The following is a 53,504-nucleotide window of genomic DNA, read 5'->3' on the forward strand; positions in this document are numbered from 1 at the left end:
GTTTTATCTGCGATTTTTACTATCTCAATAGTAAATCCGGATGTTGCTGGAACAGTTCTGCTACCTTCGCCAAAATAATGGGTAGTTGGGACTGTAATTCCTCCTCCATTAAAATATTTCCAAGCAAAGCGTACACCTACTCCAGGAACATCAGTTGTGTAAACTTTCTGAAAGCCTGGAGCTAGCCCATAGTCTTTGGTTATTCGAAATGAAACACTGCCGCCGCCGCTTTTGCAGGTGAAAGGAGTTTGGTGGGGAATAAATGGGTTGTCGGATTTTTTGTACAGAATATCTCCAACTTTTGAAGTTAGTGGGATATTTAATTTTCCAATATCCAGCATTGCTGTTTTCAGAGTCCATTGCGGTAGCGCATAACAAGCCGCATTGGCCCCTGAAGATGCGCCGAATATGAAAAGTCCAATGCTCAGTATTTTTGAATATTTGGCGATAAAACTGCTCATTTGGGATGCCTTGATATTATGTAAATTTTATTCAATTGAATGATGTTGATCCTTGGAGGATTTAAGTATTGAGTTTGGCGAAAGAGTCAATGGCACTGTCCGCTTAGTTCGCGAATCGGTCTTGGGCTTTCATCCTTGGGCAATTGGTAAGGTATCGTGCACTGATCTTTCTCATTTCGACTCCACATCACCCGCAGGTTGCCTTTTTCACTTGCACCGGTCACGAAGGCCTGTCCGTCTGGACCGACAATGCCAACTTCCTGCCCGAGTTCATTCTCGATCTTCGATCCGAACGGCAACGGCGAGCCGTCCTTGTTTGTCAGTGTCATCATCAGGCGATAGCCGACCGATGTAGCGAACTTGGCCTTCACCACGGCGCCTCGGGTCGGTACGACGTCCAGAGCCGCATTCTTGACTTCTACCTCGTCGCCCAAATCGCCGGTCAGCAGCGCCAGGCGGTTGACTCGGTATGGACTCAGGTTGGGAATCACGGCGTCACCGGATTTGTCGGTACGCACGCCAGGGCGGATCTCGAAGCCGACGTCATTGGCCTTGGGGGCCTGGGCCAGTGCGATGGTTTCACCCAGGGGCTGGGAAAGAGTCAGTCCCTCGCCATGTACCAGCACGCCTCCGGCCATGCCTATGGTGGTCTGGCCGTAGCCACGGCCTTGCGAGCGTCCAAGGTCAAGCCGGCCAATGGACGACAGGTAGCTCATGTTCGCGCTACTGCTGGTGCCCGACTGATTCGAGTCGTCGCCCGTCACGTTGTAGGTCAGGCGGTTGTCGTCGAGGGCCGAACCGTACACGCTCGCCTGCTGGACAAGCTGGTCGTTGTTGTCCTTCATCACCATGTACTGCGCGCTGGAACGTGTATCGCCCAGTGGAAGGGACAGCGTCAGCATGAGCTGGCGATTGGAGGCAGCGTCCAGGTGGGTGCTGTGGTTATAGAACAGGTTGAAGCTCAGCTTCTGGTAGGAACCGGAGTAACCGACCTGGACCAGGCGATCCCTGGAGTTGCTGTTCCAATAGCTCTGCTGGCGAGCCGAGGTGTGAAGCGTTCCCCATTTGCCCAGCGATTGCGCCAGTTCAAAACGCAATTCGTTGCGACGGTTGTTGAAGAGTCGCCCATCCAGCACATCCTGCATCTGAACCGCTTCCTGGAGCGTCCGGTAATCACTGGTGGAGTATCGATAGCCGGCAACGCGGAAGTTGGTATTGGTCTTCTCGAACGTCTTGGCGTACAGAAAACGCAACGACTGGCCGTTGAACGTTTGATCATCTCGGTCAGTGGTGCGGGCATGGGAGATGTCGAACGAGAGCGCGCCGAAACTGCGCAGGTTCTTACCTACCCCGGACAATGCGGATTGATATTTATCCGCGAGGATGGTCCCACCGTAAATCGAGAAGTCCTGTGCCAGGCCGCGCGCGAGAGTGCCCTGCACCAGCGTCGGGCGTTCCTTGCCTCGCGATGAGCCATAGCCACTACGATACTGGCCAGCTGTGGCGCTGTAGCGCCAGGAGCCTTCGCGCAGCAGCGTCGGCACGGCGGAAAACGCTTGTGCATAACGCGTTTCGCGCCCATCGGATTCGGTGATGATGACTTCGAGATCTCCACTCGACGAAGTAGGGTAGAGGTCGTCCAGTACGAAAGGTCCGGGGGCGACATAGGTGCTGTAGATGAGATAGCCGTTCTGGCGTACTTCTACCCGCGCGTTGGTTTGTGCCACGCCTCGGATGGTGGGTGCGTATCCTTGTTGGCTGTCCGGGAGCATCGCGTCATCGGAACTCAGTTGTACGCCGCGAAACTGCACGCTATCGAAGAAGTTACCCGGCGTATTGCCGTCGCCAATGACCAACTGGCCGCGAATCGATGCAATATCGCGCTGCAAGTAGGTATTGATGGCCTGCCAGCGACCTTGCCCATCCATGCTGCGGTTGTAGGTCGAGAAATGCCGGAAGCGCCAGTCATCGATATTGAAACCGCCGCGAAAACCACCGAAGTAGGTATCACGCTCCAATCTGTTGGGCGCAGTCGTGCTATCGAAAACGTTCTGCTGCACGGGGCTGGCGGTATTCCCGCGCAGGTTATTACCGTCGTAGCGCGAGAAGCTGAGTTGATAGTCGAGCATGGCTGCGTTGATGCCCTTGTCCCAGCGATCCGGGCTGATGGCGCCACGTGCGGAGCGCTTGAGTGCCGCCTGCGGGATGCCCAGGAAAAGACGCTGGTTGCCGGCGTCGTAACTTACAGTGGCTTGTGCGATCGCTTTGCCCAGATCAATACAGGTATCGGCCGGCGTGGTCGCCATTGCCGGGAAAGCGGTCATATTTACGCCCCAGCCCTCGAGCAGGGGACGCGTCAAGCAAGGTTTAGCGTCCTGTGCATCGTCCTCCTGCTTGATGAAGCGCACTTCGTTTTGTCCGATGCTACTGTCGTTGAGTATCGCGTCTACCCTGTAGGTACCCGGCAAAACGCGGTTGCCAAACGAGAACACCGACAGGTCGGCACTTGGCTGGTCGCCACCGATGCTGAGGAATTGCTCGTTGAATACAGTACCCGCCTGACTCTTGCCGAATGCACCTTGACTGGCCATCGCGAATACGAAGGCACACAGCGGTAATCCCACTGCGCGTGCGGAAGTAGGGTTGAAAGAAGAGGTCACTGTCATGACCCTGCGAGCCATCATTGCTTAACGGTCAGCGTTGTGACCGGCTCGATAGGTAAGACGATCGGATTGACTGCAACGGGTACTGTCGCCCGTTCTTCTAGTGTCTCCCCTCCGTAGTCATTGATTGTGGTGAATCTGACATCGATACTTTTTTGTATCTGTACTGCATTCAATGAATAAATGGATTCTCCCTTGGGAGGAACCATCTGCGCGTTGATTTCCTGTTGGCCCTGATTGATCTTCAAGCTGGTGAATGTGACGTGGTAGGGTGTTGGGTTTTCTATCTTCAACACTGAGTTTGCGTTGTTCTTCCCTGGTATGACTGCCCACTTCAATTTATGACGTGATTCTGTAGGCTTGCCTTCCAGGTCTGATGGCCGATAGAACAACTTGATGCGTGTGCGCATTGCAATTTGAAGAACGTTGTCTTCCTTTGCTTTTTCTGGAATCTCCTTGACGTTCAACCAGAATACGGACTCTCTATCGGTTGGCAGATTATTGGAGATTCGCATGATGCGTAGAATGTTCTCCATTCCTGGATCCAGGCGCGACAACGGAGGGGTGACCACGAACGGAGTCTTGGTCTTTCCCTCGCCGGCATCGACCCATGCCTGTATCACATAGGGGGCTCGACCAGCGTTCTTTACCGGAATGGATGCTTCTCGATCCTGCTCGCCTAGAATCACTCGTGTACCACCAAGGGTCACACTCGCGAAAACAGGTGCTGCTGCAAAAACTACTAAGCCGGCACCGAATAAAAGTTTATTGGCCAATCTCAAGCCATTCTTCTTCAGCATGAATCTATCCCGATAATTGCTGGCCGCCAAACACGCTTCATCGCAGGAGTTAAAACTCCTGGGTTCCTATATATGAACTTGTTAAAGGCGGTCTGGCGAAAGTATGTACTTATTAATGCGCACAAAAATCGCCCAGCCGTCTGCGAGACAACTGGGCGAATTCAGTATTACTTGTAGTTCACTGTGAACTGAGCAGTCGCGTTACCTGTACCGGCTGTTACTTTGTCGGCAGTGGAAACATAGACCGCTTGGAACTTCAGGGGGTTGTCACCCTGGACCAGGGTGTATTGGGCCGATTCGGAACCTACCGGGATTTTGGTACCAGCGGAGTCACCGAGTTCTATCGCTACACCGGTGGCTGATCCGCCTGACATTTCATTCGCGCCGATGCGCAGGTTGTCCGATACGGTCGTATCGGTGGTGCCGTTAAAGGTCAATGTCGCCCCTTTGGCGCTTGCGCCACAATTCAGTAGCTCGATGCTGAAGCGTGCTGGTGTGGCTTTCTTGCCGGCACCGCCATCCAGGGTCGCACGTGAAACCTTGCCTAGCGGAACAGTCAAGACTTGGCTGTTGGGAGAGATCGAACAAGGGGTATCGACGATTTCTCCAAAGAAGTTGATCGTCCCATCGGCAGCGAGTGCTGCCTGGGACATGAGAGCGATGACGGCTGTAGCGGAAAGCTTGGTGATAATGAGTTTTTTCATTTTATTCTCGAAGAATTAAAAATTGTTTAGGGTAGTGAGTACTGTCGTTTTATGTGTCTAGAAAGTGACCTCTCTTGTGTTAGTCCTAGTGGCATTTATTTCGAATCTTTGGGGTAGGGTTGAGTTGGGGTTTTATTAGTTGAAGGGGGCTGGCGCATTGGGTGCGGTGAAGGATCGAGAATTTATTGTTCGGACGATATAGGACAAGTATTCTGCCTTGAGTGGGATTTTTCCTCAGGCACCATCAGAGCGACTGATATCAAGTAAATCTTGCGTTGTGATAGTTAAGTGTTTGCGCGCTGAGTTTCGCGGGGCTACTAGTCATTGCTGATTTTGGCTGAACTTGTGGGCGTTTCACGACTGAGGTGAATCAGGCAGTTCTCAAGCATAAGCCTTATGCCGAGGCCATTTATTTTTTAATTTCTAGGCGAGGGTTCTCGAACAGGATGTCGAGCAGCCAATATTGTTGAGTTTGAGTGTGTCGGTGTTCGTGAAGTTTAGGATGTTAAACTTTTGCAATTAAGTTTTTCAGTAAGTAGGGAGCTACAGTATTTGCCGATCTGGGCGGACTGTTCGTGTTATTGGAAAAAGTAATTGTTCGTGCGGGAGTTAAATACTTTGATATGTGTTTGCAGATTTTACTTTGAGTTCCAATTATCACTTGTCGAGATCGCTTAATCTCGGATGTGGGGCCACGAAATGGCCGGGGGGCGACCTTGCGCACATTTGCAGCAAATTTTGCCTTTCGGATTTTCGTCAAGCATGGCTGCGATGGACAGATTCCTCCCTCGGCAGTGAGGGTTGAGACGGCTACAAGGTCTGGATAAAATTTGTACAGCCAGATTGATTTGATTCTCAATTTCATTTAATAATGAAAATCATTATTTAATGAGCCCAGGTCATGAGTTCTGCCTTGCACGAGCAGCCTTACCTTGAAAGCTGGCGCTGGATGAGCCGCCAGATCCGTTGCGCACTGGACCCGGACGAACCCCGTCTGATCGAGCATTACCTGGCCGAGGGGCGATACCTGGCCTGTTGCACGGCCACATCCGCCTGGACCGTTGCCGAAACCTCCTTCCGTTTGTTGATCGATACCGCGACCGATACCGCGTTGCCCTGGCACTGGCGCAGCTTGTGCCTGGACCAGGCGTGGCGACCTCTGCGCGATATGGAGCGGTTGTCGTTGTGCAAGTGCCGGCTCAAGCGCTGGCAAAGCCATGCCTGGCGACTGGCGACCTGTTCGCTGTTGCCTTCCATTCCCCTGATTGAACTGGTGCAAGGATTTCCCGATGAGTAATACCCGTATCGAACGCGACAGCATGGGCGAGTTGCAGGTTCCGGAGCAGGCGTTGTATGGCGCGCAGACCCAGCGTGCGGTGGATAACTTTCCTATCAGCGGGCAGCGCATGCCGCGGGCTTTCATCCGGGCGCTGATCCTGGCCAAGGCCGCGGCGGCCAGGGCCAACGTCGAGCTGGGCCAGATCAGCCAGTCCCAGGGCAAGGCCATCGTCGATGCCGCCCAGGGGCTGCTGGAAGGTGACTTCATGCAGCACTTCCCGGTGGATGTGTTCCAGACCGGTTCCGGTACCAGTTCCAACATGAATGCCAACGAAGTGCTGGCGACCCTGGCCAGCCGGTTGCTGGGCGAGGGGGTCAACCCCAATGACCATGTGAACTGTGGCCAGAGCAGCAACGACATCATTCCCACCACCATCCATGTCAGTGCCGCCCTGACCTTGCACGAGCAACTGTTGCCGGCCTTGGTGCACCTGGTCGAGGTCATCGAGCGCAAGGCGTTGGAGGTGCACTCGTTCGTCAAGACCGGCCGCACCCACCTGATGGATGCCATGCCGGTACGCATGAGCCAGGTGCTGGAGGGGTGGGCGCAGCAGCTCAAGGCCAACATCGCGCATCTGCAGGATTTATTGCCGAGCCTGCAGGCCCTGGCCCAGGGCGGCACCGCCGTAGGTACGGGGATCAACGCGCATCCGGAGTTCGCCGCGCGTTTCAGCCGGCAGTTGAGCGAGCTGACCCAGGTGCAGTTCACCCCGGGCAAGAACCTGTTCGCCCTGATCGGCTCCCAGGACACCGCGGTAACCGTCTCCGGGCAACTGAAGGCAACGGCGGTTTCGCTGATGAAGATCGCCAACGACTTGCGCTGGATGAACTCGGGACCACTGGCCGGGTTGGGGGAAATCGAGCTGGAGGGCTTGCAACCTGGTTCGTCGATCATGCCTGGCAAGGTCAATCCGGTGATTCCGGAGGCGACGGCGATGGTGGCGGCCCAGGTGATCGGCAACGACAGCGCCATTACCGTGGCCGGGCAGTCGGGCAACTTCGAGCTCAACGTGATGCTGCCGATCATTGCCCAGAACCTGCTGAGCAGTATCGAGTTGCTGGCCAACTCCAGCCGCCTGCTGGCAGACAAGGCTATCGCCAGCTTCAAGGTCAATGAAGCGAAGCTCAAGGAAGCGCTCTCGCGCAACCCGATCCTGGTGACCGCCCTCAATCCGATCATCGGTTACCAGAAGGCCGCGCAGATCGCCAAGACCGCCTACAAGCAGGGGCGTCCGGTGATCGATGTGGCACTTGAGCACACCGATTTGTCGCGTAGCCAGCTGGAGATCCTGCTGGACCCGGAGAAACTCACCGCAGGCGGCGTGTAATCCCCGATAGCGCTTTGGAGGCCGATCATGGAGCACTGGAAACGCACGATTGAAAGGGCCAATCGCCTGTTCATGCAGGACGAGCTGGTGGATGCCCGTGAGTTCTACCTGCAAGCGCTGGCATTGGCCCAGGTGCTGTTCGAGCGCTGGCCTGATGCCGACGAAGCGGTGGCGGCCTGCGTGATCTCCCACCACAACCTGGCGGACCTGCATTTACGCCTGAATCAGCCGCAGGAGAGCGCGGAGTATCTTTGCGCTATCCACCAGCGCTTGTTGCAGGCCATGCAGGACAACCGCTTGCCCCTGGCGTTGCGTGAAGCGGCCCTGCGCCAAAGCAGCAAGACCTACCTCGAGCTGCTCAATTTCATCGGTGAGCACGGTGCATATCCCCGTTCCCATCGCTTGCTGGACAACAACGTCGCGCGGCTGTCACCAGGCAGCCCGCTATTCGACAGCCCCTCTTATGGAGTGCACTGATATGTCCTTTACCTTGCCTGCCTTGCCTTATGCCTACGACGCCCTGGAACCGCATATCGATGCGCAAACCATGGAGATCCACTACACCAAGCACCACCAGACCTACATCAATAACCTCAATGCCGCGGTAGAAGGCACTGAATGGGCCGAGTGGGAGGTGGAGAGGCTGGTGGCCAGCATCCAGCAGTTGCCGGAAGGGTTGCGCGCCGCGGTAATCAACCAGGGAGGCGGCCACGCCAACCATTCGCTCTTCTGGGCGGTGATGACGCCTGCTGGCGGAGGCAAGCCTGATGGTGCGCTGGCGCAGGCCATCGATCGGCACCTGGGTGGTTTCGAGAGCTTCAAGGAGGCTTTCACCAAGGCCGCGCTGACCCGTTTCGGCAGCGGCTGGGCCTGGCTCTGCGTGACCCCGGAGAAAACCCTGGTGGTGGAAAGCAGCGGTAACCAGGACAGCCCGCTGATGAATGGCAACACACCGATTCTCGGCCTGGACGTCTGGGAGCACGCCTACTATTTGCGCTACCAGAATCGCCGGCCCGAATACATCAATGCCTTCTACAACGTGATCAATTGGCCCGAAGTTGCCCAGCGTTACCACGCCGCGATGGCCTGATTTTTCCTTGGATAACAAATAAGGCCGACTATGGGCACGGAGATATTGGCGATCAGCAGCGGACGGATGTTTCGTTATGCCTTCGGTTCGCTGCTGCTGTTGGCGGGTACCGCATTGCTGGTGGCTCAGGGACTGAACTGGCTGGCCCTGGAGCCACGCTTGTTACGTGCCCTGCAGGGGGGCTCGATCTGCGCCCTTGGCACAGCCCTGGGAGCGGTGCCGGTGCTGGTGATCCGCAAGATGCCAATCGCGGTGGGCGATACGCTGCTCGGCTTCGGCGCCGGGGTGATGCTGGCGGCGACGGCGTTTTCGCTGATCGTGCCGGGCATCGCCGCGGCCCAGGACCTGGGGTTGTCGGCCTGGGGCGCCAGTGGCCTGGTCTGCGCCGGGATCATGCTGGGCGCTCTCGGCCTGTTCCTGATGGACCTCAAGATTTCCGGCGGCGGTTCGCAGACCCTGGTGGGCACGCCGGAGCATCCGGTCATTGCACCGCGGATCTGGTTATTCGTCTTCGCCATCATGGCCCACAACATTCCAGAAGGCATGGCGGTCGGAGTGTCGGCCGGCGGCGGCATGGCCGACGCGGATAGCCTGGCCATGGGTATCGCGCTGCAGGATGTGCCGGAAGGGCTGGTAATCGCTCTGGTGTTGGCAGGAGCTGGAATGTCGCGGGTCAGGGCGTTCCTGATCGGCGCTGCTTCTGGCCTGGTGGAGCCAGTCTTCGCCCTGCTTTGTGCCTGGCTGGTGAGCCTGGCACAGGTACTGTTGCCCTTGGGGTTGGCCCTGGCGGCCGGAGCCATGCTGTTGGTGGTGACTCATGAGGTGATCCCCGAGTCCCGGCGCAATGGTCACGAAAGGCTTGCCAATCTTGGCTTGTGTATCGGTTTTTGCCTGATGATGGTAATGGACACGGCACTCTCTTGAGTGCCGGATGGGTAATGCCCGGGCGGGCTTACTCGCCTTCGTCGAAGTAGTTGTTGATCAAGGCGACCAGAGCATCCAGCGCTTCCTGTTCCTGTTCGCCCTCGGTCTTGAGGTGAATCTTGGTGCCCTTGCCGGCGGCGAGCATCATCATGGCCATGATGCTCTTGCCGTCGACCATGGATTCCGGCGTCCGGCCGGCGCGGATCTGGCAGGGAAACTGGCCGGCGACGCCGACGAACTTGGCTGAGGCGCGGGCATGCAGGCCCAGTTTGTTGATGATCTCGATTTCCAGAGCTGGCATCGCGGGATAGATCCTTTCAGCTAAGGTCGCGGTGGCGAACCTGGACGTTCTTCAGGGATTTTTGCAGGACCTGGCCCAGGCGCTCGGTCAGGTACACGGAACGATGGTGTCCACCGGTGCAGCCAATGGCGATGGTCACGTAGGCGCGATTGCTGGCGGCGAAGCGTGGCAACCACTTGAGCAGGTAGCTGGATATGTCCTGGAACATCTCTTCGACATCCGGTTGCGCAGCCAGGTATTGGGCCACGGGAGCATCCAGTCCGGACTGGGCGCGCAGTTCGGGTTTCCAGTATGGATTGGGCAGGCAACGCACATCGAACACCAGGTCGGCGTCCACCGGCATGCCACGCTTGAACCCGAAAGACTCCACCAGGAAGGCGGTGCCTGGCTCGGGCTGGTTCAACAGCCGCAGCTTGATGGTATCCCGCAGCTGATAGAGGTTGAGGTTGGTGGTGTTGACCTTGAGGTCGGCCAGGTCGACGATCGGTCCCAATAGCTGGGTCTCGTCATGGATGGCCTCGGCCAGCGAGCGGTTGGCGCTGCTCAATGGATGGCGCCGGCGGGTTTCCGAGAACCGCTTGAGCAGGGTTTCCTCGTCGGCGTCCAGGTACAGCACATCGCACTGTATGTGCCGGCTGCGTACTTCTTCCAGTAATTCCGGAAAACGCGACAGGTGGCTTGGCAGGTTGCGGGCGTCGATGGACACCGCCACCAGTGGCTGCGCCAACTCGGTATGGATCAATGCACGTTCGGCCAGCTCGGGCAACAGGCCGGCGGGCAGGTTGTCGATGCAGTAATAGCCATGATCCTCCAGAACATCGAGGGCCGTGCTTTTACCTGAGCCGGAACGGCCGCTGACGATGATCAAACGCATGGTTACCGACCGTTCTGTTCGTCCAGCACGACCTGGTACAAGGCTTCGTTGCTGGTGGCGCTGCGCAGCCGGTCACGAACTTCCTTGCGATCGAGCATGCTGGCGATCTGCCGGAGCAGTTCCAGGTGCGCATCGGTGGCGGCCTCCGGGACCAGCAGTACGAACAGCAGGTCCACGGGGGCGCCGTCGATGGCATCGAAGTCGATCGGGGCGTCCAGGTGCATCAGCGCGCTGATGGGGGACTCGCAGCCTTTGAGGCGGCAATGAGGAATAGCGATGCCGTTGCCGAACCCGGTGGAGCCGAGTTTCTCGCGGGCGATCAGGCTCTCGAAAACGTCCTGCATTTCCAGATCAGGCACTTCACGGCTGATCAGGTTGGCAATTTGTTCGAGGGCGCGTTTTTTACTGCCGCCCGGCACGTTCACCAGGGAACGGCCGGGGGTCAGGATGCTTTCAAGTCGGATCATGGGAGGGGAGTATCAGCGACCCGTGCCTTGGAGAAGGTGGAGTTGCTTTTCCTTATGCTTTTTCAGTTGGCGGTCAAGCTTGTCCGTGAGCAGGTCGATTGCGGCATACATATCGTCATGTTCTGCATTGGCGACGACCTCCCCACCGTGGATGTGCAGGGTCGCTTCGATTTTCTGCTTCAGCTTCTCGACGGCCATGGTGACCTGCACATTGGTGATCTTGTCGAAATGGCGTTCCAGTCGGTCGAGTTTCTCGCCGATGTAGGCGCGCAGGGGTTCGGTCACTTCGAGTTGGTGTCCACTGATGTTGACTTGCATACAGCTTCTCCTTCGTTGCCAGTGCATAACGCGGCAGGCCGTTTTGCCTGCCACCTAGACTGTGTCTGAAACCAGCCTGCACAGCGATCGGGCTACCTTGCCCGATCATCGCTCGGCGGGCCTTCAAACACACTCCGAAACGCTTTGGCCAGCCCGGCGGCTACATCAACCGCTTGCGTTCGCTGGAAGGCGCGATCCCAAGGGATTCGCGGTACTTGGCGACGGTCCTGCGGGCTACCTGAATGCCTTGTGCCTCCAGTAAACCAGCGATCTTGCTGTCACTCAACGGCTTTTTCTGATTTTCCGCGGCCACCAGTTTCTTGATGATCGCGCGGATTGCCGTGGACGAGCATTCACCGCCTTCGGAGGTGCTGACGTGGCTCGAGAAAAAGTATTTCAGCTCATATATGCCCCGTGGGGTATGCATGAATTTCTGCGTGGTCACCCGGGAAATCGTCGATTCATGCATACCCACCGCTTCGGCGATGTCATGCAGGACCAGGGGCTTCATCGCTTCGTCGCCGTATTCCAGGAAGCCGCGTTGGTGCTCGACGATCTGGGTGGCGACCTTCATCAGGGTTTCGTTGCGGCTTTGCAGGCTCTTGATGAACCAGCGGGCCTCCTGCAACTGGTTGCGCATGAAGGTGTTGTCGGCGCTGGTATCGGCGCGGCGCACGAACCCTGCGTACTGGGCGTTGACCCGCAGGCGTGGCACGGATTCCTGGTTCAGCTCCACCAGCCAGCGTTCGTTGTCCTTGCGCACGATGACGTCCGGGACCACGTACTCGGCTTCGCTGGACTCGATCTGCGAACCCGGGCGTGGGTTGAGGCTCTGCACCAGCTCGATGACCTGGCGCAGTTCGTCTTCCTTGAGCTTCATGCGGCGCATCAGTTGGCTGTAGTCGCGGCTGCCCAGCAGGTCGATGTAGTCGCTGACCAGACGCTGCGCCTCGGCCAGCCAAGGGGTTTTCGCCGGCAGCTGGCGCAATTGCAGCAGCAGGCATTCGCCCAGGCTGCGGGCACCGATGCCGGCTGGCTCGAACTGCTGGATGCGATGCAACACGGCCTCGACTTCGTCCAGTTCGATATCCAGTTCGGGGTCGAAGGCTTCGAGAATCTCTTCCAGGGTTTCGTCCAGGTAGCCCTGGTTGTTGATGCAGTCGATCAGGGTCACCGCGATCAGGCGGTCGGTGTCGGACATGGGGGCCAGGTTCAGCTGCCAGAGCAAGTGGCTCTGCAAGCTCTCGCCAGCCGAGGTGCGGGTGGTGAAGTCCCACTCGTCATCATCGCTGCTGGGCAGGCTGCTGGCGCTGGTCTGGTACACATCTTCCCAGGCGGTATCCACCGGCAGCTCGTTGGGGATACGTTCGTTCCATTCACCGTCCTCGAGGCTGTCCACCGTCTGGGTGGTTTCCTGGTAGGAGGGTTCCTGGATCTCGGTGTTGGGTTTGGATTCGGTGTTGTCGGCCAGGGGGTCGCTGTTGTCGAAGTCGTCGCCCTCTTCCTGGCGTTCGAGCATCGGGTTGGACTCCAGGGCTTCCTGGATTTCCTGTTGCAGGTCCAGGGTCGACAGTTGGAGCAGGCGGATGGCCTGTTGCAGCTGCGGTGTCATCGTCAGCTGCTGGCCCATTCTCAGGACTAGCGATGGTTTCATGGCAGGGGCTTAACACCTTAATTGCCGGCGCACATGCGCCATCCACTACAGGGCGCCGGAGCGCCAAACATAAGCAAATTATATGCCTGAAACTGAAGTGTTTGCCTAGAGCGCTGTAACAATAAAGTTTGTGGGGTTTTATCGTTCCCAGCGCCCAGGCAATGGGTCCTGCACCTCAGCCCTTACAGGCGGAACTCATGGCCCAGGTAGACTTCCTTGACCAGTTCGTTGGCCAGGATGGTCTGGGAGTCGCCTTCGGCGATCAGTTGCCCGTCATTGACGATATAGGCGGTTTCACAGATGTCCAGGGTTTCGCGGACGTTGTGGTCGGTGATCAGCACGCCGATCCCCTTGGCCTTGAGGTGATGGATGATCTGCTTGATGTCGCCGACCGAGATCGGGTCCACGCCTGCGAAAGGTTCGTCCAGCAGGATGAACTTGGGGGCGGTGGCCAGGGCCCGGGCGATTTCCACGCGGCGGCGCTCGCCACCGGACAGGCTCATGCCGAGGTTGTCGCGGATGTGGTTGATGTGGAATTCCTGTAGCAGGCTTTCCAGCTCCTGGCGACGGCCAGCCTTGTCCAGTTCCTTGCGGGTCTCGAGGATGGCCATGATGTTGTCGGCCACCGACAGCTTGCGGAAGATCGAGGCTTCCTGGGGCAGGTAGCCGATACCGGCGCGGGCGCGGCCGTGCATCGGCTGGTGGCTGACGTCCAGGTCGTCGATCAGGACCCGGCCCTGGTCGGCCTGGACCAGGCCCACGATCATGTAGAAGCAGGTAGTCTTGCCGGCACCGTTGGGGCCAAGCAGGCCGACGATCTGGCCGCTGTCGATCGACAGGCTGACATCACGCACGACCTGGCGGCTCTTGTAGCTCTTGGCCAAGTGCTGGGCTTTGAGAGTTGCCATTACTGGGCCTTTTGCTCGTCGGTTTTCTTTTTCGGCTGGATGACCATGTCGATCCGCGGACGTGGCGCGGTAACCGAGCTGCCGTTGGCGCGGCCGGCGTTGGCCACTTGCTTGACGGTGTCGTAGACGATCTTCTCGCCTTCGGTGGTGTTGCCATCGTTGATGACCTTGGCCTTGTCGATCAGCACGATGCGGTTCTGCTGGGCATGGTACTGGATGGTCACGGCGTAGGCCTGGACCGGCTTCGGATCGGTTTGCTTCTGCAATTGCTCGAAGTAGGCCAGGTTGCCCACCGAGGTGACCACGTCGATTTCACCGGTCTTGGCTCGGGTGATGGTCACGGTATTACCGGTGATCTTCATCGAACCCTGGGTGATGATCACGTCGCCCTTGTAGGTGGCCACGCCATTCTTGTCGTCGAGCTGGGCGTCATCGGCCTGGATGCGGATCGGCTGTTGGCTATCGTTCGGCAGAGCCCAGGCGCTCACGCTTCCCAGTGCTGCGCCCAGACTGAGCAAAATAGGGAGGGTTTTAACGAGCCTCATACTGTCCTCTTACGTTCGATAGCAGGTTCATCCTGCCGTCTTTCAAATACGCTTTCATTCCCTTGGCCGTGGTCACGCCGTCGGCGCCGTCGATTCTAACGGCTTGCTCGGTCTGCGCATATTGCTTCTGCGGGAATACTGTCATGCGGCTGGTGGTGATCAGCAGGTTGCGATTTCTCTCGTCGGTGCGGGCCACCCGGACCGAATCGATCAGCTCGACTTCGGTGCCATCGGGGTTGACCTCGCCACGCTCGCTCTGGACATGCCACGGGTAGGTAGTGCCTCGATACATCTGCAGGTCCGGCTTGGTCATCAGGGTCACTTCGCTGGCCTTGATGTGCTCGACCTTGTCCGAGGTCATCTCGTACTGGAGCTTGCCATCGGGGAGGTACTGCACGCTGTGGGCGTTGATCACGAAATAATCGATGGCGCTTTCGTCGACCTGCACCACAGGCTTGTCGAGAAACCGTTCCGGGCTGATGTTCCAGTAACCGACCGCCGCGAACAGCAGGGCGATGGTCCCGAAGATCAGGATGTTGCGAATTTTTTTGCTCAGCATCGGCGGGGCGCTATAAAGAAGCAGCGTTGGCTGCTTCGAGGCGGTCCTGGGCATGCAGGATCAGCTCGCAAAACTCGCGGGCCGCACCTTCGCCGCCCCGCGCCGTGGTAATGCCATGGGCATGCTCGCGGACGAACGGGGCCGCGTTGGCGACCGCCATGCCCAGGCCGACGCGGCGGATCACCGGCAGGTCGGGCAGGTCATCGCCCAGATAGGCGACCTGTTCATAGCTTAGGCCCAGTTGGGCGAGAAGTTCGTCCAATACCACCAGTTTATCTTCGCGGCCCTGATACAGGTGGGGAATCCCCAGGTTCTTGGCCCGGCGCTCCACTACTGGCGTCTTGCGACCGCTGATGATGGCCGTTTGCACTCCAGCTGCCATGAGCATCTTGATGCCCTGGCCATCAAGGGTGTTGAAGGTCTTGAATTCGCTGCCATCCTCGAGGAAGTACAGGCGCCCGTCGGTCAGTACGCCGTCGACGTCGAAGACCGCCAGCTTGATGTGCTTGCCGCGTTGCAGCAGGTCGTCGTTCATTTACATCACTCCCGCGCGCAGCAGGTCGGACAGGTTGAAGGCGCCAATCGGTCGGTCCTCGTCATCCACCACGATCAGGGCGTTGATTCGATTGTCTTCCATGATCTTCAAGGCTTCGGCTGCCAGCATTTCGGCGCGTGCCGTCTTGCCGCGCAGGGTCATGACTTCATCGATGACGGTGCGATGGATATCGATGTTGCGGTCCAGGGTGCGGCGCAAGTCGCCGTCGGTGAAGATTCCGGCCAGGCGCCCATCGGCCTCGACGATAGCGGTCATGCCCAGGCCCTTGCGGCTCATCTCCATCAGGGCATCCTTGAGCAGGGTGCCGCGCTGGACCTGCGGCAGCTGTGCGCCGGCGTGCATGATGTTCTCGACCTTCAGCAGCAGGCGGCGGCCCAGTGCTCCGCCTGGATGGGAGAAGGCGAAGTCTTCGGCGGTGAAGCCGCGGGCTTCCAGTAGCGCCACGGCCAGGGCATCGCCCATGACCAGGGCCGCGGTGGTGGACGAAGTTGGTGCCAGGTTCAGCGGGCAGGCTTCATGTTCGATATGGGCGTTGAGGTTGACGTCGGCGGCCTTGGCCAGCGGCGAATCAGGGTTGCCGGTGATACTGATCAGCTGGATGCCCAGGCGTTTGATCAGTGGCAGCAGGGTCACGATTTCATGGGTGGAGCCTGAGTTGGAAAGGGCGAGGATCACATCGTCGCGAGTGATCATGCCCATGTCGCCATGGCTGGCTTCGGCCGGGTGAACGAAGAAGGCCGTGGTTCCGGTGCTGGCCAGGGTGGCGGCGATCTTGTTGCCGATGTGCCCGGACTTGCCCATGCCGACCACTACTACTCGACCTTTGCTGGCCAGAATCATCTCGCAAGCACGTACGAAATCTGCATCGATATGGGGCAGCAAGCTCTCTACTGCCTGGATTTCGAGGCGGATTGTGCGTTGTGCCGATTGAATCAGGTCGCTGGATTGACTCATGTCTGAAATCGTATAGCCCGATGAAAAGGCGGCGATTATAGCGGTAATGATCGAATCCCTCACGCAAGTTCGTCAGCCTTTGTCTACTTGCGCAGGGAAACCGGCGATTTTGCCTGTCCTATACCTGAACGGTCATGGCTTCGGCCTTGGGGGCTCTGCACCAGCAGTGATATAGTTCGCCGCCAGTTCGGCCTGCCCAGGGGCACGTGCTTTCGAGAGAGAGCCTAGCGTCCGAGTGTTAGGCTGCATCGCAAGGAGTTTAGATGAGTGCCGACAACGCTTACGCGGTCGAGCTGAAGGGCGTTTCCTTCAAGCGCGGTACGCGCAGCATATTCAATGACGTGGATATCCGTATTCCGCGGGGCAAGGTCACCGGCATCATGGGGCCTTCCGGTTGTGGGAAAACTACCCTGTTGCGCTTGATGGGCATGCAGTTGCGGCCCAGCAGTGGCGAGGTCTGGGTCAATGGCCAGAACCTGCCGGCTCTCTCGCGCAGCGACCTGTTCGATGCGCGCAAGCAGATGGGCGTTCTGTTCCAGAGCGGTGCGCTGTTCACCGACCTGGATGTCTTCGAGAACGTGGCCTTTCCGCTGCGGGTGCATACCCAGCTGCCTGACGAAATGATTCGTGACATTGTCCTGCTCAAGCTGCAGGCGGTGGGGCTGCGTGGGGCCGTCGACCTCATGCCCGACGAGCTTTCAGGCGGCATGAAACGCCGGGTCGCCCTGGCCCGCGCCATCGCCCTGGACCCGCAGATCCTCATGTACGACGAGCCTTTCGTGGGCCAGGACCCGATCGCGATGGGGGTGTTGGTGCGCCTGATTCGGCTGCTCAACGACGCCCTGGGTATCACCAGCATCGTGGTGTCCCATGACCTGGCGGAAACCGCGAGCATCGCCGACTACCTGTATGTAGTGGGTGACGGCCAGGTATTGGGCCAGGGAACTCCCGCCGAGTTGATGGACTCCGACAATCCGCGTATCCGGCAATTCATGAAGGGCGATCCCGACGGCCCGGTACCGTTTCACTTTCCAGCGCCGGACTACCGCGCAGATCTTCTGGGGAAGCGCTGATGCGCAAGATATCGTTAATCGAGAGGATTCGCCTCTTCGGTCGCTCAGGCATCGATGTCCTGGCGGTACTGGGGCGTTCCACCCTGTTCCTGTTCCATGCGCTGCTCGGTCGCGGCAGCATCGGCGGTGGTTTTGGCCTGCTGGTCAAGCAACTGCATTCAGTGGGCGTGATGTCCCTGGTAATCATCGTCGTGTCCGGGATCTTCATCGGCATGGTGCTGGCGTTGCAGGGCTTCAACATCCTTTCCAGCTACGGTTCGGAGCAGGCCGTAGGCCAGATGGTCGCCCTGACCCTGCTGCGCGAGCTGGGGCCGGTAGTCACCGCGCTGTTGTTCGCCGGGCGTGCCGGTTCGGCGTTGACCGCCGAGATCGGCAACATGAAGTCCACCGAGCAGCTCTCCAGCCTGGAGATGATCGGTGTCGACCCGCTCAAGTACATCATCGCCCCGCGCCTGTGGGCCGGTTTCATCTCCTTGCCCCTGCTGGCCATGATCTTCTGCGTGGTGGGTATATGGGGTGGCTCGTGGGTGGCCGTCGACTGGCTGGGAGTCTATGAAGGCTCCTACTGGGCGAACATGCAGAACAGCGTGAACTTCAGCAGCGACGTGCTCAATGGCGTGATCAAGAGCATCGTCTTTGCCTTTGTAGTGACTTGGATCGCCGTATTCCAAGGCTACGACTGTGAGCCCACTTCAGAGGGCATCAGCCGTGCCACCACCAAGACCGTGGTATACGCCTCGCTGGCTGTACTGGGCTTGGACTTTATTCTGACCGCCTTGATGTTTGGAGATTTCTGATGCAAAACCGCACCCTGGAAATCGGTGTCGGCCTTTTCCTGCTGGCCGGCATCCTGGCTTTGCTGTTGCTTGCCCTGCGGGTCAGTGGCTTGTCTCCGACCGCGAGCACCGATACCTATAAACTTTATGCCTACTTCGACAATATCGCCGGTTTGACGGTCAGAGCTAAGGTGACCATGGCCGGGGTGACCATCGGCAAGGTCACGGCAATCGATCTGGACCGCGACAGCTTCACTGGCCGGGTGACGATGCAACTGGAAAAACGCGTGGATAACCTGCCGACCGACTCCACTGCATCTATCCTGACTGCTGGCCTGTTGGGTGAGAAATACATCGGTATCAGCGTGGGTGGGGAAGAAGCCCTGCTCAAGGATGGTGGAACCATCCACGACACCCAGTCGTCGCTGGTATTGGAAGACCTGATCGGTAAATTCCTGCTCAATACCGTTAGCAAAGACGCCAAATGAGGAGTTTTTCGATGATTTCTATCTTGCGACGTGGCCTGCTGGTGCTGCTCGCTGCGCTGCCGTTGCTGGCCAATGCGGCGAATCCGACCTCCGCCCATGACCTGGTGCAGGACACTACCAACCGCTTGTTGGCGGACCTTGCGGCCAATAAGGAGAAGTACAAGCAAAGCCCGAACGACTTCTACAACGCCCTGAACGGCATTGTCGGCCCGGCGGTGGATGCCGACGGCATCTCCCGCAGCATCATGACCGTGAAGTATTCACGCAAGGCCACCCCGGAGCAGATGTCGCGCTTCCAGGAGAACTTCAAGCGCAGCCTGATCCAGTTCTATGGCAATGCGTTGCTGGAATACAACAACCAAGGCATCACCATTTCTCCTCCCAAGGATGAAAGCGGCACCCGTACCAGCGTCGACATGCAGGTCAAGGGCAATAATGGGGCCATCTATCCGGTGTCCTACACCTTGGAGAAGATCAGCGGCGAGTGGAAAATTCGTAACGTGATCATCAATGGCATCAACATCGGCAAGCTGTTCCGCGATCAGTTCGCCGATGCCATGCAGCGCAACGGCAACAACCTGGACAAGACCATCGACGGTTGGGCCGGTGAAGTGGCCAAGGCCAAGGAAGCCACCGACAAGGCTGCGCCAAAGGCCGAGCAATGAGCGAGTCGGGCGTGCGCCTCGGTACTGCCGGGGAGTTGTTGATCAGCGGCGTGCTGGACTATCGCAGCGGCCCGGGCCTGCGCAAACAGGGCCAGGCGCTGATCAAGTCGAGCCAGGCCCCGGTGCTGGTGCTCGACTGCTCGGCGGTAGAACGCTCCAGCAGTGTCGGCCTGGCCCTATTGCTGGCCTTCATGCGCGATGCTCAGGCGTTGGGCAAGGCCGTGAGCGTGCGTGCACTTCCGGACGGCATGAAGGAAATCGCCGAGGTGTCCGGGGTAACCGAGATCCTCGCGCAGCCCTAGTCGCCAACGGGTCACGCAAAGCCCCCCGTCAGAGTCCTGCTTATGCGGGGTTCGCAGGCGCGGGGCTTTTTTGTATGATGTCCGACCCGCGCGCACAGGGCGCCGATTGAGGTTGAGCATGCAGGCCAACGAAGTGAAGAGCTTTCTCGAAGGAAAGCTGCCCGGAACTCAGGTAGAAGTTGAGGGCGAAGGCTGCAACTTTCAGCTGAACGTGATTAGCGACGAACTGTCGGCCTTGAGCCCGGTTAAGCGTCAGCAGAGCATCTATGCCCATTTGAATCCATGGATTGCCGATGGCAGCATCCACGCGATCACCATGAAATTTTTCAGCCGCGCGGCCTGGGCCGAGCGCACCTGAGCCCAAGGGCGTCGAGACTCTTATGGATAAATTGATTATTACCGGCGGCGCTCGCCTCGATGGCGAGATCCGCATTTCCGGGGCCAAGAACTCCGCGCTGCCTATCCTGGCGGCAACCCTGCTGTGCGATGGCCCGGTCACCGTGGCCAACCTGCCGCACCTGCACGACATCACCACCATGATCGAGCTGTTCGGTCGCATGGGCATCGAGCCTGTGATCGACGAAAAGCTCAGCGTCGAGATCGACCCGCGCACCATCAAGACCCTGGTGGCGCCTTACGAGCTGGTCAAGACCATGCGTGCCTCGATCCTGGTGCTGGGGCCGATGGTCGCGCGCTTCGGCGAGGCCGAAGTGGCGCTGCCCGGCGGCTGTGCCATCGGTTCGCGTCCGGTGGACCTGCACATCCGCGGCCTGGAAGCCATGGGCGCGAAGATCGACGTCGAAGGCGGCTATATCAAGGCCCGTGCCCCCGAAGGCGGCCTGCGTGGCGCGAACTTCTTCTTCGATACCGTGAGCGTGACCGGTACCGAGAACATCATGATGGCGGCGGCCCTGGCCAAGGGCCGCAGCGTGCTGCAGAACGCCGCCCGCGAGCCCGAAGTCGTCGACCTGGCGAACTTCCTGAACGCCATGGGCGCGAAGATCTCCGGCGCCGGCACCGACACCATCACCATCGATGGCGTCGAGCGCCTGCACTCGGCTACCTACAAGGTGATGCCCGACCGTATCGAGACCGGCACCTACCTGGTGGCCGCGGCCGTTACCGGTGGCCGGGTGAAGGTCAAGGACACCGATCCGACCATCCTGGAAGCCGTACTGGAGAAGCTCAAGGAAGCGGGCGCCGAAGTCACCACCGGCAGCGACTGGATCGAGCTGGACATGCACGGCAAGCGCCCCAAGGCGGTCAACGTGCGTACCGCTCCATACCCGGCGTTCCCGACTGACATGCAGGCGCAGTTCATTTCCCTGAACGCGATTGCCGAAGGCACCGGCGCGGTGATCGAGACCATCTTCGAGAACCGCTTCATGCATGTGTACGAGTTGCACCGCATGGGCGCCAAGATCCAGGTCGAAGGCAACACCGCCATCGTCACCGGCGCCGACCTGCTCAAGGGCGCGCCAGTGATGGCCACCGACCTGCGGGCCTCGGCCAGCCTGGTGATCTCGGCCCTGATGGCCGAAGGCGATACCCTGATCGATCGCATCTACCACATCGACCGTGGCTACGAGTGCATCGAAGAAAAACTGCAGATGCTGGGCGCGAAGATCCGCCGCGTACCGGGCTAGCCTGCCGTGGGCACAGGGAGGTGCCACAGATTCTTGTTCCACGTCGAGCCTGTCTTCAGGCTCGACGCATGTCTGGCGCCGTTTGCGTCCGGGCATCAGTCGCCGCATAAGGACTTACGTTACTCATGTTGACCATCGCACTGTCCAAGGGCCGTATCCTCGACGACACGCTGCCGCTTCTGGCTGAAGCGGGCATCGTGCCAACCGAGAATCCGGACAAGAGCCGCAAACTGATCATCCCCACGACCCAGGACGATGTACGCCTGCTGATCGTGCGTGCCACCGACGTGCCGACCTATGTCGAGCATGGCGCCGCTGATCTCGGGGTGGCCGGCAAGGACGTCCTGATGGAGTACGGCAGCCAGGGCCTGTACGAGCCGCTGGACCTGCAGATCGCCAAGTGCAAGCTGATGACCGCCGGCGCTGTCGGTGCCCAGGAGCCCAAGGGGCGCCTGCGGGTCGCCACCAAGTTCGTCAATGTGGCCAAGCGCTACTACGCCGAGCAGGGCCGCCAGGTGGACATCATCAAGCTCTATGGTTCCATGGAGCTGGCACCGCTGATCGGCCTGGCGGACAAGATCATCGACGTGGTCGATACCGGCAATACCCTGCGAGCCAATGGCCTTGAACCCCAGGAACTGATCGCCACCATCAGCTCGCGCCTGGTGGTCAACAAGGCATCCATGAAGATGCAGCACGCCCGTATCCAGTTGCTCATCGATACCCTGCGCAAGGCAGTGGAATCGCGACACCGCGGCTGACTCACATGCGTGGCCCCGAGCCGCGCCCATCTATCCGCGTCATACCCAGCATGCTCAGGTGCCCACGCGGATGGCCTGGTAGTCTTGCGGTGCCTGAGTCATGCAAAACCCAGCTTGTCCTTTTGTGCATTCGCCAATCAATGAGGCCTTCGCTATGACCGCTCCCACTGCAATTCGCCGACTCAACGCTGCCGATGCGGATTTCGCCCGACATCTGGATCATCTGCTGAGCTGGGAAAGCGTGTCCGACGACGCGGTCAACCAGCGTGTGCTCGACATCATCAAGGCCGTGCGCGAGCGCGGTGACGCGGCGTTGGTGGAGTTCACCCAGCGTTTCGACGGTGTCGAGGCCAAGGCCATCGATGACCTGATCCTCGATCGTGCCCGCCTGGAGCTGGCCCTGACCCGCATCACCCCGGTACAGCGCGAGGCCCTGGAAAAGGCCGCCAACCGCGTGCGCGTCTACCATGAGCGTCAGAAGCAGGACTCCTGGCAGTACACCGAGGCCGATGGCACCGTGCTCGGCCAGAAGGTCACGCCCCTGGACCGCGCCGGCCTGTACGTGCCGGGCGGCAAGGCGTCGTATCCGTCCTCGGTGCTGATGAACGCGATCCCGGCGAAAGTCGCCGGCGTGTCCGAGGTGGTGATGGTGGTGCCGACTCCTCGTGGCGAGGTCAACGAGCTGGTGCTGGCCGCTGCTTGCATCGCCGGGGTCGACCGGGTCTTCACCATCGGCGGCGCCCAGGCCGTGGCCGCGCTGGCCTATGGCACCCAGAGCGTGCCCCAGGTGGACAAGATCGTCGGCCCGGGCAACATCTATGTGGCCACCGCCAAGCGGCATGTCTTCGGCCAGGTCGGTATCGACATGATCGCCGGCCCCTCGGAGATCCTGGTGGTGTGCGATGGCCAGACCGATCCGGACTGGATCGCCATGGACCTGTTTTCCCAGGCCGAGCACGACGAAGATGCCCAGGCGATCCTGGTCAGCCCGGATGCCGAGTTCCTCGATCGGGTAGCCGCCAGCATCGCCAAGCTGCTGCCAACCATGGAGCGCGCCGAGATCATCAACACCTCGATCAATGGGCGGGGCGCGCTGATCCAGGTCCGCGACATGCAACAAGCCATCGAAGTGGCCAACCGCATCGCTCCCGAGCACCTGGAGTTGTCGGTGGCCGACCCGCAAGCCTGGCTGGGGCAGATCCGCCATGCCGGGGCGATCTTCATGGGCCGCCACACCTCGGAGGCCTTGGGCGACTATTGTGCCGGCCCGAACCACGTGCTGCCGACTTCCGGCACCGCGCGTTTTTCCTCGCCGCTGGGGGTGTATGACTTCCAGAAGCGCTCGTCGATCATCTTCTGTTCCGAGCAGGGCGCATCCGAACTGGGCCGTACGGCCTCGGTGCTGGCCCGGGGCGAGTCGCTGACCGCCCACGCCCGCAGCGCTGAATACCGTATCGTCGACGACCAAGATCAGGGGCAATGAGCATGAGCAAATTCTGGAGTCCGTTCGTCAAGAACCTGGTGCCCTACGTGCCGGGCGAACAACCCAAGCTGACCAAGCTGGTCAAGCTCAACACCAACGAAAATCCCTATGGTCCGTCGCCCAGGGCCCTGGCCGCGATGCAGGCCGAGCTCAACGACAACCTGCGGCTGTACCCCGATCCCAACAGCGACCTGCTCAAGCAGGCGGTGGCCAGCTACTACGGGGTGCAGGCCAACCAGGTGTTCCTCGGCAACGGTTCCGACGAAGTCCTGGCGCACATTTTCCATGGCCTGCTGCAACAGGAGCTGCCGCTGCTGTTCCCGGACATCAGCTACAGCTTCTATCCGGTGTATTGCGGCCTGTATGGCATCGATTTCGACGCGGTGCCGCTGGACGAGCAATTCCAGATCCGCGTGGCCGACTATGCCAAGCCCAATGGCGGCATCATTTTCCCCAACCCGAATGCGCCTACCGGTTGCCTGCTGGCCCTGGAGGCGGTGGAGCAGATCCTCAAGGCCAGCCCCGATTCGGTGGTGGTCGTGGATGAGGCCTACATCGACTTCGGCGGCCAGACCGCCATCAGCCTGGTGGACCGCTACCCGAACCTGCTGGTGACCCAGACCCTGTCCAAGTCCCGTTCCCTGGCGGGTTTGCGGGTGGGCCTGGCGGTCGGGCATCCGGACCTGATCGAGGCCCTGGAACGGGTCAAGAACAGCTTCAACTCCTACCCCCTGGATCGCCTGGCGATCGTCGGTGCAGCCGCGGCTTTCGAAGATCGCGAGTACTTCCAGAAGACTTGCCAGCAGGTAATTGAAAGTCGCGAATGGCTGGTGGCGCAGTTGCAGGCCAAGGGTTTCGAAGTGCTGCCTTCGGCGGCCAACTTCATCTTTGCCCGCCACCCGCAACACGATGCCGCGGGCCTGGCCGCCAAGCTGCGTGAACAGGGGGTGATCGTGCGCCACTTCAAGCAGCAGCGGATTGCCCAGTTCCTGCGGATCAGCATCGGCACGCCGGAGCAGAACCAGGCCCTGGTCGACGGATTGGGGCAGCTCTAAGCGGCAAGCTGGAAGTCCAGGGCATGTGCCTGGGGCTTCTCGCTTGCAGCTAAAGACTTGCCGCTCGCTACTGCCGCCTGCGGCTGCGCTCACTCATGGTGCGGTTCTCCGAGGAAGGTCAGGGAGCTGAACGGGCCGCGGGAGGCAGCGTCGGGGTTGCCCTTGAGGGGGCCTCGACCTGCGCGGGGATCGCGCTCAAGCCCTCGTTGTGCACCAGCACCTGGGTGCGACCCTGGGCATCGGTCTCGGTGCCCAGGGTATTGGGTGCATTGCGGTCATTTCTTACCCGCTTCACTCCCGCCGCTGTCTGGCCGTCGAGCAGGACCCGCACCGGCAGGCTCTTGCCGGGCCCCACCAGTAGCGGGTCGGTCTCGGGCAGGATCACCCGCTTGATTTGCCTGAGGTTGGGCAGCTTCGCACCAGGCTGATGGATCGCCTACGACGTGCTGGTCGAGCGCTATGCCTTCAATCCCGGGGGCGGCGGGGCAGGGCGTCGGCGCGGCTAGCGCATTCCTCGGACAAGCCCTGGATCTCGACCTTCTTCGGCCGGGGTGTGGACGGTGGCGAAGGCACCTGCAATCACGCGCGAGTCCTGTCGGCCGACGGTGGCCGCAAACGCTTCAGCCGTGCCAACCGGGTAGGGAGAAAATGCCCCGGGACACGCTTACCCACAGCGGACGTTCGAGAGTGCTGAAGCAGCCGCCCGATCAACTCTGGCGCAGTTGCCGTGGGGTCGAGTTCAGCAGTCGGCGTATCAAGCGCCGGAGAGCTGTCGCGTCCTGATAGCCGACCTGCGCCGAGACCGCTTCGACGGAATATTCGCCGGATTCGAGCAGCGCTCGGGCCTTGTTCAGTTGCACTCGCTGGATCAACTGCCGAGTAGAGTGCCCCGTCGCCTTGTGGACGTGACGCGACAGGGTCCGCTCGGACATGCCGACGCTCGCAGCGAGTGCCTTGACGCCGGGTAGGTCCGGCAGCGAGTCCTCGATCTGTGAGGTCAGGCGCGAGACCAGGGCATTGCCCTGCACCAGCATGGCGGGGATCACGAACGGCGACTGCAGCTGTCGGCGGTCGAGGAGCAGAGCCTTGCTCACGGAGTTGGCGATTTCGGGCGACAAGCGCCGGCGAAGCAGATGCAGCATGAGGTCTGTTTGAGCGAAGGCGGCCCCCGCGGTGGTCAACGGAGGGTCGGCCAGTACCATGAAGTCAGGGTCGACACGGCAGCCCGGAGCGATTTTCTGCAGGTGTGGTGCCAGCCACCAGGAGGTAGTCACCCGCCGCCCCTCCAGCAGTCCGGCTGCATGCAGCAGGAAGACCGCAGAGCATGACGCGGCGATCTCCTGGCCGTTTGCGACGTGAGTATTTAGCGCCGAGAGCAGAGGGCTCGCCCAGGGTTCTTCGAGGCGCTGCTGAAGCAGGTCGATGTCGCCGACGCCAATACCCGGTATGACCCAGCAGGAGTTGTCCTGGACGTCAGGTTCGATCGGTTCCACCGGCAGTTGCAGACCATGCGCCAGCGTCACCGAGCCGGGGCGAGGACCACATATCCGCCAGCGTGGCGTGGCCAGGCCGCGCCGCTCGCCGACGCTTGCCGCGGTGGCGAGTATGTCCAGAGTAGAGGCCACGCTCGAGGCGAATGCTCCCGGTATGACCACAATGGTGAAATCGTACATTGTCTGATTATGCTCGAAAGAGGACAGATCAGACACTTTTGCCAGAGGGGGACGCCAGGCTCAATAGCGGCTCAATCCATTGCCAAGGTTTCAGCCATGCCCAACATCCTGATCAAGGTACCCACCGGAGCTTTCAGCGATCAGCAACGAAAGCGACTATTGACGTGCGTCAGCGAGGCAGCCATCGCTCATGAGCACATGGGAAGCGATCCTCGACAGCGCAGCCTGTGCTGGGTGCTCATCGAGGAAGTGCGGGCTGCCGACTGGCTCTGTGGGGGAATCAGCGTGCACGCTCATGCGATTCCCTGCATCGTTCTGGTCAAGGTGCCTGCTGGCGTCCTTGATGAGCAGATGCGCAAGGACTACGTGTTGGGCCTGCACCAGGCCATCGAAAAAAGTACAGAGCCGGATGACGGTCGCATGCTGATGACTTCGATACAGCTAACGGACGTTGCCGATGGCACATGGGGGGCGAATGGCAGTCTTTGGAGACTTGCCGATTTCACTCGAGCTGCCGGGTACGGGCATCTCCTTCCTAGTACCTGACCGGGGCGGGAGGCTAGAAGCGGCTGCAATCTTTCCTCCCGCATGAGTGCGCCATTGGCCGTACACCCCTCGATGTTGCCGCGTCGCTGTTCGGTCCACAGGCCATGGGCCACGGCCTGGTTGGTGCCCAGAGGGCCGAGCGGGCGCGGCAGGGCAATGGTTTGCAAAGGTGCCCGGCGGTTCTCTTCTACAGGTTGAGTGTCAGGCTGACGGTGAAGTTGCGCGGCTCTCCCGGGGTGACCCAGTAGTTGCTGTAGGAGCGCTCGTAGTACTTCTCGTCGAACAGGTTGTTCAGGTTCAGGCCCAGGGTCAGGTTGTCGCTGGCCTTGTAGTGGGCCAACAGGTCCAGGGTGCGGTAGGCGGGCAGTTCGAAGCGGCCTTCGGCCTCGCCCGAACGGTCGCCGACGTAGGTCAGGGCCACGCCGATATCCGAGCCCTTGAGGCGACCGTCCTGGAACTCATGGACCCCCAGCAGGCTGCCACTGTGCCTGGCCACCCCGAGAATGCGGCTACCGGCGGGAATTGCCTGGTCGCCCTTGGTGACTTCGGCGTCGATCAGTGCATAGGCGCCAATCACCCGTACGGCGTCGGTCAACTGCCCACTGAACTGCAAATCGAAGCCCTGGCTGCGGGCCTTGCCCATGGCGCGACTGGAGTCGGTGTTCGGGTCCAGGGCGAGCACGTTTTCCTTGTCGATATGGAAAGCGGCGAGGGTCGCGCTCAAGCGCTCGTCGAACAGTTCGCTCTTGATCCCCACTTCGTAGCCGACACCTTCTTCTGGCTTGAATGATTTGCCGGCGGCGTCCAGGCCGTTGTTGGGCTTGAACGAGGTGGAGGCGTTGGCGAACAGGCCGAGCTGCGGAGTCAGTTGATACAGGAGGCCGGCGCGTTGGGTCAGGGCGTCGTGATCCTGGCGGCTGCGCTGGCCGGTGGCGTGGTCGTCGATCCGTTGCTCGAAATGTTCGAAACGCGCGCCCAGCATGCCGCGCAGGCGTTCGCTGAAGACGATCTGGTCCTGCAGGTTCAGGGCGCGGCTTTCGACGTGCTCGAAAAAGTCAGTGCCGGAGCGTTTGCCGTCGGGCTTGGCCTGGCCGTAGACCGGGTTGTAGATATCGATGGCATAGGGGCTGCCAGCAATGGTGGTGACCCGCTCATTCTTGCGGTAGTTCTCGTATTCGCTGCCGAGCAGCAGTTCGTGCTGCCAGCTGCCGAGGTCGAACAGGCCGCGCAGTTCCAGCTGGGTGATGCTGTCGTGCCAATCGTTGTCGCGCTCGCGGTAGCGTCGGTTGACCGTGTGTCCATCTGCATTCAGGGGACGGGGTTCCGAGGCGAAGCCCCACAGCTTGCCCTCCTTGTAGTGGCTGGCCAGGCGCAGCTTCCAGTTGTCGTCGAGGTGATGTTCCAGGCTGGCCTGGAGCAGGTTGTTGTGATTGTCGATGTTGCCGTCGTCGGGCTCGCCGAGGAAGGTCGAGCGCGAGACGCCACTCCAGCGGTTGCCGGGGGCGACGATGCCACGGTCGAAGGTCGAGCTGTGGCGGACGAACTCGCTTTCCAGCAGCAGGCTGGTGTCCGGGTTCAACTGCCAGCTCAAGGACGGGGCGACGAATACCCGGCGACTGTCGACGTGCTCGCGAAAGCCGTGGTTGTCCTCCACCGCCAGGTTGACCCGCGACAGCAGGTCGCCCTGGTCGTCGAGCGGGCTGTTGAGGTCCAGTTCGGTGCGGTAGCGATCCCAGCTGCCGGCACTGGTGCGCAGGGTGGCGAATGCCTGTGGCTGGGGCTTCTTGGTGACGATGTTCACCGTGCCCCCGGGGTCGCCACGGCCGTAGAGGCTGGCGGCCGGGCCCTTGAGCACTTCGATGCGTTCGATGCTGGCGGTGTCCGGGGTGCTGGGGTAGCCACGATTGGCGCTGAAGCCGTCCTTGTAGAACTCCGAGGTGGTGAAGCCGCGGATGCTGTATTCATACAAGGTCAGGCCGCCGAAGTTGTTCTGCTTCGCGACGCCGCCGGCGAAGTCCAGGGCCCGCTCGACGTTGCTGCTGCCCAGGTCCTGGAGCACGCTGGCGGGGATCACGCTGATGGACTGCGGGATCTCGCGAATCGCCGTATCGGTCTTGGTGGCGCTGGCGGAGCGGGTGGCCCGGTAGCCCTTGACCGGGCCCGTGGCGGATTCGGACTCGCCGCTGATGCGGATGGTCTCCAGTTCCATCGGCTGCGGTTCTTCGGCGTACACAGGATCGGCCAGCAGGCCCAGGGCCAGGCCTGCCAGGGGGAGGATTCTTCGGGGCGTCATGAGGCTGTTCCAATAGCGATATTGAAACAATATAACATGACCAATGAGAATCTATATTGTTAGCCCGGCATGGCCGGGCTCACCTCATTCCTCTTCCTTGACGGGCGCGGGGGGCGGTCGCAGGCCGATCTCGGCCGTCAGCTTGAGCTCCTTGCCGTTGCGCATGACCTGGATCGCCACCTTCTCGGTGGGTTTGATCCGGGCCACCTGGTTCATCGAGCGGCGGCCGTCGCCGGCAGGTTCGCCATCGATACTGAGGATCACGTCGCCCAGTTGCATGCCGGCCTTTTGCGCCGGGCCATCGCGGAAGATGCCCGCCACCACGATGCCCGGGCGCCCGGCCAGCCCGAAGGACTCCGCCAGCTCCTGGGTCAGCGGTTGTACCTCGATTCCCAGCCAGCCACGGATGACCTGGCCGTGTTCGATGATCGACTTCATCACTTCCATGGCCAGCTTGATCGGGATGGCGAAGCCGATGCCCTGGGAGCCGCCGGACTTGGAGAAGATCGCGGTGTTGATGCCGGTCAGGTTGCCGTTGGCGTCCACCAGGGCGCCGCCGGAGTTGCCCGGGTTGATCGCCGCATCGGTCTGGATGAAGTCTTCGTAGTTGTTCAGGCCCAGCTGGTTGCGGCCAGTGGCGCTGATGATGCCCATGGTCACGGTCTGGCCTACCCCGAACGGGTTGCCGATGGCCAGGGCGACGTCGCCGACGCGGACGTTTTCCGAGCGGCCGACGGTGATCGAGGGCAGGTTCTTCAGGTCGATCTTGAGCACCGCCAGGTCGGTTTCCGGATCGCTGCCGATGACCCGGGCCAGGGTTTCCCGGCCGTCCTTGAGGGCCACCACGATTTGCTCGGCGCCGGAGGTCACGTGGTTGTTGGTCAGCAGGTAGCCTTCGGGACTCATGATCACCCCGGAGCCCAGGCTCGATTCCATGCGCTGCTGCTTGGGCAGGTTGTCGCCGAAGAAGCGCCGGAACTGCGGGTCCTCGAACAGCGGGTGGGCCGGGCGGTTGATCACCTTGGTGGTGTACAGGTTGACCACCGCAGGGGCGGCGATGATCACCGCATCGGCGTAGGACACCGGGCCCTGCTGGGTACCGGTGGTTTGCGGCGCTTGCTGCAGGTTCACATCCAGGCTGGGAAGGCCGACCCATTGCGGGTAACGCTGAATAATCAACAACGCGATAAGCACGCCGGCCAGTAATGGCCAGCCGAAAAAACGCAGAGCCTTGAGCATCGGGCAAGTCCTGGGTGGTTACGAAGGGCTGCGCACGGCCCCATAATGTCGCGCATTATACGAGGCCGCACGCGCCTCTGGATGGGATATTTAGGAGTCTTTCATGGCCGTTGCCCTGAGCACACTGGTAGAAGAGGCGGACCGCTACCTGGGCAGTTCGCGTATCGCCGACTATTGCCCCAACGGCCTGCAGGTCGAAGGGCGTCCACAGGTCATGCGCATCGTCAGCGGCGTCACCGCCAGCCAGGCGTTGCTGGACGCGGCGGTAGAGGCCAAGGCCGACCTGGTGCTGGTCCACCATGGCTATTTCTGGAAAGGCGAGAACCCTTGCATCACCGGCATGAAGCAGCGCCGGTTGAAGACCCTGCTCAAGCATGACATCAGCCTGTTGGCCTACCACCTGCCCCTGGACCTGCACCCTGAGGTGGGTAACAACGTGCAACTGGCCCGGCAACTGGACATCACCGTGGAAGGCCCGCTGGATCCGGAAAATCCCAAGGTCGTGGGCCTGGTGGGTTCCCTGGAAGAGCCCGTCACCGCGCGGGACTTCGCTCGCCGGGTGCAGGAGGCGATGGGCCGCGAACCGCTGCTGGTGGAAGGCAGCGAGATGATCCGCCGGGTCGGCTGGTGCACCGGCGGTGGCCAGGGTTACATCGACCAGGCAGTGCAGGCCGGGGTCGACCTGTACCTGAGTGGCGAGGCTTCGGAACAGACCTTCCACAGCGCCCGGGAGAACGACATCAGTTTCATCGCTGCCGGCCACCATGCCACCGAGCGTTATGGCGTGCAGGCGCTGGGTGACTACCTGGCCCGGCGCTTCGCCCTGGAGCACCTGTTCATCGATTGCCCGAACCCGATCTGACGGCATTTCGTCAGGTCTTTCCCGGTGGGCCCCGCCGGTGTCGATCGCCGCTTGCGGCCGCATAGGCGGGGCCCGCAGCCAGCGAACAGGCGGGTATATTCATATACCGTTTCGTTCTAGTTGGCTCCCTGATTAGAAGAAGGCCGCTGTGCTAGCATGCCCCGCTCGAACACGGCCCGCAGGCCGTCCATAAGAAAGCTTTCGTGAGTAGCCATGGTCGACAAACTGACGCATCTGAAACAGCTGGAGGCGGAAAGCATCCACATCATCCGCGAGGTGGCGGCCGAGTTCGACAATCCGGTGATGCTGTACTCCATCGGCAAGGACTCCGCGGTGATGTTGCATCTGGCCCGCAAGGCGTTCTTCCCCGGCAAGCTGCCATTCCCGGTGATGCACGTCGATACCCGGTGGAAATTCCAGGAGATGTACAAGTTCCGTGATCGCATGGTCGAGGAAATGGGCCTGGACCTGATCACCCACGTCAACCCCGATGGCGTGGCCCAGGGCATCAACCCCTTCACCCACGGCAGTGCCAAGCACACCGACATCATGAAGACCGAGGGCCTCAAGCAGGCGCTGGACAAGTACGGTTTCGATGCGGCGTTCGGCGGGGCTCGCCGCGATGAAGAGAAGTCCCGCGCCAAGGAGCGCGTCTACTCGTTCCGCGACAGCAAGCACCGCTGGGACCCGAAGAACCAGCGTCCCGAGCTGTGGAACGTGTACAACGGCAAGGTCAACAAGGGCGAGTCGATCCGCGTGTTCCCGCTGTCCAACTGGACCGAGCTGGACATCTGGCAATACATCTACCTGGAAGGCATCCCGATCGTGCCGCTGTACTTCGCCGCCGAGCGTGAAGTGATCGAAAAGAACGGCACGCTGATCATGATCGACGACGAGCGCATCCTCGAACACCTCAGCGATGAGGAGAAGGCGCGCATCGTCAAGAAGAAAGTGCGTTTCCGTACCCTGGGCTGCTACCCGTTGACGGGCGCGGTGGAGTCCGAAGCCGAGAGCCTGACGGACATCATTCAGGAAATGCTCCTGACGCGAACTTCCGAGCGCCAGGGCCGGGTCATCGATCACGATGGCGCAGGCTCGATGGAAGACAAGAAACGCCAGGGCTATTTCTAAGCTTCGAGTTACAAGCGGCAAGCAGCAAGTTAAAGGCGGTATGCGTAACGTCGTGGTTTGTTGCTTGCAGCCGGTTGTTGCGAGCCGGAATCGGAACACTCGTCATGGATTTCGAGAAACTGATTGTTTGGCAGCGAAGCAAAGCTTTGGCGGTGAGGATTTATAAAGAGTTTGCGCAGTGCGGGGACTTTGGATTCAAGGACCAGATCACTCGCTCTGTTCTTTCGGTGCCTTCCAATATTGCCGAGGGCATGGAGCGTCGTAGCAATAGAGAAAAAGTCCATTTTCTCGGGATTGCGAAAGCTTCTTGCGGCGAACTCCGGACTCAAATCCTTATCGCTCGTGAAATTGCCTACATCGCGAACCCGCTGGCTGAGAATTGGATTAAAGAAACTCGCGAGCTCTCAAAAATGCTTTGCGGCCTGATCAACAAAATTTCTGACTAGCTGTACGCCGACAAGCTTGCCGCTTGAAGCTTACAGCTTGGAGCTTGAATGTAATGAGCCATCAATCCGAATTGATCAGCGAGGACATCCTCGCCTACCTGGCCCAGCACGAACGCAAGGAACTGTTGCGCTTCCTCACCTGCGGCAACGTCGACGACGGCAAGAGCACCCTGATCGGGCGCCTGCTGCACGACTCGAAGATGATCTACGAAGACCATCTGGAAGCCATCACCCGCGACTCGAAGAAGGTCGGCACCACCGGCGACGACATCGACCTGGCGCTGCTGGTCGACGGCCTGCAGGCCGAGCGCGAGCAGGGCATCACCATCGACGTGGCCTACCGCTACTTCTCCACCGCCAAGCGCAAGTTCATCATCGCCGACACCCCGGGCCATGAGCAGTACACCCGCAACATGGCCACCGGTGCGTCCACCTGCGACCTGGCGATCATCCTGGTGGACGCCCGCTACGGAGTGCAGACCCAGACCCGTCGCCACAGCTTCATCGCCTCGCTGCTGGGCATCAAGCACATCGTCGTGGCCGTCAACAAGATGGACCTCAAAGACTTCGACCAGGGCGTGTTCGAGTCGATCAAGGCCGACTACCTGCAGTTCGCCAAGGGCCTGAAGATCCAGCCCACCAGCCTGCACTTCGTGCCGATGTCGGCGCTCAAGGGCGACAACGTGGTCAACCGCAGCGAGCGTTCGCCGTGGTACACCGGCCAGTCGCTGATGGAAATCCTCGAGACCGTGGAGGTTTCCGGCGACCGCAACTTCACCGACCTGCGTTTCCCGGTGCAGTACGTCAACCGTCCGAACCTGAACTTCCGCGGTTTCGCCGGCACCCTGGCCAGCGGCATCGTGCACAAGGGCGACGAAGTGGTGGTGCTGCCTTCGGGCAAGAGCAGCCGCATCAAGTCCATCGTCACTTTCGAGGGCGAGCTGGAGCAGGCCGGCCCGGGCCAGGCCGTGACCCTGACCATGGAAGACGAGATCGATATCTCCCGCGGCGACCTGCTGGTGCATGCCGACAATGTGCCGCCGGTGACCGATAGCTTCGAAGCCATGCTGGTGTGGATGGCCGAGGAGCCGATGCTGCCGGGCAAGAAATACGACATCAAGCGCGCCACCAGCTATGTGCCGGGCTCGATTGCCAGCATCGATCACAAGGTCGATGTGAACACCCTGGAAGAGGGCGCTGCCAGTGCCCTGCAACTGAACGAGATCGGCAAGGTCAAGGTCAGCCTCGACGCGCCGATTGCCCTGGACGGTTATGAAAGCAACCGCACCACGGGGGCGTTCATCGTCATCGATCGCCTGACCAACGGCACCGTCGGCGCGGGCATGATCATCGCCCAGCCCGTGGCCCATGGCAGCGCCAGCCATCATGGCAAGCTGGCCCATGTCGCCACCGACGAGCGGGCCCAGCGTTTCGGCCAGCAACCGGCCACCGTGCTGTTCAGCGGGCTGTCGGGCGCTGGCAAGAGCACCCTGGCCTATGCCGTGGAGCGCAAGCTGTTCGACATGGGGCGTGCGGTGTTCGTCCTCGACGGCCAGAACCTGCGCCACGACCTGAACAAGGGGCTGCCCCAGGATCGCGCCGGGCGTACCGAGAACTGGCGGCGTGCGGCTCACGTTGCCCGTCAGTTCAACGAGGCCGGCCTGCTGACCCTGGCAGCGTTCGTGGCCCCAAGTGCCGAAGGGCGCGAGCAGGTCAGGGACTTGATCGGCAAGGAGCGTCTGCTGACGGTCTATGTCCAGGCTTCGCCAGCGGTATGCGCCCAGCGTGATCCCCAGGGGCTCTATGCCGCCGGTGGCGACAACATCCCGGGCGAGTCCTTCGCCTATGACGTGCCGCTGGATGCCGACCTGGTGATCGACACCCAGGCGCTGACCGTGGATGAGGGCGTCAAGCAGGTGCTGGACCTGTTGCGCAGCCGTGGCGCGATCTAAGCCTTAGCGGTCCATGAAAAAGCCCGCCGTCGAGCGATCGACGGCGGGCTTTTTCGTGTGTTTGAGAAAGCCATCGCGGGCAAGCCTCGCTCCTACAGAGGAACGCGCTTGCCCGCGATGAACGCTCCGCTATTGGCCCGGATACTCCCGGTGCAGCTGCTCCAGCAGCGCGTCCTTGGCGTGCCAGCGCTGGTTGATCCAGTCCTGGAAGGCCTGCCGATAAACCGCGTCCTGCTCGTAGTTGCGTCTGACGAACTGCCCGAGGATCGACACTTCTTCGAAACGCACCACCACCTCCCTGAGCTTGCCGCTGAGCAGGTCCCAGAAGCCGGGGCGGCCATCGGGATAGTGGATGGTCACGTCGACGATCGATTGCAGTTGCTCGCCCATGGCATCCAGCACGAAGGCGATGCCGCCGGCCTTGGGTTTGAGCAGGTACTTGAATGGCGATCGCTGCTGGGCATGCTTGGCCTCGGTGAAGCGCGTGCCCTCGACGAAGTTGAAGATACCTACCGGATTGCTGCGGAATTTCGCGCAGGTCTTGCGGGTGGTTTCCAGGTCCTTGCCCTTTTTTTCCGGATGCTTTTCCAGGTAGGCCTTGGAGTAGCGCTTCATGAAGGGAAAGCCCAGGGCCCACCAGGCCAGGCCGATCACCGGCACCCAGATCAGTTCCTGCTTGAGGAAGAACTTCAACGGGCGGATACGCCGGTTGAGCACGTACTGCAGCACCAGGATATCGACCCAGCTCTGGTGGTTGCTGGTGACCAGGTAGGAGTGCTGGTAATCCAGGCCTTCAAGGCCCTGCACGTGCCAGCGAGTGCGGCAGACCAGCTGCATCCAGGCCTTGTTGTTGCTGATCCAGGCCTCGTGGGTGTGGTTCATCAACCAGTGGCTGAAACGCTGGGTGAGGCGCAACGGCAAGGCCTTGAAGAGCGCCACGCAGAACAGGAACGAGCACAGCAAAATAGTGTTGAGCGCCAGCAGCAGTGAGGCGATGGTGCCGCGTACGGCACCCGGTAGAAAGTCCAGCATTCAGGCATCCATGGGTCGGTTGGCAGCTTGGATCGCAGTCAGGGCGATGGTGTAGACGATGTCGTCCACCTGGGCGCCGCGCGGCAGGTCGTTCACCGGCTTGCGCAGGCCTTGCAGCATCGGCCCCAGGCTCACGCAATCGGCGCTGCGTTGCACCGCCTTGTGGGTGGTGTTGCCGGTGTTCAGGTCGGGGAACACGAAGACCGTGGCCTTGCCCGCGACCTGGCTGTTGGGGGCCAGTTGCCGGGCGACGTTCTCGTTGGCGGCGGCGTCGTACTGCAACGGGCCGTCGATCAACAGCGAGCGCTGGGCTTCATGGGCCAGCAGAGTGGCCTCGCGGACCTTCTCCACTTCTTCGCCGCTGGCCGAGTCGCCACTGGAGTAGCTGATCATCGCCACTCGTGGCGAGATGCCGAAGGCCGCTGCCGAATCGGCGCTCTGCAGGGCGATCTCCGCCAGCTCGCTGGCGCTGGGGTGGGGGTTCATCACGCAGTCGCCGTAGACCAGCACCTGCTCGGGAAACAGCATGAAGAACACCGAGGACACCAGGCTGCAGCCCGGCGCGGTCTTGATCAGTTGCAGGGCCGGGCGGATGGTGTTGGCCGTGGAGTGGACGAGCCCGGAAACCAGGCCGTCGACCTCGTCCAGGGCCAGCATCACGGTGCCGAGCACCACCGGGTCTTCCAGTTGCTGCTCGGCCATCGGCGCGTTCAGGCTCTTGCTCTTGCGCAGGGCCACCATGGGCTCGACATATCGCTCGCGGATCAGGTCCGGATCGAGGATCTCCAGGCCGTCGGGCAGCTCGATGCCCTGGGCCCGGGCCACGGCGTGGACGTCGTCCGGCTTGGCCAGCAGCACGCAGCGGGCGATGCCGCGGGCCTGGCAGATGGCGGCGGCCTGCACGGTCAGGGGCTCGCTGCCCTCGGGCAGGACGATGCGCTTGTCGGCTTGCTGGGCGCGCTGGATCAACTGGTAGCGGAACACCGCGGGCGACAGGCGCATTTCCCGCGGGGTGCCACAGCGCTGGTGCAGCCAGTCGGCATCCAGGTGGCTGGCGACGAAATCGGTGATGATTTCCGCACGCTCGCGGTCATCGATGGGAATTTCCTTGTTCAAGCCGTTGAGCTGGTTGGCGGTGTCGTAGGAGCCGGTGCTTACCGACAGCACCGGCAGGCCGGCATTCAGCGCTCCACGGCACAGCTCCATGATCTTCGGGTCGGGCAGGGTGCCGCTGGTCAGCAGCAGGCCGGCCAGGGGCACGCCGTTGATCGCCGCCAGGCTCACGGCGAGGATGATGTCGTCACGGTCGCCCGGGGTCACCACCAGCACGCCGGGCTTGAGCAGCTCCACGGTGTTGCGCATGGTGCGCGCGCAAATGATGATCTTGGTCATGCGCCGGGTTTCGTAGTCCCCGGCGTTGAGTACCTGGGCGCCCATCAGGTCGGCCACGTCGCGGGTCCGCGGGGCATTGAGCTCCGGCTGGAACGGAATGCAGCCCAGCAGGCGGAAGTCGCCACTGCGCAATAGCGGCGAGTGCTCCTTCAAGCGGGCGCTGAACGCCTCGATGCTTTCGTCGGTGCGCACCTTGTTGAGGATCACTCCCAGCACCTTCGGATCCCGTGGACCACCGAACAACTGCGCCTGCAACTCGACCCGCCCGGACAGTTCGGTGAGCACTTCGTTTTCCGGGGCCGAGACCAGGATCACCTCGGCGTCCAGGCTCTTGGCCAGGTGCAGGTTGACCCGGGCCGCGTAGCTGGCGGCGCGGGTCGGCACCATGCCTTCGACGACCAGCACGTCCTTGCCGATGGCCGCCTGCTGGTAGAGGGTGATGATTTCTTCCAGCAGTTCATCCAGCTGGCCATCGCCCAGCATTCGCTCCACATGGGCCAGGCCCAGCGGTTGAGGCGGTTTCAGGCCGTGGGTGCGGGCCACCAGCTCGGTGGAGCGTTCGGGGCCGGTGTCGCCCGGGTGCGGCTGGGCGATGGGCTTGAAGAAACCGACCTTGAGGCCGGCGCGTTCCAGGGTGCGTACCAGCCCGAGGCTGATGGAGGTCAGGCCCACGCCAAAATCGGTGGGTGCGATGAAAAAAGTTTGCATGCGGATTCTCGAAGGGGGCATGGCAAGGGCGACGGTCCATGGCCGTCTGCCGCGGTAGTCAGGGGCTAAGGTTATCGTTTCCGGCGTCCTGCGCACACCAGCCACAGGCGAAGGGCCGGCCTATTTTTTCTGCCCTCCGCGCCGGGTCCAGGACCCAGGCGCGCGACTGCCATGGCGGCTGGTGGCGCAGGTGCTGGGTGTGGCCGCACGACAGTTCGACCACCCAGTGGCCGTCCTCGTCCTGGTGGAAACCGCAGATTGTCGGGGGGCGCTGCCTATTCCGTTTGTCCGGGTTCCGTTCGCTTTCGCGCGATTGCTTCGCTAAACTTGGACGTTCTTCATTCTTATGCAAAAGGTCTCGCCCCATGCTGATCGCCGCCAATAAGGCTGTCTCCATCGACTATACCCTCACCAACGACGCTGGTGAGGTCATCGACAGCTCTGCCGGCGGCGCCCCGCTGGTCTACCTGCACGGCGCAGGGAACATCATCCCAGGCCTGGAAAAGGCCCTGGAAGGCAAGCAGATCGGTGACGAGCTGAAGGTTGCCGTGGAACCTGAAGATGCCTACGGCGAATACGCCGCCGAGCTGGTCAGCACCCTGAGCCGCAGCATGTTCGAAGGCGTCGACGAACTGGAAGTGGGCATGCAGTTCCACGCTTCCGCTCCCGATGGCCAGATGCAGATCGTCACCATTCGCGATCTGGACGGCGACGACGTGACCGTCGACGGCAACCACCCACTGGCTGGCCAGCGCCTGAACTTCCAGGTCAAGGTCGTTGCCATCCGTGATGCCAGCCAGGAAGAAGTCGCCCATGGTCACGTCCATGGCGAAGGTGGCCATCACCACTGAGTTTCTGCGCTAAGCTCAGGATTACTCGAAAGGCGCCCGCGGGCGCCTTTTTAGTCCGCGGCTTTTGGCTGTACTGTCGAGAGGCTGTCTTCTGCAAGAACACGGGAATTTGGAGTTCGTCATGAGTGCTTTTCACGACCTTAAACTGAAAGCCCTGGATGGTCAGGAACTGCCGCTCGCGCCCTTCAAGGGGCAAGTCGTGCTGGTGGTCAACGTCGCTTCCAAATGTGGCTTGACGCCACAATACGCGGCTCTGGAAAACCTCTACCAGCAATACAAGGCCCGGGGCTTCAACGTGCTGGGCCTGCCCTGCAACCAGTTCGCCGGGCAGGAGCCCGGGACCGAGCAACAGATCCAGGAATTCTGCAGCCTCAACTATGGGGTGACGTTCCCCCTGAGCGGCAAGCTGGAGGTCAACGGCCCGGAGCGGCACCAGCTCTACCGCCTGCTGGCGGGCGAAGGGGCGGAGTTTCCCGGCGATATCACCTGGAACTTCGAGAAATTCCTGGTGGGCAAGGATGGCCGGGTGCTGGCGCGTTTCTCTCCGCGCACCGCCCCCGATGACCCCGCCGTGGTCCAGGCCATCGAGAAAGCCCTGAGCTGACTCCGCGCGCCGGGTGCATGCCCGGCATGGCGCGCCACCCTACGCCGCTGCATAGCGGCGTTTTTGCCTCCCGATCACTCGAATCAATAATGCTGTGCAGTCCCCTGGGGGATGAATATTATCCTCATCATAAGTGCGCCGGGAGCGATGCCCGGCGCTGCCTTGTGCGTCGATCCTCGACTCCAGTCCTTTTCTGTCGGAGTGCAGCATGCCTGTCCAAGCCTTGTTCAAACCCTTCCAGCTGGGTGCGTTGGAATTGCCGACCCGCGTGGTGATGGCCCCGATGACCCGCTCGTTCTCGCCGGGCGGCGTGCCCAATTCCAAGGTCATCGAGTACTACCGCCGGCGTGCCGCGGCAGGGGTCGGCCTGATCATCACCGAAGGCACCACCATCGGGCACCAGGCATCCAACGGCTACCCCAATGTGCCGCAGTTCCACGGCGAGGCGGCACTGGCAGGCTGGAAGAAGGTGGTGGACGCGGTCCACGCCGAGGGCGGCAAGATCGTCCCGCAGCTGTGGCATGTGGGCAACGTGCGGCGCCTGGGCACCGAGCCGGACGCCAGCGTGCCGGGCTACGGTCCGTGCGAGAAGCTCAAGGACGGCCAGGTGGTGGTGCATGGCATGACCCACCAGGATATCCAGGAGGTGATCGCTGCGTTCGCCCAGGCCGCCAAGGATGCCCAGAGCATCGGCATGGACGGCGTGGAGATCCATGGCGCCCACGGTTACCTGGTGGACCAGTTCTTCTGGGAAGGCAGCAACCAGCGCACCGACGAGTACGGTGGCGACCTGGCCCAGCGCTCGCGTTTTGCCATCGAGTTGATCCAGGCCGTGCGGGCTGCCGTCGGCCCGGACTTCCCGATCATCCTGCGCTTCTCCCAGTGGAAGCAGCAGGACTATGCGGCCCGCCTGGTAGAGACCCCAGAGGCCCTGGAAGCCTTTCTCAAGCCGCTGGTGGATGCCGGCGTGGATATCTTCCACTGCTCCACCCGACGTTTCTGGGAGCCTGAGTTCGAAGGCTCCGAACTGAACCTGGCGGGCTGGACCCGCAAGCTCACCGGCAAGCCCACCATCACCGTGGGCAGCGTTGGCCTGGATGGCGAGTTCCTGCAGTTCATGGTCAAGACCGACAAGGTGGCGCAACCGGCCAGCCTGGAGAACCTGCTGCAACGCCTGGATAACGACGAGTTCGACCTGGTGGCCGTGGGCCGCGCACTGCTGGTGGATCCGGACTGGGCGCGGAAGGTCCGGGAGGGGCGTGAGCAGGACATCCTGCCGTTCAGCCGTGATGCGCTGACCACCCTGGTCTAACCAGCGGCTCCGGGTGGCGAGGGGGGCAGCCCCCTGGCCACGCCCAGGGCCTCGGTCCTGTCCCGGGCCTGGCACGTCGCTCCGCTCACGCCATGCCCGCCCGCCGCCGGCGCCTCCTGGCAGGCGCTGCGCAACTGCTCCTCGAACTGTTCGATCACCGTTGCCCAGCCTTGGCGGCTGGCGTGCTGGCGGGCGTTGAGGCGCACCCGGCGCAGGGTCTCGGTTTCTTCCAGCAGCCAGCTGGCGGCATCGCAGAAGGCATTCTCGTCACCGGGCATCGCCAGCACGCCGTTGTAGCCGTGACGGATGTGCTGTGCCGCCGCGGCCTGGTCGTAGGCCACTACCGCCAAGCCTGAAGCCAGGGCCTCGAGTACCACGTTGCCGAAAGTCTCGGTCAGGCTGGGAAACAGGAACAGGTCGCCGCAGGCATAGTGTGCCGCCAGCGCCTCGCCTCGCTGGCTACCGCAGAACAACGCATCGGGCAGGCTTTTCTCCAGGGCCGCCCGCTGTGGGCCATCGCCCACCACGATCAGTTTCATCCTCTGCTGTGGATAACTCGCTTGCAGGCGCTCGAAGCAACGCTTGAGCAGGCCAAGGTTCTTCTCCGGCGCCAGGCGCCCGACATGGATCACCGCCAGGTCGTCGTTATCCAACCCCCAACTGGCCCGCAGTTCAGCGACCCGCTTGGCCGGGTGAAACAACTGGCTGTCGACCCCGCGGGAGAGCAGCGCCAGGCGCTCGAAGTGGCGGCGCTCCAGTTCCAGGCACTGGCTGGCACTGGGCACCAGGGTCAGCTTCGAGCGGTTGTGGAACCAGCGCAGGTAGTGGGTCAGCAAGCGCGTCAGCAAGCCCAGGCCGTACTGGCTGGAGTACTGCTGGAAATTGGTGTGGAAACCGCTGACCACCGAGATCCCCAGGCGCTTGGCCGCCCGCAGTGCGGACAAGCCAAGGGGCCCTTCGGTGGCGATGTACAGCACATCCGGACGCTGGCGTTTCCAGCGGCGTAGCAGCTTGTGCATCGATGACTGGCCCCATTGCAGCCCCGGATACCCCGGCAGTGGCCAACCTCGGCACAGCAGCAGGGCTTCGTCGCTGCTCCGGCTCTGATCGCAGCCTTGGCGCGGACGCACCAGTTCCACCTGGTGCCCACGGGCCCGCAGGCCATCGCACAGGCGGCCAAGGGTATTGGCCACGCCGTTGATTTCCGGCGGGAAGGTCTCGGTGATGAGGGTGATATGCAGGGCTGGGCTCATGACCCCAGTGTCGGCTGGGGCCATGTCGTCATTGTGACCTTGGGATGATGGATTTATGACGGCCCGGCACTGGCTTCGAGCGCAGTGCTTGCAGGCTGGCCCCTGGGCGATGTCGTGCAGGAGCCGGAACAGGGACGGACAGGTTCAGCGCTGTTGGCCCGGCAAGTTATCCACACCGCGCTCGCGGACCCAGAACAGCGTCGCCCCGGCCACGGCGGCGGGCATCATCAGGATGTTGACGAAGGGAATCATCAGCGCCAGGTAGACGATGCCGCCGAAGCCCAGGCTCTGCCAGCGCTTCTGGCGCAACCAGGCGAGCATGTCCTGCCAGCTCATCTTGTGGTTGTCCGCCGGGTAGTCGATGTACTGGATGGCCATCATCCAGATGCCGAACAACAGCCACAGCGGCGCCGCCACCAGGTTGACCACCGGGATCAGCGAGAGGATGAACAAGCCGATGGCCCGGGGCAGGAAGTAGCCCAGCTTGCGCATCTCCCGGGACAGGGTGCGGGGGATCATCGCCAGCAGTTCGCCCCAGCTGAAGGGGGGGAAATCATCGGTGCCGCGGACCACGGTCTCGACCTTTTCCGCGAGGAAGCCGTTGAACGGGGCGGCGATGATATTGGCCAGCATGGTGAAGCTGAAGAACACCATCAGCACCACCAGCACCACGAACAGCGGCCACAGGATGTAGCTGAGAAAGCTCAGCCATTGCGGCAGGGTCGGCATCAGGGAATCGACCCAGAGGCTGAACTGATGACCGGCGAAATAGATCAATCCGACGAACAGCACCAGGTTGACCAGCAGCGGCAAGAGCACGAACAGGCGCAGGCCGGGGGTGAGGATCAACTTGAGGCCCTCGCGCAGGTATTGCGGGCCGGACAAGACAGGGGCGGGCATAGAAGGCTCCGAGCAGAGGGAAAACGCGCCGACCTTACCGGCTTTGCACAAGGGGCGAAAGTGCGGCGCATACGGCGACATCAAGGGTAACAAAGACCTCTTCATACTGGTCTTCAGAGGATAGAGACCGCCTATGAGCTGGATTGTTAAACCGTATTTCCTTAATCTTCGCCCCCTCTATACGCTGCACCCATTATTTTTGGACGGACGAGTTTTAGCCTTCCCCAAGGTTTCGCCGTCCTTTTTTATTCCAGCCGGCAAGCCGGCGTTCCGCGCCAGGGCAGCCGGGCCGGTCGATAGGAGTGAGTCATGTCTGATGTACGTCATTCGCGTGTGATTATTCTCGGTTCCGGCCCTGCCGGTTACAGCGCCGCGGTCTATGCCGCCCGCGCCAACCTGAAGCCACTGCTGATCACCGGCATGCAGGCCGGCGGCCAGCTGACCACCACCACCGAAGTCGACAACTGGCCGGGCGACGTGCACGGCCTGACCGGTCCGGCGCTGATGGAGCGGATGCGCGAGCACGCCGAGCGCTTCGAAACCGAAATCGTCTTCGACCACATCAATGCCGTGGACTTCGCCGCCAAGCCCTACACCCTGACCGGTGACAGCGGCACCTACACCTGCGACGCCCTGATCATCGCCACCGGCGCCAGCGCTCGCTACCTGGGCCTGCCATCGGAAGAGGCGTTCATGGGCAAGGGCGTTTCCGCCTGCGCCACCTGCGACGGTTTCTTCTACCGCAACAAGCCAGTGGCCGTGGTCGGTGGTGGCAACACCGCTGTCGAGGAAGCCCTGTACCTGGCCAACATCGCCAGCAAGGTCACCCTGATCCACCGTCGCGATACCTTCCGCGCCGAGAAGATCCTGATCGACAAGCTCCACGCCCGGGTTGCCGAAGGCAAGATCGAGCTCAAGCTCAACGCGACCCTGGACGAAGTGCTGGGCGACGACATGGGCGTCACCGGTGCCCGCCTGAAGAACAACGATGGCAGCTTCGACGAGCTGAAAGTCGACGGCGTGTTCATCGCCATCGGCCACACTCCGAACACGTCGCTGTTCGAAGGCCAGCTGGCGCTCAAGGACGGTTACCTGGTCGTGCAGGGCGGTCGTGAAGGCAATGCCACCGCCACCAGCGTCGAGGGCATCTTCGCCGCCGGCGACGTGGCCGACCACGTCTACCGCCAGGCCATCACCTCGGCCGGCGCCGGTTGCATGGCGGCCCTGGACACCGAGCGTTATCTGGACGGCCTGCAGAACGCTTCGTTCTGATCGCCCTGAAATGAAGAAACCGGCGCAAGCCGGTTTTTTCATGCCTCATGGAAAGCATCGCGCAACTGCCGCAGGCCCGGCAGTGCGTGGCAGCGGGATCAGGCCTTGCGCACCAGCGGCTGGGCGTTGAACTTCACTCCGGCCAGGCCGTGGGCGATCAGGGCGCGGATGTTGCCATGGTCGCTACCTTGCGGGGTGGCCAGCACCGAACGGTAATGCTCGCCGAAGGCCAACAACGCTTCGGCGTCGCTCAGGCCTTCCAGCAGGGCCAGGCCCAGGGTCTTGCACGAGCCTTCGTTCTGCCCGGCGGCGTTCTCCACGCCACCGTTGTTGAACGCCTGGGGCTGGTAGTCATAACCGGCGGCGATGAACGCCAGGGTGTCGGCAAAGGCGTGTTCGCCGCTGTTGAGGCTGGCGCGCAGGGTGTTCAGGTCAGTCATGGGGTTTTCCTTTGGCGAACGCCGCTTGCTGCTCGGCGCTGGCTTCTTTCTGATAGAGATTCTTCCACTCGGCGTAGGGCATGCCATACACCACTTCACGGGCGTCATCGAGGCTGACCTCGATCTGGCGCTGGTCGGCTTCGGCCTTGTACCACTTGGACAGGCAGTTGCGGCAGAACCCGGCCAGGTTCATCAGGTCGATGTTCTGCACGTCCTTGCGGTTGTCCAGATGGGCCACCAGACGGCGAAAGGCCGCCGCTTCCAGTTCCAGGCGTTGTTGTTCGGTCATGGGATTCTCCGAGGGGGGACAAGCTCCTGGGGGGATATGGAGCTTGTCGCTTGAGGCGGTGGTCAGGCTGGGTCGCGACTTGCCGCTAACGTGATGGATACCGATTCGGCAAAGCGCAGGGCGTGGGGTTTGTCCACTTCTACTTCGGCGTACTGCACCGAGGCGTTGCTCATCACCAGGTCCAGCAGTTCCTGGGTCAGGCGCTCCAGCAGGGCGAAGCGGTTGCCCTCGACGTGGGCGATGATGGCCTTGGTGATGGTGCGATAGTTCAGCGCGTGATCGATGTCGTTGTCGCGCACCGCATCTTGTGCGGGATACAGGATGGTCAGGTTGATCAGGACATCCTGCTTGTTGAGGATCTCTTCCTCGTTGATTCCGATGTAGGTCCGCAGGAGCAGGTCCTTGACTCGGATACGAGCCATTCCTGGCTGAAGTTGTGGCATTTACTTGCTCCGTCCAATCAATTGCAGGAATTCCTGGCGAGTGGTGCTCGATTCGCGAAAGGCGCCGAGCATCACCGAGGTATGCATGGTGGAATTCTGTTTCTCGACCCCGCGCATCATCATGCACATGTGCTTGGCTTCGACCACCACGGCGACGCCGGCGGCCTGGGTCACGCTCTGCACTGCATCGGCGATCTGCCGGGTGAGATTTTCCTGGATCTGCAGGCGCCTGGCGAACATGTCGACGATCCGCGCGATCTTCGACAGCCCCAGCACCTTGCCGGTGGGAATATAAGCCACATGGGCCTTGCCGATGAAGGGCAGCAGGTGATGTTCGCACAGGGAGTACAACTCGATGTCGGCGACGATCACCATCTCGTCGTTCTCGGAGGCGAACAGCGCGCCGTTGACGACGTCCTCCAGCGACTGCTCGTAGCCATGACACAGGTATTGCATGGCCTTGGCGGCACGCTTGGGCGTATCGAGCAGGCCCTCGCGCTCGGGGTCTTCGCCGAGACCCTTGAGGATCTCGCGGTAGTGCTGGGGCAGGGAAAGGCTCATGCAAGGTCCTCGCGGGGCCGGTCTATTTGACGTGCCGCCCGCCGTTGACGGTCAGGGTGGTGCCGGTGACATAGGGGTTGTCCAGCAGGTAACGCAGGCTCTGGTAGATCACTTGCGCGCCGGGCTCGATGCCCAGGGCGGATTTGGCCAGGGTCTTGGCGCGGTACGCCGCGTCGTCGTCGGGATTGAACAATAGCAGGGCCGGTGCGATGCCGTTGACCTTGATTGCCGGGGCGTACTTGGCGGCGAAAGACAGGGTCAGGCTGTCCAGGCCGGCCTTGCTGGCACAGTAGGCGATGTGCTTGGCGCTGCCCTTGCGGGTCACGTCGTCGCTGATGTGGATGATGTCCGCCGGGCTGGAGTGTTGTAGCAACTCGGCGCAATGCAGGTTGATCAGGTAGGGCGCCAGCATGTGCACGCCGAACATGTGGGTGAAGGCCTCGGTTTCCTGGCCCGGGCGTTCCTCGAGCCACTGCGAGGCATTGTGGATGATCGCCCGCAGGCAGTCGGTGCGGGCCTTGAGCTCAGTGATCAGGGCCATGATCCCGGCCTCGCTGGAGAGGTCGGCGAACAGCAGGGTCGCGCCCTTCTCGCGCAGGGTTTCGAGCCCTGGGCGCAGGCTGCGGTACGTGACGATCAGCGGATGTCCGTCCTCCAGCAGGCGCAGGGCGCAATGCAGGCCGACACGCTGGCTGGCGCCGGTGATCAGGATCGGGGCAGTGGAGGCGTTCATGGTGGGCTCGCGTCGCGGATAGAGCCGAACTATACCAGCGGCGGTGCTGCGCCGTGGGGCGGATCGCGGGAGGGCCGGTGCCGACACAGGCGGTGTGGCACCGGCCGGCGCCAGGTTTTTACGGGTTCTGCGTCGAGGGGGCCGCCGGCAGTGGGCGGGCCGGGGCGGCGTTGAGCCAGTTGGCCAGCAGCCTTGTGGACAGCGGGATGAAGAAATAGACCATCAGCGGGGTCAGGGCCAGGGTGCTGACGAATACCCGCGCCAGCATGCCCAGGTCGTTGAGCAGCGGCCCGAGGACGAAGTTGAACAGCAGCGAGACCGGAAAGAACGCCAACCAGATCGCCACGGCCTGTTTCCAGCGCGGTGGGCGTTGTCCGGCGGCGCCGAACCAGCCATCGATGCCCCTGACCCGGTGCTCCGAAGGATGGGCGAACAGGTCGCTACCCCGGGCCAGCCAGGCGGTGCGCGAGGCGGAGTGTTCCCAGGTGTGCAGGGTCTGTTCGTCGACGAACCGGAAGATGATCTGGAATTCATCGTCGCCGGGCGGAGGGGCCAGGACGCCGGAGCCCAGGTAGCCGGGAAAGTCGGTGGCCAGTTGCTCGCCTTCGCGCAGCCAGGCGATCAGGTCCTGGTAGCGACCGTCGGCAACGCGCCGGGCCACCATCAGGGTGACGGGTGAGGTAGACATCATGTATCTCCGTAAAACCAATACGCTGCCTGGGTAAGGCAGTCGTTGACGGGGCACCGGGGTGTCGGGCCGCACCTTGGACAAGCAAGGATTATTCCTGATTGGCACGGTTGTACCAATGACAGCGGTCGGATAGTCCTGCCCTTGAAGCCCCGGCACCCGGGGAGAGTAGAATGTCGGTCATTTTGTCCATCGGTGTTCTCTCCCTCAGATGCCCGCCACCACTGCACCTTCCGCTACCCACCAGGCTCCGGACGCCCTCGCGCGGGACGAGCTGTTCCCGATCCGCGAGGTTTCCCGCCTGACCGGCATCAATCCCGTGACCCTGCGGGCCTGGGAGCGACGCTACGGTCTGATCCAGCCGACGCGCACCGAAAGTGGGCACAGGTTGTATTCCATGCACGATGTTGAGGCGGTGCGCGAGATCCTCGGCTGGATCGAGCGCGGCGTGGCGGTGAGCAAGGTCGGGCGGATCATGGCCAAGAACCGCGCCGTCCAGGCTCAGCTCAAGGCTTCGGCGGACGATGGCCAGCAGGATGAATATGCCCAATGGCGCGATCAGTTGAAGCTGGCGGTCAATACCTTCGATGAAGAGCAGTTGGAGCGGATCTACGGCCAGGTGTTCTCCAGCTATGCCCTGCCGGTGGTGTTCCAGGACATCTTCCTGCCGTTCTGGAAGCAGCTGCAGCAGCGTAATGCCTTCGGCCACACCAGCGAATGGCTGTTCCTGGATGCCTTCCTGCGTTCGCGAATCAGCCAGCGCCTGTTGTTGCAACGCACAGGCTCGTCGCAGCTATTGCTCACTGCGTTCAACCAGCAATGCCGCGAACTGGAGCTGCTGGTGGCGGCGCTGCTGCTGGGGCATGACCAGCTCGGCGTGCGGGTGCTGGGGCCGGGAGTGCCGCTGGAGGAATTGACCCTGGTCTGTGAAAAGCTCAAGCCCCAGGCCCTGGTGGTGTTCTCCAACCATGCGCCGACGGCTGAGCTGCCCAAGCGCCTCCAGCGCCTGGCGCTGACCCTGGATTGCCCACTGATGCTGGCCGGGGATGCCGCTGACCTGGCCCAGGACAGCCTGGCCGAGTCGCCAGTGGTCTGCCTGGGTGGGGAGGGGCGGTTGATGCAGCAGCGCCTGCGGCAATTCCTCGGCGGGCACCTGGATACCTGACGCCGCGCGCGCGGATGCCTCAGGCGTGCAGGGCAGGGTGGGAATGGCGGTGCTGCTGGAGGATGAACTGGCGCAGGCGCTCGGTTTCCTCGGCATCGTCCTGCTCCAGGCGATAGGCGTAAAAGCCGGCCTCGGTCTCGCGCTCGAAATGTCCGCGCAGGGCGATCCGCTCGTATCCCGAGGGGCTGAACCACTGGGCGAACTGCCTGGGCGGTCGGGTCTTGTTGCGGACCTCCAGCAGCACCCCCTTGAACGACACTTCCCGCACCCACAGGCGCCCGGGCTGCCCCTTGGCATTCTCCAGGGCCACCGGTTCATCCAGGGCCAGGCGCCATGGCCGCACCATGGGGCCGTCCTCGAAGATGCTCGGTACTCCCAGGCGCAGGTGCAAGGCGTGGAATTCGTCTTCCACCAGGTGCAGCGGGAAGGTCATCTGCTGATTGTCGAAATGCGCCTGGATAGTGACCTTCTCGTTGGCCGCCAGGCGGGTCAGCAAATCACGGATCTGCGAGCCGCCGTTGACCAGCAGGCTGGATGTGGTGTCGCGCACATTGAGGTGCGGGTTGTGCTGGATGCTCCGGATGAAGTCCAGTTCATCCTGAGTGAGAAGGGCGTCGCGCTGCATGATGTTGCTCGGAAGGTGAAAGACAAGTCAGCGGGGGTACCCCTACGACCACTAAACCTGCGACTTATTAGGGCCGTTGGTCGCCTTGAGGGCAGCCAGCTCAGCCCGGGCCTCGGCCAGTTGCTGCTCCACCTGCGAGAGGCGCTGCTGGGCCTTGACCTGTTCGGTGACGTCCTTTTGCACCCCGATGAAATAGTGCAACCGATCGCTCTCGTTGAATACCGGGGTGATCGACAGCTCGTTCCAGAAATGGCTGCCGTCCTTGCGATAGTTGCGCAGCACCTCGCGGCATGGCCGACCCTTCTTCAGGGCCTGGCGGACCGCCTGCAAGCCCGGCTGGTCCCGATCGCCCGATTGCAGGAAACGGCAGTCCTGGTACAGCACTTCATCGGCGCTGTAGCCGGTCAGCCGCTCGAAGGCCGGGTTCACATAGATCAGTATGGTGTCCTCGCCTTCCTGCTCGGCGACCACAATCCCGTCGTTGGAGGCGTTGATCATCCGTTGCAGCAAGTGGGCGTTTATCATCCCGCAGTTCCGTCTTCGATCAGCAAGGGCTGGATTCTAAGGCATGCTGGCATGGTGTCTACAGCTGCTTTGCAGCCTGCGGACGAGCGAAGACGGGATTTTACTCCGTAGCTGTTAATATCCCAGGCTTTTAGTCAGCTTCAGGATCAGATTGATGAAAGTCGCCATCCTTTCCGGCACGGTGTACGGCACGGCTGAAGAAGTCGCCCGGCATGCCGCCAAGCTCCTCGACGCCGCGGGCTTCGAGGCCTGGCACAACCCCCGCGCGACCCTGGCCGATGTCCAGGCGTTCGCGCCAGAGGCATTCCTGGCAGTGACCTCGACCACCGGCATGGGCGAGTTGCCGGACAGCCTGCTGCCGCTGTATTCGAGCATTCGCGATCAACTGCCGGCCGCCTGGCGCGGTTTGCCCGGGGCAGTGATCGGCCTGGGCGACTCCAGCTATGGCGATACCTTTTGCGGTGGCGGCGAGCAGATGCGCGAGCTGTTCGCCGAACTGGGCGTACGCGAGGTGCTGCCGATGCTGCGCCTGGACGCCAGCGAGACCGTGACCCCGGAAACCGACGCCGAGCCCTGGCTGGCGGAGCTGGTCAGCGCACTGCGGGGCTGACCGGCTGTTCCCGTAGCAGCGCCAGCCAGGCCTGCGCCGCCTTGGACAAGTAGGCCCCTTCGCGCCAGATGAAGGCAATGTCCCAGCGCAGGGACTCCGGGGCCTTCAGGGTCAGGCGCACCACGCCCGGGCGGACCAGGGCCCGGGCCACCACGCTGGGCAGCAGCACCACGCCCTGGCCCGCCGCCACCAGCGCCGCGAGGAAGTCCGCCTGGCCGCTGCGCCCACCTTCCCTGGGAGTGAACCCCAGCTGCTGGCAGGCCTGGAGCAGGCGGTCGTTGAGCACGAAGCTGCGCTGGTACAGCAGGAACGGGGTGTCGGCCAGTTCTTCCAGGCGCACCTTGGCATTCATCGCCAGCGGATGATCGGCGGGCAGCAGGGCATCCAGCGGTTCGTCGCAGAACGGCTGGTAGGCGAAGGCCGGGTCCTTGGGCGTCAGGCTGCCGCCCAGTTCCAGTTCGCCGCTGCGTACCGCCTGCTCGACATTCAGGCTGCCACCTTCGAGCAAATGCACCTGGATATTCGGATAGCGTCGCCGGTACTCGGCGAAGCGGCTGGCGAACAGCGTATCGCTGCCCAGCATCGGCAGGCCCAGGCGCAACTCGCCGCGGGTCATGTGGCTCAGGTCGTCCAGTTCGCTGAGCAGCTCATTGCGCAGGCGCAGCATGCCCTCGGCCCGTTGCAGCACCACGTTGCCAGCGGCGGTCAGGTGGATGTGCGAGCCCTGGCGCTCCAGCAGCGGCGTGCCCAGGCTCTGTTCCAGCTGGGCGACCTGCTTGCTCACCGCCGACTGGCTGATATGCAGGGTCTTGGCGGCCTGGGTGAAGCCGCCCTGGTGGATCACTTCGACGAAGCTGCGCAGTTGCTTGAAATCCATGGTGGGAATTCCAGTTTGGAATGGCTTCCAGTCTAACAATTCGCTTCGGTGATGAAGGGGCTTTTCATAAAATGGCCTCCCAGAGGACCGAACCACCATGAACATTTCCCCCTTGAAACGCTTAGGCCGCCTGCTGTGCGAGCTGGCGGTGCTGCTGGCCATCTATTTTCTCGGCTGCCAACTGGCTACCTGGCTGCCCTGGCCGATTCCCGGCGGGGTCATCGGCCTGGCCATGTTGTTGCTGGCCTTCGCCCTGGGCTGGGTCAAGCCGGCAGCCCTGCAACTGGGCGCTGGCCTCTTGATGGCGGAGATGCTGCTGTTCTTCATCCCGGCGCTGATGAGCCTGCTGGACTACGGCGGCCTGCTACGCCAGGACGGCTGGCGGATCCTGCTGGTGATCGGCGTCAGCACCTTGCTGGTGATGCTGGTGACCGCGCTGACCGTGGAGCTGGTGTGCCGCTGGAGGATGCGCCATGAAGCTTGAGGCGATGCCGATGTTCTGGCTGGCGCTGACCTTCGGCGCCTATCTGTTCAGCCGCTGGATCTACCGGCGCACCGGGCGCTACCTGTTGTCGCCGCTGATCCTGGTGCCGACGCTGCTGCTGGCGGTCGCGGTGCCGTTGCACACCGCCTACGCCGAGTATGCCGCCAATACCCACTGGCTGATGCTGGTGCTGGGCCCGGTGACCGTGGCCTTCGCCATTCCCATCTGGCAGCAGCGCCAGTTGCTGATGCGCCATTGGTCGGCATTGCTGCTGGGCATGCTGGCCGGTAGCGCGGCCTCCATCGGTAGTTCTTTCGGCCTGGCCCGGCTCCTGGCCCTGGACAGCTCGGTGACCCTGTCGCTGGTGCCTCGCTCGATCACCACTCCGTTCGCCATGCCCCTGGCCCATGACCTGGGCGGCGTGCCCGAGCTGACGGCGGTATTCGTGATGTTCACCGGGGTCTTCGGCGCCATGCTCGGCGGCGTGCTGTTACGTTGGCTGCCCCTGCGCAGCGCCCTGGCCCGGGGCGCGCTGTTCGGGGTCGGCGCCCATGGCGCCGGGGTCAGCCGGGCCCACGAAGTCGGTGGCGAGGAGGGCTCGGTAGCGGGACTGGTGATGGTGCTCACCGGGCTGTTGAACCTGTTCGCCGCGCCTTTGCTGGCGTCGTTGCTTTGAGGTGAAGGCGCCGTGGCGCGGCTCGGTCGCCGGCTGACCCGTTCGGTCATCAAGCTGGCTGCCAAGGCGACTCCGTGGTGCACCAGGGGTGTCTAGACTGCGAGGGTCCTCCTTCCAATAAAAGCCAACATGAGGTCCCTGCCGTGAGCCTAGCCCCCGTTCCATCCACTGCGAGTGTCAAGGACCAGGTCAGCGCCCTGGAATGGCAAACCCGCCAGGACCTGGCCGCCTGTTATCGCCTGGTGGCGATGCATGGCTGGGATGACCTGATCTTCACCCACATCTCGGCCAAGGTGCCGGGCACCGACGAGTTCCTGATCAACCCGTTCGGCCTGATGTTCCACGAGATCACCGCGTCCAGCCTGGTGAAGGTCGACCAGGCCGGCAACAAGCTGATGGACAGTCCCTACGAGATCAACCCGGCGGGCTACACCATCCACAGCGCGGTCCATGCGGTGCGCCACGATGTGCTCTGCGTGCTGCACACCCATACCGCGGCGGGCGTGGCGGTGTCGGCGCAGCAGCAGGGCGTGTTGCCCATCAGCCAGCAGTCGCTGTTCGTCCTCGCCAGCCTCGGCTACCACCCCTACGAGGGCGTGGCCCTGAACCCCGAGGAGAAAGTCCGGCTGCAGGCCGACCTGGGCGACAACAATTTCCTGATGTTGCACAACCACGGCCTGCTGACCTGTGGTGCGAGCATCGCTGACACTTTCCTGATGATGTTCATCTTCCAGCGTGCCTGTGAAATCCAGGTGCTGGCGCAGAACGGAGGTGCCGAGCTGATCGCCATTCCCGCGTCGGTGCTCAGTGGAGCCAAGGCGATGATCGCCGGGGTCACCCGCAGTGCCCAGGGCATGGGCGGGGTGTTGGCCTGGCCGGCCCTGCTGCGCAAGCTCGAGCAACTCGACCCGGGGTACAAAGCCTGATGCCTCTCGCCGAGATTCCCCTGAGTGTCTGGCGTACCCAGGGGCAGGACTTGCAGTTCCGCGGCCAGGCCGTTCGCTACTGGGTGGCCGGGCAGGGCGCGCCGCTGTTGCTGATCCATGGTTTTCCCACCGCCAGCTGGGACTGGCACTACCTGTGGCAACCCCTGGCGCGGCGCTACCAGGTGATCGCCTGCGACATGCTCGGCTTCGGTGATTCGGCCAAGCCCCTGGAGCACGACTACAGCCTGCTGGAGCAGGCGGACCTGCAGCAGGCGTTGTTGGCACACCTGGGGATCGAGGGAC

At 61.9% G+C, this 53,504-nt stretch carries 61 protein-coding genes and 1 pseudogene (1 of these 62 running past the window's edge); 30 read left to right on the plus strand and 32 right to left on the minus strand.

What is annotated here, in order from left to right; translation table 11 throughout:
- The 4 genes from ACK6AU_RS09550 to ACK6AU_RS09565 form a co-directional block, all read right to left on the minus strand.
- On the minus strand, positions 1-461 hold a 461-nt coding region (locus tag ACK6AU_RS09550; RefSeq protein WP_409299015.1), incomplete at its 3' end, for a hypothetical protein.
- A gap of 86 nt (positions 462-547) precedes the next feature.
- Entirely contained in the window at positions 548-3,127 is a 2,580-nt protein-coding gene (locus tag ACK6AU_RS09555) for a fimbria/pilus outer membrane usher protein (protein WP_409299017.1), read from the minus strand.
- 14 nt (positions 3,128-3,141) lie between these two features.
- The gene (locus ACK6AU_RS09560; RefSeq protein ID WP_409299019.1) at positions 3,142-3,924 is read right to left on the minus strand and encodes a molecular chaperone; all 783 of its coding nucleotides are present in this window, start codon (positions 3,922-3,924) and stop codon (positions 3,142-3,144) included.
- Positions 3,925-4,091: 167 nt separating this feature from the next.
- Complete coding sequence (locus ACK6AU_RS09565) at positions 4,092-4,628, minus strand: fimbrial protein (protein WP_185699128.1); 537 nt, start codon at positions 4,626-4,628, stop codon at positions 4,092-4,094.
- A 901-nt stretch (positions 4,629-5,529) separates the two neighbouring features.
- On the opposite strand from ACK6AU_RS09565, the gene ACK6AU_RS09570 reads away from it, so the two are divergent.
- From ACK6AU_RS09570 to ACK6AU_RS09590, 5 genes are read left to right on the plus strand one after another with little or no spacing between them, the layout of a single operon-like run.
- A complete protein-coding gene (locus ACK6AU_RS09570; protein ID WP_409299021.1) occupies positions 5,530-5,925 on the plus strand; it encodes a FagA protein in 396 nt (131 codons plus the stop codon).
- Positions 5,918-7,294, plus strand: a complete 1,377-nt coding sequence (locus ACK6AU_RS09575; RefSeq protein ID WP_409299023.1) for a class II fumarate hydratase — start codon at positions 5,918-5,920, stop codon at positions 7,292-7,294. Before ACK6AU_RS09570 ends, ACK6AU_RS09575 begins: the two co-directional genes overlap by 8 nt.
- 27 nt (positions 7,295-7,321) lie before the next feature.
- A complete protein-coding gene (locus ACK6AU_RS09580; RefSeq protein WP_185699130.1) occupies positions 7,322-7,771 on the plus strand; it encodes a hypothetical protein in 450 nt (149 codons plus the stop codon).
- A gap of 1 nt (position 7,772) precedes the next feature.
- Positions 7,773-8,384, plus strand: a complete 612-nt coding sequence (locus tag ACK6AU_RS09585) for a superoxide dismutase (protein WP_409299025.1) — start codon at positions 7,773-7,775, stop codon at positions 8,382-8,384.
- Positions 8,385-8,414: 30 nt separating this feature from the next.
- Complete coding sequence (locus tag ACK6AU_RS09590) at positions 8,415-9,308, plus strand: ZIP family metal transporter (RefSeq protein WP_409299027.1); 894 nt, start codon at positions 8,415-8,417, stop codon at positions 9,306-9,308.
- 28 nt (positions 9,309-9,336) lie between these two features.
- Here the strand turns inward: ACK6AU_RS09590 and ACK6AU_RS09595 are convergent, their stop codons facing one another.
- The 10 genes from ACK6AU_RS09595 to ACK6AU_RS09640 all read right to left on the minus strand — a co-directional run bounded on the left by ACK6AU_RS09595 (position 9,337) and on the right by ACK6AU_RS09640 (position 16,444).
- Positions 9,337-9,609 carry an HPr family phosphocarrier protein gene (locus tag ACK6AU_RS09595; protein ID WP_060837549.1) on the minus strand — a complete coding sequence of 91 codons (273 nt, stop codon included), beginning with the start codon at positions 9,607-9,609 and terminating at the stop codon, positions 9,337-9,339.
- Positions 9,610-9,625: 16 nt separating this feature from the next.
- A complete protein-coding gene (gene rapZ, locus ACK6AU_RS09600; protein WP_185699133.1) occupies positions 9,626-10,483 on the minus strand; it encodes an RNase adapter RapZ in 858 nt (285 codons plus the stop codon).
- Positions 10,484-10,485: 2 nt separating this feature from the next.
- Positions 10,486-10,950 carry a PTS IIA-like nitrogen regulatory protein PtsN gene (gene ptsN, locus ACK6AU_RS09605; protein ID WP_085596311.1) on the minus strand — a complete coding sequence of 155 codons (465 nt, stop codon included), beginning with the start codon at positions 10,948-10,950 and terminating at the stop codon, positions 10,486-10,488.
- Positions 10,951-10,962: 12 nt separating this feature from the next.
- Positions 10,963-11,268, minus strand: a complete 306-nt coding sequence (gene hpf, locus ACK6AU_RS09610) for a ribosome hibernation-promoting factor, HPF/YfiA family (protein ID WP_016966642.1) — start codon at positions 11,266-11,268, stop codon at positions 10,963-10,965.
- A 160-nt stretch (positions 11,269-11,428) separates the two neighbouring features.
- On the minus strand, positions 11,429-12,922 hold the full coding sequence (locus ACK6AU_RS09615; RefSeq protein ID WP_185699134.1) for an RNA polymerase factor sigma-54: 1,494 nt from the start codon (positions 12,920-12,922) through the stop codon (positions 11,429-11,431).
- Between the two features lie 182 nt (positions 12,923-13,104).
- Positions 13,105-13,830, minus strand: coding sequence for an LPS export ABC transporter ATP-binding protein (gene lptB / locus ACK6AU_RS09620; RefSeq protein WP_022642325.1), 726 nt, complete (start codon positions 13,828-13,830; stop codon positions 13,105-13,107).
- The gene (lptA, locus tag ACK6AU_RS09625; RefSeq protein ID WP_053134140.1) at positions 13,830-14,375 is read right to left on the minus strand and encodes a lipopolysaccharide transport periplasmic protein LptA; all 546 of its coding nucleotides are present in this window, start codon (positions 14,373-14,375) and stop codon (positions 13,830-13,832) included. Before lptA ends, lptB begins: the two co-directional genes overlap by 1 nt.
- Positions 14,362-14,934: an LPS export ABC transporter periplasmic protein LptC gene (lptC, locus tag ACK6AU_RS09630; RefSeq protein ID WP_185699135.1), complete on the minus strand. Its 573-nt coding sequence runs from the start codon at positions 14,932-14,934 to the stop codon at positions 14,362-14,364. Before lptC ends, lptA begins: the two co-directional genes overlap by 14 nt.
- Positions 14,935-14,944: 10 nt before the next feature.
- Complete coding sequence (locus ACK6AU_RS09635) at positions 14,945-15,469, minus strand: KdsC family phosphatase (protein WP_409299032.1); 525 nt, start codon at positions 15,467-15,469, stop codon at positions 14,945-14,947.
- Complete coding sequence (locus ACK6AU_RS09640; RefSeq protein WP_185699137.1) at positions 15,470-16,444, minus strand: SIS domain-containing protein; 975 nt, start codon at positions 16,442-16,444, stop codon at positions 15,470-15,472.
- Between the two features lie 263 nt (positions 16,445-16,707).
- On the opposite strand from ACK6AU_RS09640, the gene ACK6AU_RS09645 reads away from it, so the two are divergent.
- From ACK6AU_RS09645 to hisC, 10 genes are all read left to right on the plus strand, one after another.
- The gene (locus tag ACK6AU_RS09645) at positions 16,708-17,517 is read left to right on the plus strand and encodes an ATP-binding cassette domain-containing protein (RefSeq protein WP_185699138.1); all 810 of its coding nucleotides are present in this window, start codon (positions 16,708-16,710) and stop codon (positions 17,515-17,517) included.
- The gene (gene mlaE, locus ACK6AU_RS09650; RefSeq protein WP_022642330.1) at positions 17,517-18,314 is read left to right on the plus strand and encodes a lipid asymmetry maintenance ABC transporter permease subunit MlaE; all 798 of its coding nucleotides are present in this window, start codon (positions 17,517-17,519) and stop codon (positions 18,312-18,314) included. Before ACK6AU_RS09645 ends, mlaE begins: the two co-directional genes overlap by 1 nt.
- The gene (gene mlaD / locus ACK6AU_RS09655) at positions 18,314-18,781 is read left to right on the plus strand and encodes an outer membrane lipid asymmetry maintenance protein MlaD (protein WP_011059277.1); all 468 of its coding nucleotides are present in this window, start codon (positions 18,314-18,316) and stop codon (positions 18,779-18,781) included. Before mlaE ends, mlaD begins: the two co-directional genes overlap by 1 nt.
- Positions 18,782-18,792: 11 nt before the next feature.
- A complete protein-coding gene (locus ACK6AU_RS09660; protein ID WP_185699139.1) occupies positions 18,793-19,446 on the plus strand; it encodes a phospholipid-binding protein MlaC in 654 nt (217 codons plus the stop codon).
- On the plus strand, positions 19,443-19,748 hold the full coding sequence (locus ACK6AU_RS09665; RefSeq protein WP_185699140.1) for a lipid asymmetry maintenance protein MlaB: 306 nt from the start codon (positions 19,443-19,445) through the stop codon (positions 19,746-19,748). The genes ACK6AU_RS09660 and ACK6AU_RS09665 overlap by 4 nt, the downstream gene beginning before the upstream one ends.
- Before the next feature lie 118 nt (positions 19,749-19,866).
- A complete protein-coding gene (locus ACK6AU_RS09670; protein ID WP_185699141.1) occupies positions 19,867-20,106 on the plus strand; it encodes a BolA family protein in 240 nt (79 codons plus the stop codon).
- Positions 20,107-20,128: 22 nt separating this feature from the next.
- A complete protein-coding gene (gene murA, locus ACK6AU_RS09675) occupies positions 20,129-21,394 on the plus strand; it encodes a UDP-N-acetylglucosamine 1-carboxyvinyltransferase (protein WP_409299036.1) in 1,266 nt (421 codons plus the stop codon).
- A gap of 125 nt (positions 21,395-21,519) precedes the next feature.
- Entirely contained in the window at positions 21,520-22,155 is a 636-nt protein-coding gene (gene hisG, locus ACK6AU_RS09680) for an ATP phosphoribosyltransferase (protein ID WP_409299038.1), read from the plus strand.
- 154 nt (positions 22,156-22,309) lie between these two features.
- Positions 22,310-23,638, plus strand: a complete 1,329-nt coding sequence (gene hisD, locus ACK6AU_RS09685; RefSeq protein ID WP_409299040.1) for a histidinol dehydrogenase — start codon at positions 22,310-22,312, stop codon at positions 23,636-23,638.
- A gap of 2 nt (positions 23,639-23,640) precedes the next feature.
- Complete coding sequence (hisC, locus tag ACK6AU_RS09690; protein WP_409299042.1) at positions 23,641-24,693, plus strand: histidinol-phosphate transaminase; 1,053 nt, start codon at positions 23,641-23,643, stop codon at positions 24,691-24,693.
- Positions 24,694-24,782: 89 nt separating this feature from the next.
- Here hisC and ACK6AU_RS09695 read toward each other — a convergent pair.
- Positions 24,783-25,129 (minus strand): annotated as a pseudogene (locus ACK6AU_RS09695) (DUF4198 domain-containing protein); the annotation flags it as partial.
- A gap of 271 nt (positions 25,130-25,400) precedes the next feature.
- Positions 25,401-26,366, minus strand: coding sequence for a GlxA family transcriptional regulator (locus tag ACK6AU_RS09700; RefSeq protein WP_409299044.1), 966 nt, complete (start codon positions 26,364-26,366; stop codon positions 25,401-25,403).
- 96 nt (positions 26,367-26,462) lie between these two features.
- On the opposite strand from ACK6AU_RS09700, the gene ACK6AU_RS09705 reads away from it, so the two are divergent.
- Positions 26,463-26,912, plus strand: a complete 450-nt coding sequence (locus ACK6AU_RS09705) for a tautomerase family protein (protein WP_185699146.1) — start codon at positions 26,463-26,465, stop codon at positions 26,910-26,912.
- A gap of 187 nt (positions 26,913-27,099) precedes the next feature.
- Here ACK6AU_RS09705 and ACK6AU_RS09710 read toward each other — a convergent pair whose 3' ends face one another.
- Both ACK6AU_RS09710 and algW read right to left on the minus strand, forming a co-directional pair.
- On the minus strand, positions 27,100-29,205 hold the full coding sequence (locus ACK6AU_RS09710) for a TonB-dependent siderophore receptor (protein WP_409299047.1): 2,106 nt from the start codon (positions 29,203-29,205) through the stop codon (positions 27,100-27,102).
- Positions 29,206-29,289: 84 nt separating this feature from the next.
- Positions 29,290-30,444: a Do family serine endopeptidase AlgW gene (algW, locus tag ACK6AU_RS09715; RefSeq protein WP_022642338.1), complete on the minus strand. Its 1,155-nt coding sequence runs from the start codon at positions 30,442-30,444 to the stop codon at positions 29,290-29,292.
- A 103-nt stretch (positions 30,445-30,547) separates the two neighbouring features.
- Here algW and ACK6AU_RS09720 point away from each other — a divergent pair, with 103 nt between their 5' ends.
- From ACK6AU_RS09720 to cysN, 4 genes are all read left to right on the plus strand, one after another.
- Positions 30,548-31,306, plus strand: coding sequence for a Nif3-like dinuclear metal center hexameric protein (locus ACK6AU_RS09720; RefSeq protein ID WP_185699148.1), 759 nt, complete (start codon positions 30,548-30,550; stop codon positions 31,304-31,306).
- Positions 31,307-31,519: 213 nt separating this feature from the next.
- Positions 31,520-32,437 (plus strand): sulfate adenylyltransferase subunit CysD, encoded by a 918-nt coding sequence (gene cysD / locus ACK6AU_RS09725; RefSeq protein ID WP_185699149.1) that lies wholly within the window; start codon positions 31,520-31,522, stop codon positions 32,435-32,437.
- Between the two features lie 104 nt (positions 32,438-32,541).
- Positions 32,542-32,883 (plus strand): four helix bundle protein, encoded by a 342-nt coding sequence (locus ACK6AU_RS09730; RefSeq protein WP_409299050.1) that lies wholly within the window; start codon positions 32,542-32,544, stop codon positions 32,881-32,883.
- Between the two features lie 53 nt (positions 32,884-32,936).
- Positions 32,937-34,835, plus strand: a complete 1,899-nt coding sequence (gene cysN / locus ACK6AU_RS09735; protein WP_185699151.1) for a sulfate adenylyltransferase subunit CysN — start codon at positions 32,937-32,939, stop codon at positions 34,833-34,835.
- A gap of 129 nt (positions 34,836-34,964) precedes the next feature.
- Here cysN and ACK6AU_RS09740 read toward each other — a convergent pair whose 3' ends face one another.
- Genes ACK6AU_RS09740 through ACK6AU_RS09750 form a run of 3 tightly spaced genes read right to left on the minus strand, consistent with a single transcriptional unit; the run spans position 34,965 to position 38,364 of the window.
- Positions 34,965-35,867 (minus strand): acyltransferase, encoded by a 903-nt coding sequence (locus ACK6AU_RS09740; protein WP_409299052.1) that lies wholly within the window; start codon positions 35,865-35,867, stop codon positions 34,965-34,967.
- Positions 35,868-37,967, minus strand: coding sequence for a phosphate acetyltransferase (gene pta / locus ACK6AU_RS09745; RefSeq protein ID WP_409299054.1), 2,100 nt, complete (start codon positions 37,965-37,967; stop codon positions 35,868-35,870).
- Between the two features lie 58 nt (positions 37,968-38,025).
- Positions 38,026-38,364 carry a DUF3565 domain-containing protein gene (locus ACK6AU_RS09750; RefSeq protein ID WP_185699154.1) on the minus strand — a complete coding sequence of 113 codons (339 nt, stop codon included), beginning with the start codon at positions 38,362-38,364 and terminating at the stop codon, positions 38,026-38,028.
- On the opposite strand from ACK6AU_RS09750, the gene ACK6AU_RS09755 reads away from it, so the two are divergent.
- From ACK6AU_RS09755 to ACK6AU_RS09765, 3 genes are all read left to right on the plus strand, one after another.
- Positions 38,333-38,818, plus strand: coding sequence for a peptidylprolyl isomerase (locus ACK6AU_RS09755; protein WP_185699155.1), 486 nt, complete (start codon positions 38,333-38,335; stop codon positions 38,816-38,818). The two genes, ACK6AU_RS09750 and ACK6AU_RS09755, sit on opposite strands and share 32 nt — an antisense overlap.
- Before the next feature lie 121 nt (positions 38,819-38,939).
- On the plus strand, positions 38,940-39,422 hold the full coding sequence (locus ACK6AU_RS09760) for a glutathione peroxidase (RefSeq protein WP_185699156.1): 483 nt from the start codon (positions 38,940-38,942) through the stop codon (positions 39,420-39,422).
- Positions 39,423-39,630: 208 nt separating this feature from the next.
- Entirely contained in the window at positions 39,631-40,734 is a 1,104-nt protein-coding gene (locus tag ACK6AU_RS09765) for an NADH:flavin oxidoreductase (protein WP_185699157.1), read from the plus strand.
- Here the strand turns inward: ACK6AU_RS09765 and ACK6AU_RS09770 are convergent.
- Positions 40,731-42,011, minus strand: coding sequence for a glycosyltransferase family 4 protein (locus ACK6AU_RS09770; protein ID WP_409299058.1), 1,281 nt, complete (start codon positions 42,009-42,011; stop codon positions 40,731-40,733). The genes ACK6AU_RS09765 and ACK6AU_RS09770 overlap by 4 nt on opposite strands.
- 120 nt (positions 42,012-42,131) lie before the next feature.
- The gene (cysZ, locus tag ACK6AU_RS09775; protein WP_185699159.1) at positions 42,132-42,887 is read right to left on the minus strand and encodes a sulfate transporter CysZ; all 756 of its coding nucleotides are present in this window, start codon (positions 42,885-42,887) and stop codon (positions 42,132-42,134) included.
- A gap of 309 nt (positions 42,888-43,196) precedes the next feature.
- Here cysZ and trxB point away from each other — a divergent pair, with 309 nt between their 5' ends.
- Complete coding sequence (trxB, locus tag ACK6AU_RS09780) at positions 43,197-44,159, plus strand: thioredoxin-disulfide reductase (protein WP_185699160.1); 963 nt, start codon at positions 43,197-43,199, stop codon at positions 44,157-44,159.
- Between the two features lie 98 nt (positions 44,160-44,257).
- Here trxB and ACK6AU_RS09785 read toward each other — a convergent pair whose 3' ends face one another.
- From ACK6AU_RS09785 to ACK6AU_RS09810, 6 genes are all read right to left on the minus strand, one after another.
- On the minus strand, positions 44,258-44,599 hold the full coding sequence (locus tag ACK6AU_RS09785; protein WP_185699161.1) for a HopJ type III effector protein: 342 nt from the start codon (positions 44,597-44,599) through the stop codon (positions 44,258-44,260).
- Positions 44,592-44,888 carry a DUF1244 domain-containing protein gene (locus ACK6AU_RS09790; protein WP_022642353.1) on the minus strand — a complete coding sequence of 99 codons (297 nt, stop codon included), beginning with the start codon at positions 44,886-44,888 and terminating at the stop codon, positions 44,592-44,594. Before ACK6AU_RS09790 ends, ACK6AU_RS09785 begins: the two co-directional genes overlap by 8 nt.
- 62 nt (positions 44,889-44,950) lie before the next feature.
- On the minus strand, positions 44,951-45,331 hold the full coding sequence (gene folX, locus ACK6AU_RS09795) for a dihydroneopterin triphosphate 2'-epimerase (protein WP_031320912.1): 381 nt from the start codon (positions 45,329-45,331) through the stop codon (positions 44,951-44,953).
- On the minus strand, positions 45,332-45,892 hold the full coding sequence (gene folE / locus ACK6AU_RS09800) for a GTP cyclohydrolase I FolE (RefSeq protein ID WP_185699162.1): 561 nt from the start codon (positions 45,890-45,892) through the stop codon (positions 45,332-45,334).
- 22 nt (positions 45,893-45,914) lie between these two features.
- Entirely contained in the window at positions 45,915-46,625 is a 711-nt protein-coding gene (folM, locus tag ACK6AU_RS09805; protein ID WP_185699163.1) for a dihydromonapterin reductase, read from the minus strand.
- A 118-nt stretch (positions 46,626-46,743) separates the two neighbouring features.
- Positions 46,744-47,313: an antibiotic biosynthesis monooxygenase gene (locus ACK6AU_RS09810; RefSeq protein WP_185699164.1), complete on the minus strand. Its 570-nt coding sequence runs from the start codon at positions 47,311-47,313 to the stop codon at positions 46,744-46,746.
- Between the two features lie 211 nt (positions 47,314-47,524).
- On the opposite strand from ACK6AU_RS09810, the gene ACK6AU_RS09815 reads away from it, so the two are divergent.
- On the plus strand, positions 47,525-48,478 hold the full coding sequence (locus tag ACK6AU_RS09815) for a MerR family transcriptional regulator (RefSeq protein ID WP_185699165.1): 954 nt from the start codon (positions 47,525-47,527) through the stop codon (positions 48,476-48,478).
- Between the two features lie 19 nt (positions 48,479-48,497).
- Here the strand turns inward: ACK6AU_RS09815 and ACK6AU_RS09820 are convergent, their stop codons facing one another.
- Positions 48,498-49,103, minus strand: a complete 606-nt coding sequence (locus ACK6AU_RS09820) for a hypothetical protein (RefSeq protein WP_185699166.1) — start codon at positions 49,101-49,103, stop codon at positions 48,498-48,500.
- Positions 49,104-49,154: 51 nt separating this feature from the next.
- Positions 49,155-49,628, minus strand: a complete 474-nt coding sequence (locus ACK6AU_RS09825; protein ID WP_409299063.1) for a PAS domain-containing protein — start codon at positions 49,626-49,628, stop codon at positions 49,155-49,157.
- Between the two features lie 154 nt (positions 49,629-49,782).
- Between ACK6AU_RS09825 and ACK6AU_RS09830 the strand changes: the two genes are divergently transcribed.
- The gene (locus ACK6AU_RS09830; RefSeq protein ID WP_185699168.1) at positions 49,783-50,238 is read left to right on the plus strand and encodes a flavodoxin; all 456 of its coding nucleotides are present in this window, start codon (positions 49,783-49,785) and stop codon (positions 50,236-50,238) included.
- Here the strand turns inward: ACK6AU_RS09830 and ACK6AU_RS09835 are convergent.
- The gene (locus ACK6AU_RS09835; protein ID WP_185699169.1) at positions 50,219-51,115 is read right to left on the minus strand and encodes a LysR family transcriptional regulator; all 897 of its coding nucleotides are present in this window, start codon (positions 51,113-51,115) and stop codon (positions 50,219-50,221) included. The two genes, ACK6AU_RS09830 and ACK6AU_RS09835, sit on opposite strands and share 20 nt — an antisense overlap.
- Positions 51,116-51,212: 97 nt before the next feature.
- Between ACK6AU_RS09835 and ACK6AU_RS09840 the strand changes: the two genes are divergently transcribed.
- From ACK6AU_RS09840 to ACK6AU_RS09855, 4 genes are all read left to right on the plus strand, one after another.
- Positions 51,213-51,599, plus strand: coding sequence for a CidA/LrgA family protein (locus ACK6AU_RS09840; protein ID WP_185699170.1), 387 nt, complete (start codon positions 51,213-51,215; stop codon positions 51,597-51,599).
- The gene (locus ACK6AU_RS09845) at positions 51,589-52,275 is read left to right on the plus strand and encodes an LrgB family protein (RefSeq protein ID WP_185699171.1); all 687 of its coding nucleotides are present in this window, start codon (positions 51,589-51,591) and stop codon (positions 52,273-52,275) included. The genes ACK6AU_RS09840 and ACK6AU_RS09845 overlap by 11 nt, the downstream gene beginning before the upstream one ends.
- Before the next feature lie 143 nt (positions 52,276-52,418).
- On the plus strand, positions 52,419-53,201 hold the full coding sequence (locus tag ACK6AU_RS09850; protein ID WP_185699172.1) for a class II aldolase/adducin family protein: 783 nt from the start codon (positions 52,419-52,421) through the stop codon (positions 53,199-53,201).
- A protein-coding gene (locus tag ACK6AU_RS09855) for an alpha/beta fold hydrolase (RefSeq protein WP_185699173.1) crosses the window boundary here: on the plus strand, positions 53,201-53,504 show its start. 599 nt of this gene lie beyond the right edge of the window; 304 of the gene's 903 nt are visible here — the first part of the coding sequence; it begins with the start codon at positions 53,201-53,203; the stop codon falls past the right edge of the window. The genes ACK6AU_RS09850 and ACK6AU_RS09855 overlap by 1 nt, the downstream gene beginning before the upstream one ends.

Origin of the sequence: Pseudomonas sp. KCJK8993, assembly GCF_046230915.1 — a bacterium.
GTDB classification, from domain to species: domain Bacteria; phylum Pseudomonadota; class Gammaproteobacteria; order Pseudomonadales; family Pseudomonadaceae; genus Aquipseudomonas; species Aquipseudomonas piscis.

What these genes read in the sequence shown, in the direction of transcription:
- ACK6AU_RS09555 (WP_409299017.1), bottom strand. Translation starts at nt 3,127, where the DNA reads ATGACAGTGACCTCTTCTTTCAACCCTACTTCCGCACGCGCAGTGGGA.
- ACK6AU_RS09560 (WP_409299019.1), bottom strand. Translation starts at nt 3,924, where the DNA reads ATGCTGAAGAAGAATGGCTTGAGATTGGCCAATAAACTTTTATTCGGT.
- ACK6AU_RS09565 (WP_185699128.1), bottom strand. Translation starts at nt 4,628, where the DNA reads ATGAAAAAACTCATTATCACCAAGCTTTCCGCTACAGCCGTCATCGCT.
- ACK6AU_RS09570 (WP_409299021.1), top strand. Translation starts at nt 5,530, where the DNA reads ATGAGTTCTGCCTTGCACGAGCAGCCTTACCTTGAAAGCTGGCGCTGG.
- ACK6AU_RS09575 (WP_409299023.1), top strand. Translation starts at nt 5,918, where the DNA reads ATGAGTAATACCCGTATCGAACGCGACAGCATGGGCGAGTTGCAGGTT.
- ACK6AU_RS09580 (WP_185699130.1), top strand. Translation starts at nt 7,322, where the DNA reads ATGGAGCACTGGAAACGCACGATTGAAAGGGCCAATCGCCTGTTCATG.
- ACK6AU_RS09585 (WP_409299025.1), top strand. Translation starts at nt 7,773, where the DNA reads ATGTCCTTTACCTTGCCTGCCTTGCCTTATGCCTACGACGCCCTGGAA.
- ACK6AU_RS09590 (WP_409299027.1), top strand. Translation starts at nt 8,415, where the DNA reads ATGGGCACGGAGATATTGGCGATCAGCAGCGGACGGATGTTTCGTTAT.
- ACK6AU_RS09595 (WP_060837549.1), bottom strand. Translation starts at nt 9,609, where the DNA reads ATGCCAGCTCTGGAAATCGAGATCATCAACAAACTGGGCCTGCATGCC.
- rapZ (WP_185699133.1), bottom strand. Translation starts at nt 10,483, where the DNA reads ATGCGTTTGATCATCGTCAGCGGCCGTTCCGGCTCAGGTAAAAGCACG.
- ptsN (WP_085596311.1), bottom strand. Translation starts at nt 10,950, where the DNA reads ATGATCCGACTTGAAAGCATCCTGACCCCCGGCCGTTCCCTGGTGAAC.
- hpf (WP_016966642.1), bottom strand. Translation starts at nt 11,268, where the DNA reads ATGCAAGTCAACATCAGTGGACACCAACTCGAAGTGACCGAACCCCTG.
- ACK6AU_RS09615 (WP_185699134.1), bottom strand. Translation starts at nt 12,922, where the DNA reads ATGAAACCATCGCTAGTCCTGAGAATGGGCCAGCAGCTGACGATGACA.
- lptB (WP_022642325.1), bottom strand. Translation starts at nt 13,830, where the DNA reads ATGGCAACTCTCAAAGCCCAGCACTTGGCCAAGAGCTACAAGAGCCGC.
- lptA (WP_053134140.1), bottom strand. Translation starts at nt 14,375, where the DNA reads ATGAGGCTCGTTAAAACCCTCCCTATTTTGCTCAGTCTGGGCGCAGCA.
- lptC (WP_185699135.1), bottom strand. Translation starts at nt 14,934, where the DNA reads ATGCTGAGCAAAAAAATTCGCAACATCCTGATCTTCGGGACCATCGCC.
- ACK6AU_RS09635 (WP_409299032.1), bottom strand. Translation starts at nt 15,469, where the DNA reads ATGAACGACGACCTGCTGCAACGCGGCAAGCACATCAAGCTGGCGGTC.
- ACK6AU_RS09640 (WP_185699137.1), bottom strand. Translation starts at nt 16,444, where the DNA reads ATGAGTCAATCCAGCGACCTGATTCAATCGGCACAACGCACAATCCGC.
- ACK6AU_RS09645 (WP_185699138.1), top strand. Translation starts at nt 16,708, where the DNA reads ATGAGTGCCGACAACGCTTACGCGGTCGAGCTGAAGGGCGTTTCCTTC.
- mlaE (WP_022642330.1), top strand. Translation starts at nt 17,517, where the DNA reads ATGCGCAAGATATCGTTAATCGAGAGGATTCGCCTCTTCGGTCGCTCA.
- mlaD (WP_011059277.1), top strand. Translation starts at nt 18,314, where the DNA reads ATGCAAAACCGCACCCTGGAAATCGGTGTCGGCCTTTTCCTGCTGGCC.
- ACK6AU_RS09660 (WP_185699139.1), top strand. Translation starts at nt 18,793, where the DNA reads ATGATTTCTATCTTGCGACGTGGCCTGCTGGTGCTGCTCGCTGCGCTG.
- ACK6AU_RS09665 (WP_185699140.1), top strand. Translation starts at nt 19,443, where the DNA reads ATGAGCGAGTCGGGCGTGCGCCTCGGTACTGCCGGGGAGTTGTTGATC.
- ACK6AU_RS09670 (WP_185699141.1), top strand. Translation starts at nt 19,867, where the DNA reads ATGCAGGCCAACGAAGTGAAGAGCTTTCTCGAAGGAAAGCTGCCCGGA.
- murA (WP_409299036.1), top strand. Translation starts at nt 20,129, where the DNA reads ATGGATAAATTGATTATTACCGGCGGCGCTCGCCTCGATGGCGAGATC.
- hisG (WP_409299038.1), top strand. Translation starts at nt 21,520, where the DNA reads ATGTTGACCATCGCACTGTCCAAGGGCCGTATCCTCGACGACACGCTG.
- hisD (WP_409299040.1), top strand. Translation starts at nt 22,310, where the DNA reads ATGACCGCTCCCACTGCAATTCGCCGACTCAACGCTGCCGATGCGGAT.
- hisC (WP_409299042.1), top strand. Translation starts at nt 23,641, where the DNA reads ATGAGCAAATTCTGGAGTCCGTTCGTCAAGAACCTGGTGCCCTACGTG.
- ACK6AU_RS09700 (WP_409299044.1), bottom strand. Translation starts at nt 26,366, where the DNA reads ATGTACGATTTCACCATTGTGGTCATACCGGGAGCATTCGCCTCGAGC.
- ACK6AU_RS09705 (WP_185699146.1), top strand. Translation starts at nt 26,463, where the DNA reads ATGCCCAACATCCTGATCAAGGTACCCACCGGAGCTTTCAGCGATCAG.
- ACK6AU_RS09710 (WP_409299047.1), bottom strand. Translation starts at nt 29,205, where the DNA reads ATGACGCCCCGAAGAATCCTCCCCCTGGCAGGCCTGGCCCTGGGCCTG.
- algW (WP_022642338.1), bottom strand. Translation starts at nt 30,444, where the DNA reads ATGCTCAAGGCTCTGCGTTTTTTCGGCTGGCCATTACTGGCCGGCGTG.
- ACK6AU_RS09720 (WP_185699148.1), top strand. Translation starts at nt 30,548, where the DNA reads ATGGCCGTTGCCCTGAGCACACTGGTAGAAGAGGCGGACCGCTACCTG.
- cysD (WP_185699149.1), top strand. Translation starts at nt 31,520, where the DNA reads ATGGTCGACAAACTGACGCATCTGAAACAGCTGGAGGCGGAAAGCATC.
- ACK6AU_RS09730 (WP_409299050.1), top strand. Translation starts at nt 32,542, where the DNA reads ATGGATTTCGAGAAACTGATTGTTTGGCAGCGAAGCAAAGCTTTGGCG.
- cysN (WP_185699151.1), top strand. Translation starts at nt 32,937, where the DNA reads ATGAGCCATCAATCCGAATTGATCAGCGAGGACATCCTCGCCTACCTG.
- ACK6AU_RS09740 (WP_409299052.1), bottom strand. Translation starts at nt 35,867, where the DNA reads ATGCTGGACTTTCTACCGGGTGCCGTACGCGGCACCATCGCCTCACTG.
- pta (WP_409299054.1), bottom strand. Translation starts at nt 37,967, where the DNA reads ATGCAAACTTTTTTCATCGCACCCACCGATTTTGGCGTGGGCCTGACC.
- ACK6AU_RS09755 (WP_185699155.1), top strand. Translation starts at nt 38,333, where the DNA reads ATGCTGATCGCCGCCAATAAGGCTGTCTCCATCGACTATACCCTCACC.
- ACK6AU_RS09750 (WP_185699154.1), bottom strand. Translation starts at nt 38,364, where the DNA reads ATGGAGACAGCCTTATTGGCGGCGATCAGCATGGGGCGAGACCTTTTG.
- ACK6AU_RS09760 (WP_185699156.1), top strand. Translation starts at nt 38,940, where the DNA reads ATGAGTGCTTTTCACGACCTTAAACTGAAAGCCCTGGATGGTCAGGAA.
- ACK6AU_RS09765 (WP_185699157.1), top strand. Translation starts at nt 39,631, where the DNA reads ATGCCTGTCCAAGCCTTGTTCAAACCCTTCCAGCTGGGTGCGTTGGAA.
- ACK6AU_RS09770 (WP_409299058.1), bottom strand. Translation starts at nt 42,011, where the DNA reads ATGGCCCCAGCCGACACTGGGGTCATGAGCCCAGCCCTGCATATCACC.
- cysZ (WP_185699159.1), bottom strand. Translation starts at nt 42,887, where the DNA reads ATGCCCGCCCCTGTCTTGTCCGGCCCGCAATACCTGCGCGAGGGCCTC.
- trxB (WP_185699160.1), top strand. Translation starts at nt 43,197, where the DNA reads ATGTCTGATGTACGTCATTCGCGTGTGATTATTCTCGGTTCCGGCCCT.
- ACK6AU_RS09785 (WP_185699161.1), bottom strand. Translation starts at nt 44,599, where the DNA reads ATGACTGACCTGAACACCCTGCGCGCCAGCCTCAACAGCGGCGAACAC.
- ACK6AU_RS09790 (WP_022642353.1), bottom strand. Translation starts at nt 44,888, where the DNA reads ATGACCGAACAACAACGCCTGGAACTGGAAGCGGCGGCCTTTCGCCGT.
- folX (WP_031320912.1), bottom strand. Translation starts at nt 45,331, where the DNA reads ATGCCACAACTTCAGCCAGGAATGGCTCGTATCCGAGTCAAGGACCTG.
- folE (WP_185699162.1), bottom strand. Translation starts at nt 45,892, where the DNA reads ATGAGCCTTTCCCTGCCCCAGCACTACCGCGAGATCCTCAAGGGTCTC.
- folM (WP_185699163.1), bottom strand. Translation starts at nt 46,625, where the DNA reads ATGAACGCCTCCACTGCCCCGATCCTGATCACCGGCGCCAGCCAGCGT.
- ACK6AU_RS09810 (WP_185699164.1), bottom strand. Translation starts at nt 47,313, where the DNA reads ATGTCTACCTCACCCGTCACCCTGATGGTGGCCCGGCGCGTTGCCGAC.
- ACK6AU_RS09815 (WP_185699165.1), top strand. Translation starts at nt 47,525, where the DNA reads ATGCCCGCCACCACTGCACCTTCCGCTACCCACCAGGCTCCGGACGCC.
- ACK6AU_RS09820 (WP_185699166.1), bottom strand. Translation starts at nt 49,103, where the DNA reads ATGCAGCGCGACGCCCTTCTCACTCAGGATGAACTGGACTTCATCCGG.
- ACK6AU_RS09825 (WP_409299063.1), bottom strand. Translation starts at nt 49,628, where the DNA reads ATGATAAACGCCCACTTGCTGCAACGGATGATCAACGCCTCCAACGAC.
- ACK6AU_RS09830 (WP_185699168.1), top strand. Translation starts at nt 49,783, where the DNA reads ATGAAAGTCGCCATCCTTTCCGGCACGGTGTACGGCACGGCTGAAGAA.
- ACK6AU_RS09835 (WP_185699169.1), bottom strand. Translation starts at nt 51,115, where the DNA reads ATGGATTTCAAGCAACTGCGCAGCTTCGTCGAAGTGATCCACCAGGGC.
- ACK6AU_RS09840 (WP_185699170.1), top strand. Translation starts at nt 51,213, where the DNA reads ATGAACATTTCCCCCTTGAAACGCTTAGGCCGCCTGCTGTGCGAGCTG.
- ACK6AU_RS09845 (WP_185699171.1), top strand. Translation starts at nt 51,589, where the DNA reads ATGAAGCTTGAGGCGATGCCGATGTTCTGGCTGGCGCTGACCTTCGGC.